The organism is Pseudomonas sp. S36 (genome assembly GCF_016647875.1).
Classification (GTDB): Bacteria; Pseudomonadota; Gammaproteobacteria; order Pseudomonadales; family Pseudomonadaceae; genus Aquipseudomonas; species Aquipseudomonas parafulva.
Genome location: NZ_JACVVG010000038.1, coordinates 1 through 45,613 on the forward strand (window position 1 = coordinate 1; position 45,613 = coordinate 45,613).

The window sequence follows — 45,613 nt, forward strand, 5'->3', positions numbered from 1 at the left end:
CATGTGAGAGTAGGTCATCGTCAAGATTCATTTCGCAAAACCCCTATCTGCACATGCAGGTAGGGGTTTTGTCTTTGTGGGCTAGAAACTCCCCAGCCCCGTGATATCGTTCCCCATCACGTCACCCGCGCCCGCCAGAGACCTGCCGATGTCCAACAGCTGCCTGCACCCCGGTTTCATGATCGTCCATGGCAACCGCCTCGACGACCTGCGAAGCTTGGTCGTGAGCTGGATGCGCCGCTATCCGCTGGCGCCGCTGGAGAATGAAATCGCCCTGGTGCAAAGCAATGGCATTGCCCAGTGGCTCAAGCTGGCCCTGGCAGAAGACCCGCTTGAAGACGACCAGGGCGGTTGTGGTATCGCCGCAGCCATCGACGTGCAGCTACCCGGCAGCTTCATGTGGCAGTTGTACCGCAGCGTGCTGGGCCGCGAGGAAATCCCCGAGGTTTCACTGCTCGACAAGTCACCCTTGACCTGGCGCCTGATGCGCCTGCTGCCAACGCTGGTGGAGCAACAGCACTTCGAGCCACTGCGGCGCTTTCTGACCGACGACAGCGACCTGCGCAAGCGTTATCAGCTGGCTGAGCGCCTGGCAGACCTGTTCGACCAGTACCAGGTTTACCGAGCCGACTGGCTCAAGGCCTGGGCTGCTGGCGACCACATCGTCATCACCGCCCGCGGCGAGCGCAAACCACTGCCGGCGGGCAACCGTTGGCAGGCCGAGCTGTGGCGCGCGTTGCTGGAAGACGTCGGCCAGCAAGGCATGGCCCAGAGCCGCGCCGGTGTGCACCAGCGCTTTATCGAATGCATTGATCAATTGCAGCAGGCACCTGCCGGGCTGCCACAACGGGTAATCGTGTTCGGTATTTCCTCGCTGCCCGCCCAGGCACTGGAGGCATTGGCCGGCCTGGCCAGGTTCAGCCAGGTACTGCTGTGCGTGCACAACCCCTGCCGGCACCATTGGGCTGACATCGTTGCCGACAAGGACCTGTTGCGACACCAGTACAAGCGCCAGCAGCGCAAGCAAGGCATGCCCCTGCAACTGGACGATCAGTCGCTGCACCAGCACGCCCACCCGCTGTTGGCGGCTTGGGGCAAGCAAGGCCGCGACTACATCAACCTGCTCGACAGCTACGACGACCCCGGCAGCTATCAGGGCGTATTCAGCGACGGCCGCATCGACCTGTTCAGTGATGGCAACCCCGCCACAGTGCTCAACCAACTCCAGGACGACATCCTGGAACTGCGCCCGCTCGCTGAATCCCGCGCATTGTGGGGGCCGGTGGATCCAGTCAGTGATCGCTCGGTGCGCTTCCACATTGCCCACAGCCCGCAGCGTGAAGTGGAAATTCTTCACGATCAGCTGCTTGCCCGGTTCAGTGCCGATGCCACTTTGCGCCCGCGCGACGTGATCGTCATGCTGCCGGATATCGACACCTACGCGCCGCACATCCGCGCGGTGTTCGGCCAGTTGCCCCGCAAAGACCCCCGTCATATCCCCTTCACCCTGACCGACCAAGGCCAGCGTGGACGCGAGCCGCTGTTGATCGCCCTGGAGCACCTGCTGAAACTGCCGGAGAGCCGTTTCGCCGTGAGTGAGGTGCTCGACCTGCTGGATGTGCCGGCAGTGCGTGCCCGCTTTGGCATCCGCGAAGCTGACTTGCCCACCCTGCACCGCTGGATCGAGGGTGCAGGTATTCGTTGGGGGTTGAATGCTGATCAGCGGGCCAGCCTTGGTTTGCCCGGCGGCCTAGAGCAAAACTCCTGGCGCTTTGGCCTGCGCCGCATGCTGCTGGGTTATGCCGTGGGTATCGGGGAAGCGTGCGACGGCATTGAGCCCTATGACGAAATCGGTGGCCTGGACGCGGCATTGATTGGCCCGCTGGTCGCCTTGCTCGATGCGCTTGAGGTTGCCTGCGAAGCGTTGGCCACGCCGGCTACCGTCGAGCAGTGGGGCGAGCGCCTGAATGCCCTGTTGCAGGTGTTTTTCGTTGCCGACGACGAACGTGACGAATTTCTGCTGATGCAGTTGCAGGACCTTCGCGAAACCTGGCTGCAGGTGTGTGAAACAGTGGGCCTGCAAGACCCGTTGCCGTTGACGGTAGTGCGTGAGGCTTGGTTGTCTGGGCTGGATGAAGGCAAGTTGTCCCAGCGCTTTCTGGCCGGTTCGGTAAATTTCTGCACCCTCATGCCCATGCGCGCCATTCCGTTTCGGGTGGTCTGCCTGCTGGGCATGAACGACGGTGACTACCCGCGAGCGCAGCAGCCGCTCGACTTCGACCTCATGGCCAGTGACTACCGCCCCGGTGATCGCTCCCGGCGCGAGGACGACCGCTACCTGCTGCTTGAGGCACTGCTTTCAGCCCGGGATCAGCTGTATGTCAGTTGGGTCGGGCGCAGCATTCGCGACAACAGCGAGCGCCCCGCTTCGGTACTCATCGGCCAGTTGCGTGATCACATTGCTGCCGGTTGGCGCCTGCCTGGCGCCGAGCAGCACGACCTGCAGGCCGCAGGTGAGCAGTTGCTGCATGCCCTGACCCAGGAACACCCGCTGCAGCCATTCAGCCCGCGCTACTTCGAGCGCGGCAGCCCGCTGTTCAGCTATGCCCACGAGTGGCAGGTACTGCACCAGCAGGCTCCTGTGGACAACCCGGCCGAAGCGCTGGAGCCATTCATCGATGATGAACCGCTCAGCCTGAACCAACTGAGTGACTTTCTGCGTCACCCGGTCAGGCACTTCTTCAGCCAGCGACTGAAGGTTTACTTTGAGGCGTTGGAGGCCCCAACACCGGACGAAGAGCCCTTTGTGCTCGATGCGTTGCAACGCTACGCCGCCAGCGAAAGCCTGCTGGGCGCAGCGCTGGCCGACCCGGCCAACGCGCAGCCCGCCCTGCACACTCAGGCCCGACGCCTGCAGGCCAGCGGGCTGCTGCCGCTGGCAGGCTTTGGCCAGCTGTTGCAGGATGAATTGATCGAGCCGTTGCCCAACCTGCTGCAGCGTCACCAGCAGCTCCTGGCCCGGTGGCCGACGCAGGTGGACGGCGCCTTGCCGGTGCATTTCGAGCAGGGGCCGCACCGCCTGGAAGGCTGGCTTGGCCGGGTGTTCCAGTCTGACGACCAGAGCCTGTTGAGCATCACTACCGTGCCCAATACCCTCAGCGCCGGGCGAAACAGCCTCAAGTGGCACCGGCTGATCGCGCCCTGGGTCACCCACCTGGCGGCGTGCGCCGCCGGGTATCCCTATCACAGCGCCCTGGTGGCCAGTGACCTGACCTTGCTACTGCCCCCGCTTGACCCGCAACAGGCCGCGCAACGGCTCGGCGAGCTGATGGTGGCTCGCCAGGCAGGCATGAGCGCGCCGTTGCCGGTTGCGCCGAAAACAGCCTTCGCCTGGCTGGGCCAGGACGACAGCGATAAAGCCCTGGCGGCGGCAGCCCGCGCCTATGAAGGCGATGAGCGCAACAGCGGTGGCGAGCGTGACGAGAGCGTCGCCCTGGCCCGTCAGTACCGCGACTTTGCCGCGCTGACTGCTGACGAAACCTTCGAAGGCTGGTGTGAAGCCTTGTATCGCCCCCTGTTCGATGCCCCCTGGCAGACCCTGGGCAACCCGGAGACAGCCGCATGACCCAGGACCGCCCACTGGCCTTGACCTTCCCCCTGCACGGCAGCCAACTGATCGAGGCCAGCGCCGGCACCGGCAAGACCTTCACCATCTCTGCGCTGTACCTGCGCCTGATCCTTGGCCACGGTGGCGAGCACGGCTTTGCCCGCGAACTGCTGCCACCTCAGATCCTGGTGGTGACCTTCACCGACGCCGCTACCAAAGAACTGCGCGAGCGTATTCGTACGCGCCTGGCGGAGGCGGCGCGGTTTTTCCGGGGTGAACTGGTAGCCGCCGACCCGCTGCTGGTGCAACTGCGTGATGACTACCCGCAGGACGCCTGGCCCCGCTGCGCCGGGCGCCTGGAAATCGCCGTGCAATGGATGGACGAGGCCGCTGTCTCGACCATTCACGGCTGGTGCCAGCGCATGCTGCGTGAACATGCCTTTGACAGCGGTAGCCTGTTCACTCAGACCCTGGAAACCGACCACAGCGAGCTGCTGGGCCAGGTCATGCGCGACTACTGGCGGCGTTTCTGCTACGGCATGCAAACCCAGGCACTGGCCTGGGTGCGCAGCCATTGGGGCAGCCCTGATGCCTTGCTGCCCCGCATCCGGCCCCTGTTCGGGCGGGTGCGCACCGAACCGTCAGGGCCTGACCCTGAGGCCCTGATCGACGCCGCGCTGCGTGAACGCGACGGGCAACTGGCCCAGCTGAAAGCGCCGTGGGCAGCCTGGGCCGAAGAGCTGCGGCAGGTTTGCCGTGATGCCCTGGCAGCCAAGCAGGTAGATGGGCGCAAGATGCAGGCCCGCTATTTCGAACCCTGGTTCGACAAACTCGCCCTTTGGGCCGCCGACCCGCAGTGCATAGAGCTGGACCTGGGTACCGGCTTCACCCGCCTGACGCCGGCGGGCATGGCCGAGGCCTGGAAGGTCGGCGAGCCGCCGACGCACCCGGCGCTGGACGCCATGCAGACCCTGCAGCAAAACCTACAGGCCCTGGCCACCCCTGACGCCGCGTTGCTTGAGCACGCGGCGGGTTGGGTGGCTGCCAGGTTCGAGGTGGAGAAACGCCGCCGCGCCGAGATGGGCTTCGACGACATGCTGCTGCGCTTGCAGCACGCCTTGAACGGTGATGCCGGGGAACGCCTGGCCAGCCTGGTGCGCGAGCAGTTCCCGGTGGCGCTCATCGACGAGTTCCAAGATACCGACCCCGTGCAATACGGCATTTTCGAACGCATCTACCAGATCGGTGAAAACCGCGCCGAAACCGGCCTGTTCATGATCGGCGACCCCAAGCAGGCCATCTATGCCTTCCGCGGCGCCGATATCTACACCTACCTGGCTGCACGGCGCGCCACCCATGGGCGCTTGCACAGCCTGGACACCAACTACCGCTCCAGCAAGGCCATGGTCGCGGCGGTGAACCAGGTGTTTCTGCAAGCCGAAACCCGCGCGGCAGGGCGGGGCGCGTTTCTGTTCCGTGAAGCCGAGGACAACCCGTTGCCCTTCATTGCCGTGCGCGCCAAGGGCCGCAGCGAGCAACTGATGCTCGACGGGCAGCCGTGCGCCGCCTTGCAGTGCTGGCAACTGGCAAGTGATGCACCCGTTTCCGGGAGCCTTTACCGCAAGGAAATGGCAGCCAGTTGTGCCAGCCATATCGTCTCGCTGCTCAACGGCGGCCAGCAGGGTATGGCAGGCTTCCTGAACGCACAGGGCGAGCTGCGTCCCTGCCTGCCGTCAGACATCGCCATCCTGGTGCGTGATGGGCATGAGGCGCAGCTGGTACGTGCAGAGCTCGCTGCACGGGGTGTTCGCAGCGTCTACCTGTCCGACAAGGACTCGGTGTTCAGCGCACAGGAGGCACATGACTTGCTGGCCTGGCTGAAAGCCTGTGCAGAGCCAGATTCGGAGCGCTTGCTCAAGGCGGCCCTGGCCAGCGTTACCCTCGGCCTGTCGCTCACCGCGCTGGACCGCCTCAACCAGGACGAGCGGGTTTGGGAAGACTGGGTCATGCGCTTTCGCGCTTACCGTGAAACCTGGCAGCGCCAGGGCGTGTTGCCGATGCTGCGGCACCTGCTGCACGACTTCGAGCTGCCGCGCACGCTCATCCGCCGCACTGACGGCGAGCGGGTGCTCACCAATTTGCTGCACCTGGCCGAGCTGCTGCAACAGGCAGCCGGTGAGCTGGACGGTGAGCAAGCGTTGGTCCGTCACCTGGCCGAGCAACTGGCCAATGCCGGCCAGGCGGGCGAGGAGCAGATTCTGCGCCTGGAGAGTGATGAGCAACTGGTCAAGGTGGTGACCATTCACAAGTCCAAGGGGCTGGAATATCCCCTGGTCTACCTGCCGTTCATCTGCACCAGCAAGCCGGTGGACGGTAGCCGCCTGCCGCTGGCCTGGCATGACGGCCAAGGCAATGCCCACCTCACCCTCACCCCCGACGCGCAGCAGATCGAACGCGCCGACGACGAGCGTCTGGCCGAGGACCTGCGGTTGCTGTACGTGGCCCTGACTCGCGCCCAGCATGCCTGCTGGTTGGGTGTTGCCGACCTCAAGCGCGGTAACCACAAGCGCTCACAGCTGCACCGGTCGGCCTTGGGTTACCTGTTGGGCGGGGGCGCGGAACTGGCTGATTCCCAGCAATTGACGGTATGGCTGCAAACACTGGCAGACACCAGCCCGCACATCACCTGCCCAGGCCTGCCAACGGCTGAAGCCCAGCATTACCGCATGCCCCACGCCCAGCGTGAGCTGGCGGCGGCGCGCACCCCGCGGCGCTCGGCAGCCGAGCACTGGTGGATCGCCTCCTACAGCGCCTTGCGCATCGGTGACCAGGCGTTGGGCGCCGACAGTTCCCAGGCCCAACAACTGCTGGATGATGAATGGGTTGATGCCACGGCCCTGCGCGAAGTGGCGGCAGGCAGTGGCGATATCCACCGTTTCCCCCGCGGTCCGAACCCGGGTACCTTCCTGCACGGGCTGCTGGAATGGGCGGGCCGTGAAGGCTTCGACAAGGTAGCCAGCAACGCCAGCCTGATCGAACGTACGGTCGGGCAACGCTGCAATCGCCGTGGCTGGGAAGGGTTCATACCCACATTGACCGAATGGCTGGCCCGCCTGCTGACCGAACCTTTGCCGCTGGCAGCAGGCGGCCTCAGCCTGACCCTGGGCCAACTGAGCCGCTACCAGGTAGAGATGGAGTTCTGGTTCGCCAGCCATCAGGTCGATGCGCAGCAGCTCGACCGCCTGGTAGCACACCATACTCACCCTGGGCAGCCGCGCCCGGCGGCTCAACCCACGCTGCTCAACGGGATGTTCAAGGGTTTCATCGACCTGGCGTTCGAGCTGGACGGGCGCTACTACGTCACCGACTACAAGTCCAACTGGCTGGGCCCGGATATCCAGGCTTATGACCACGCGGCCATGCAGCGCGCCATCCTCGAACACCGCTACGACCTCCAGTACGTCCTCTACCTGCTGGCTTTGCACCGCCAGCTGCGGGCTCGGCTGGCGGACTACGACTACGACCGCCACGTGGGCGGTGCGCTGTTCATTTTTCTGCGCGGGGCCAGCAGCAGCGGGCATGGCGTGTACCACACCCGGCCCCCGCGTGCGCTTATCGAAGGCCTTGATGCGCTGTTCCGGGGCGAGCATCCGCCCGTGCAGCAAGACCTGTTTGCCGGAGTCGAGCCATGAGCCGCACCTTGATGGACCTGTTACCCACGCCGCTGCAGGCCGAGCACTTGCTGGCACTGGCGCCCCAGCGCAACAGCAATGACCTGTTGCAACTGCTCGATCGTTGGGTGGAGCGCGGCTGGCTGCGCGCCCTGGACCGCGCGTTCGTGTCATTTCTCGAGGAACGCGCGCCGGGCAGCGACCCACTGCTGTTGCTGGCCGCTGCCCTGGCCAGCCACCAGCTGGGCCACGGGCATGTCTGCCTGGACCTGCAGCAGACCCTGGCCGAGCCAGACTTCGCGCTGTCGTTGCCACCCGAGGGCGATGCCCTGATCGGGCCGTTGCTGTTGCCTTCGCAGTTGTTGGCCAACCTCGACCTGCACGCTTGGCGCCAGCGCATCGCCGCAAGCCCGCTGGTTGCGGCCGGCAATGCGCCCGGCCAGCACACCCGGCCACTGGTGCTCAGCGGCGAGCGCCTGTACTTGCGCCGTTACTGGAGCTACGAACGGCGGATCGATCACAACCTGCGCCTGCGGCTGACCCAGGCAGAAGCCTTGCCCGCCGACTTGCCCGCTCGCCTCGCCCAGTTGTTCGAGGCGGGTGAGTCACCCGGGCAGGTTGACTGGCAGAAGCTGGCCTGTGCCCTGGCGACGCGGGCCGGTTTCAGCATCATCACCGGGGGGCCCGGCACCGGCAAGACCACCACGGTGGTGCGCCTGCTGGCCTTGCTGCAGGCGCCGGCGGTGGAACAGGGCAGGCCGCTGCGCATCCGCTTGGCCGCCCCCACCGGCAAGGCTGCTGCGCGGCTTACCGAGTCCATTGGCCAGCAGGTCGAGCGCCTGCAGGTGAGTGATGAGGTGCGCGGGCATATTCCCACCGAGGTCAGCACCGTCCACCGCCTGCTCGGCAGCCGCCCTGGGTCGCGGCACTTCCGCCACCATGCTGGCAACCCGTTGCCGCTGGACGTGCTGGTGGTCGATGAGGCCTCCATGATCGACCTCGAGATGATGGCCAACTTGCTCGATGCCCTGCCGCCCAAGGCACGGCTGGTGCTCCTGGGGGACAAGGACCAGCTGGCGTCGGTAGAAGCAGGCGCGGTGCTCGGCGACCTGTGCCGGGATGCGGAGCAGGGTTGCTATTCCCCGGCCACCCAGGCATGGCTCGAAGGCATTGGCGGCCAGTCGCTGGCAGGCAGCGGCCTCACAAGCGGTGATGCCCACCGTCACCCACTGGCACAGCAGGTGGTGATGCTGCGGTTTTCCCGGCGTTTCGGCGAGGGTAGTGGCATTGGCCAGCTGGCACGGCTGGTCAACCGCCAGGACAGCGACGGCGCACGCAACCTGCTGGCCAAGCCCCCGGCCGATGTTCACAGCCTGGCCTTGAAACAGGAGCACGACCGCGCCCTCGACCGGCTGCTGCTCGATGGCCTCAACCTGGGCGTCGACGGCCCCCAGGGCTATCGAGGCTATCTGCGCACCCTCGGCCGCTATCGGCCGGCCCTGGGCACCGCATTCGATGACCCGGCCTGGGAACACTGGGCTGCCCGGGTACTGCACAGCTTCGAAGACTTCCAGTTGCTGTGCGCCGTGCGCCGGGGGGCCTGGGGTGTCGAGGGCCTCAACGAGCGTGTGGCGCGGGTGCTGCACACTGCCGGTCTGATCGACACCCAGCAGCCTTGGTACGAAGGCCGCCCGGTGCTGGTGACCCGCAATGACTACGGCCTGGGCCTGATGAACGGTGACATCGGCATCGCCCTGCGCCTGCCGGACGAGCAGGGTATGCCCCTGCTGCGTGTGGCGTTCCCGCGTAACGATGGCAGCGGTGGCGTGCGCTTCGTGCTGCCCAGCCGGCTGAACGAAGTGGAAACCGTGTTCGCCATGACCGTGCACAAATCCCAGGGTTCGGAGTTTGGCCATACCGCCCTGGTGCTACCCGATGCACTGAACCCGGTACTGACCAAAGAACTGGTGTACACCGGCATCACCCGGGCCAAGCACTGCTTCACCTTGGTCGAGCCACGCCAGGGGATCTTTGAAGAGGCGGTGGCGCGGAAGGTGCGGCGGATTTCCGGGTTGATGCTTGAAGAGGTTTAGGGCCAGACAAAGGTGCAGGCAATCGCCAGCGATGGGCTGCCACGCAGCCCCACCAACCCCCAGCGGTGCCACCCGCTCACTCCAGAAACTGACAGGTGTGCGTCTCCCCTAGCAACATTGAACGGTTCAGCTCTGTGACCTCACGGATGTAATCCCACAGCAGGGTGATGCGCTTCAACTTGCGCAAGTCCTCCCGGCAGTACATCCAGAATTGCCGCGTCACCTCTACCTGCTCCGGCAGCACCGTGACCAACCTTGGGTCTTGTGCGGCCAGAAAACACGGCAGAATTGCCAGGCCACGGCCCTGCAAGGCCGCCGTGTACTGGGCGATCACGCTGGTGCTGCGCAGGTGCGCAGTGGCGCTGGGGATCAGGTTGGCCAGGTACAGCAGCTCCGAGCTGAACGCCAGGTCATCGACGTAGCTGATGAACGGGTGCCCCGCCAGGTCCGCTACCTGCCTTATCGGCGCGTGGCTGTCGAGGTAGGGCTGGGTGGCGTACAGCCGCAAACGGTAGTCGCAGAGCTTGCAGCATACATAGGGCCCGTGCTCTGGCCGCTCCAGGGCGATGACGATATCCGCCTCGCGTTTGGACAGGCTGATGAAGTGCGGAAGCGGCAGGATGTCCACGGAGATTGCCGGGTAGGCCTCAACGAAGTGGCTGAGCTGGGGGGTGATGAAGAAGCTGCCAAAGCCTTCCGTACAGCCCATCCGCACATGCCCGGACAGCGCCACACCCGACCCCGATACCTGCTCGCACGCCATGTGCAGCGTGCTTTCAATGGTTTCTGCATAGCTCAACAGGCGCTGGCCCTCCGCGGTCAGTACGAAGCCTGTGGTACGCGACTTCTCGAACAGCAAGGTGCCCAGCGCCCCCTCCAGTGAACTGATGCGCCGGGACACCGTGGTGTAGTCCACACCCAGGCGTTTGGCGGCGGTGCTGGCTTTGCGGGTTCGGGCGACTTCAAGAAAGAACTTCAGGTCGTCCCAGTTCAATGCGCTGAGGGATGTGAGGTCTTTTTGCATGATGATCCGGTTTTTTTGTGCGTTCTTGTTGGATGTTTGCACATCTATACTCGAAACATGCCTTTCAACGCCACCCCGCGTTTGCCCGGCGCTGGCGATCTCGTCCTGACAATAATTCCAAGGAGAACGCAGATGAATGCACCGCAATCCCCCGACCAGGCCAAAGTCGAGCAGGTAAAGCTGCTGATCGACGGGCAATGGGTGGCGTCCAGCACCGGGGAGTGGCGTGACGTCGTCAACCCGGCCACCCAGCAAGTGCTGGCACGTGTGCCGTTCGCCACGGTGCAGGAGGTTGACGCTGCGGTGGCGGCAGCCCAGCGCGCCTTCGTGAGCTGGCGTGACACCCCGATTGGTGCGCGCATGCGCATCATGCTCAAACTGCAGGCGCTGATCCGCGAGCACAGCAAGCGCATCGCCCAGGTGCTCAGCGCCGAACAGGGCAAAACCCTCGCCGATGCCGAGGGCGATATTTTCCGCGGGCTGGAGGTGGTGGAACACGCGGCGTCCATCGGTACGCTGCAGATGGGCGAGTTTGCCGAGAACGTGGCCGGCGGCGTGGACACGTACACGCTGCGCCAGCCGATCGGCGTGTGTGCGGGTATCACCCCGTTCAACTTCCCCGCCATGATCCCCCTGTGGATGTTCCCCATGGCCATCGTGTGCGGCAATACCTTCGTGCTCAAGCCTTCCGAGCAGGACCCGCTTTCCACCCTGTTGCTGGTGGAACTGGCGCTGGAAGCCGGTGTGCCGCCTGGCGTGCTCAACGTGGTGCATGGCGGCAAGCAGGTGGTGGACGCCATCTGCACGCACAAGGACATCAAGGCGATTTCGTTCGTGGGCTCAACCGAGGTGGGTACCCACGTGTACAACCTGGCCAGCCAGCACGGCAAGCGCGTGCAGTCGATGATGGGGGCGAAGAACCATGCGGTAGTGCTGCCTGACGCCAACCGCACGCAAACCGTCAATGCCTTGGTCGGCGCCGCATTTGGGGCAGCCGGGCAGCGTTGCATGGCCACGTCGGTGGCGGTGTTGGTGGGCAAGGCCCGGGAGTGGCTGCCGGACATCAAGGCGGCTGCCAGCAAGCTGAAGGTGAACGCCGGCAGCGAGCCTGGCACCGATGTCGGCCCTGTGGTTTCTAGGCGCGCCAAGGAGCGTGTGCTTGGCCTGATCGAAAGTGGCATCCGCGAGGGGGCGAAACTGGAGCTCGATGGCCGCGATGTGAAGGTGCCCGGTTACGAGCAGGGCAACTTCGTCGGCCCCACCCTGTTCTCCGGTGTCACCACCGACATGCAGGTGTACACCCAGGAGATCTTCGGCCCGGTGCTGGTGACCCTCGAGGTGGATACCCTCGACGAAGCCATCGCCCTGGTCAATGCCAACCCCTTCGGTAATGGCACCGGCCTGTTCACCCAAAGCGGCGCGGCTGCGCGCAAGTTCCAGAGCGAGATCGATGTCGGCCAGGTCGGCATCAACATCCCCATTCCGGTGCCTGTGCCTTTCTTCAGCTTTACCGGCTCGCGGGGCTCCAAGCTGGGCGACCTTGGCCCGTACGGCAAGCAGGTCGTGCAGTTCTACACTCAGACCAAGACCGTCACCGCGCGCTGGTTCGATGACGACAGTGTCAATGACGGTGTGAACACCACCATCAGCCTGCGCTAAGGAGTACCGCATGCGTATTGCATTCATCGGCTTGGGCAACATGGGGGCACCCATGGCCCGCAACCTGATCAAGGCCGGGCACGCGCTTGAATTGTTCGACCTGAACAAGGAGGTGTTGGCAGAACTTGCCGCACTGGGTGGGCACATCAGCGCCTCGCCCAAGGAGGCAGCGGCTGCCGCCGAGCTGGTCATCACCATGCTGCCGGCCGCTGCCCATGTGCGCAGCGTGTACCTGAACGAGGACGGCGTGCTGGCCGGTATCCGCCCAGGCACCCCTACGCTTGACTGCAGCACCATCGACCCACAAACGGCGCGCGAGGTGTGCAAGGCTGCTGCGGCCAAAGGTGTCGACATGGGGGATGCACCCGTCTCTGGTGGCACCGGGGGCGCGGCGGCGGGCACCTTGACCTTCATGGTCGGCGCCAGTGCTGAACTGTTCGCCACCCTCAAGCCGGTGCTGGAGCACATGGGCCGTAACATCGTGCATTGCGGCGATGTAGGTACCGGGCAGATCGCCAAGATCTGCAACAACCTGCTGCTGGGTATTTCGATGATCGGTGTTTCCGAGGCCATGGCCCTGGGCAACGCGCTGGGCATCGATACCCAGGTGCTGGCGGGGATCATCAACAGTTCTACAGGCCGGTGCTGGAGTTCGGACACCTATAACCCCTGGCCAGGCGTCATCGAGACTGCACCCGCGGCACGCGGCTACACCGGCGGCTTCGGTGCCGAGCTGATGCTCAAGGACCTGGGGCTGGCCACGGAAGCTGCGCGGCAGGCGCATCAGCCGGTGATTCTTGGCGCCGTCGCCCAGCAGTTGTACCAGGCCATGAGCTTGCGCGGGGACGGTGGCAAAGACTTCTCTGCCATCGTCGAGGGGTACCGCAAGAAGGTTTGAGGCAAGCAGTGGACTTTACCGCAGGCCTGGCGCCCCTCCCTCTGTAACTGCGCACCAGAGGGAAGGGCGTGCGGGCCGCGTTTTTTTAGCCCGGCCCTATCGCAGGGGGTAGCCCAAGCGGCTGCCCGTCACGCGAAGACGAAGTACTTGCGCACAGTTTCGACCACTTCCCACGTGCCTTTCATGCCTGGTTCGATCACGAACACATCACCGGCCTTGAGGTGTTTGGGCGCTTCACCTTCCGGGGTGATGATGCAGTAGCCATCGAGGAAGTGGCAGTACTCCCACTTGTCGTAGTTGACCTCGAACTTGCCCGGGGTGCAGATCCAGGTGCCCATGATCTTGCTGCCGTCGGCCGACAGGTAGGCATTGAGGTTCACGGTGTGCGGTTCGCCGCCGATACGTTTCCACTTGGTGGCGTCCACGACCGGCGTGGGGCAGGTTTCACGCAGCACGGTGATGAAATCGGACATGGCACAACTCCTGGTGACTGGTTGGATGACCCGTCACCATAGGGTGTATGGCCAGCGCGGAGTTGCCTGAGCTCGACGTCGAGGTGCCTGGACGCGCTATGCCCACCAATACCGCACAAAGTGAAAGAACACCGGCGCGGCAAAGCACACCGAGTCCATGCGGTCGAGCATGCCGCCGTGACCTTCGATCATGTGCCCCCAGTCCTTCACGCCACGGTCGCGCTTGATGGCCGACATGACCAGCCCGCCGAAGAAGCCCATGGCGTTCACGGCCAGGGCCATCAGCGCCGCCTGCCAGAAGTTGAACGGGGTAATCCAGCACAGCAAGGCGCCGATCAGTGTCGCCAGTGCCACACCACCGGCCAGGCCTTCCACCGTCTTGGACGGTGAAAGGTTGGGCGCGACCTTGTGTTTGCCGAACAGTTTGCCGCACACGTACTGCAGCACGTCGCTGATCTGCACCACCAGGATCAGCCAGGCGATCAGCAACAGGTTGCGGCCCTCGTAGCCGGGGATATCGAGGGTCATCAGCGCGGGTACCGAGGACACGCAGTACACCGCGATCATCAGCCCCCACTGTACCTTTGACGCCCGCTCCAGGAAGCGCGTGGTGTCGCCGCCGAAGCTGGCCAGGATCGGCAGCAGCAGGAACAGGTAGACGGGGATGAAGATGCTGAACATGCCGTACCAGTCCATGGCAATCAGCACGTACTGCACCGGCAGCGCCACATAAAATGCCGCTACCAGTGCGGGGTAGTCACTGCGCCGGGTGGGGGTGAGGGTCATGAATTCGCGCAATGCATAGAACGACACCCCGTAGAACAGCACGATCACCCCGTACTTGCCGAACAAAAAGGCGATGCCGATCACCAGCACCATTACCCACCAGGCGTTGATACGGGCGTTGAGGTTATCGATGACCGCATGGGGGCCGGGGCCTGCGCGCCATTTCAGCAGGCGGCCGATCACGCTGGCGAGCAGCAGCAGGGCGCCAATGCCGGCGAACAACGAGAGGGTATTGTCGTGCATGTCAGGCATCCTTGGGTGCAAGGTTGAGCAGGGCCTGGCTGGCCCGATCGAGAAACGCCTGCTTGGTCTCATCGGCCTGCAGGTGCATGGGCTCACCGAAACTCAGCGTGCACAGCAACGGCAGCGGCAAAGCCCGGCCTTTGGGCATCACCCGGTTGAGGTTGGCAATCCAGACGGGTACCAGTTCGACCTGCGGGTGGGCGGCTGCCAGGTGGTAAAGCCCGCTTCTGAACGGCATCAAGGGCTCGTCGCCCAGGTTGCGGGTACCCTCGGGGAAAAAGATCAGCGAGTCGCCCTGGGCCACCGCATCCAGTACCGGTTGCAGCGGGTTGCCGCCGCCTTCGTCACGCTGGCGGTTGATCAATACGCCATTGAATACCTGCCGGATCAGGAAGTCGCGGATGCCGGGCTTGGCCCAGTAATCCGCGCCTGCTACCGGGCGTGCACGGCTGCGCAACGCCTGTGGCAACGAAGCCCAGAGCAGCACGAAGTCGCCGTGGCTGCTGTGGTTGGCAAAATACAGGCGCTGAACGGGCTCCGGTGTGCAGCCCAGCCACAGGGCACGAGCGCCGGTTATCAGGCGTGCAGCAGAAGTGATGACGTAGGCGGTAAGGTTGGCGAGCATGGGGTGATCATCATCCGTTGAAAGGCAGTATCAGCAAGGTAGCCAGGGCTACCATGATTTGCAGCGTCAGGCACACGCCCTGGCGACGTAGCAGGGCCAGCGCGGCCTTGCTGCGTTCGGGCCAGTTGCGGTGGTCAGGCGCCAGTGGTTTGAGCGAAAGCTCGATGAGCGCCCGGTCCAACGCTAGGGTATCCGCTGCCAGGTCGTGGCTGTTGGCGAGGTGGGCGAACATTGCAGCATCCAGCCCGACGCGAATCGCCCAGTACTTGTGCAGCACACCCAGGGCGGTCAATACGGCGCAGGCCAGAGTGGCGAACGGGTGCACCGTGACACCGAGCATGGGCGCCATACCATAGGCAAGCGCCAGCAGGGTAAGGCCGTCCGAGAAACGCTCTAGTTGGCTACCACGCTGTAGCAGGGTGGCAACGACCCAGAGGCTCATGATGGCCTCCTCAGGTGCTGCAGCACCCGTTGGTGTGCTGCATGCAGCCTGATGCCCGGTCGCGCCTTGCGGACCAGCGCTTCGGCCTGGTGGGCGTCGGCGCAGCGCCCGCTCACTATCAGCCAGGCTGCCACGGCGCAGGCGCTGCGGGAGTAGCCCAAGGCGCAGCAAACCAGTAATGGGCCCTGGCTGTGCAGCTGCTCGATACGGGCGGCGGCCTGGCGCAGCAGTTGCGCAGGCGGCGGGATCAGATCAAGCACCGGGAAGGGCTCGTAGTGTTCGGGTGCACGGGTTGCCGTGGGGCTGGGTTTGGCCAGGAACGGCAATTCGGCGCACAGGTCGACCACGGCCGCAAAGGGCAGCGTGCGTGCCGGGATCCGTCCCAGGTAAACGCCGTCGCACACTTCGTCTGGCTGCGGGTGGCGCCACGTCCACACTCGGGCGTTGAGCCAGGCGCCGAGCAGGTAGGGGCCTAATAACCAGGTAGCCGCCACCGATAGATGCCCGTCAGCATTTTTCTGAAAGCCGCCAGCCCCGAGCACGGCATAGTTCAGCGCCACCAGCAGCAGTGACACGCAGGGCCAGAGCAGCCACAGCCAGCCGCCGCGCAGTGTGGCAGCCGCCAGGGTGCACACCAGTGCCCCTGCCAGGTAGTACGAGGCGATGCGCCAGCGCTTGGTATCCCGGGTTAACTGTGCACCTTGCCAAGGCAGCTGCCCTGCCTTGGGCCACAGCCAGAGGCACACCAGCCCTGCAAGTGCGCCGGTCGGCAGGTCAATGAAGTGATGCTGCCAGGTGGTCAGCACCGAAAGGCCAATCAGCCCCATCCAGCCGTGTACCAGCCAGCGCCAGGGCTGGCGCTGCACGTGGCGGGCGAACATCGTCCAGATGATCACCAACAGGGCAATATGCAGCGAGGGCGCCTGGTTGAAAGGTTTGTCAAAACCCATCAGCAGGTCGAACAGCCAGCCAAACAGCCCGTCCAGCGCTGGCCGCTCGAAGGTAAAGCGCAGCGGCCACAGGATGAAGCAGGCCACGCAGATCAATTGCGCCGACAGTAACGCCAGGGCATGTCGGTCCATCTCCTGCCGGGTGCGCGGCAGTAGGAAGGACAAGCCATATAGCAGGTCGATCGACCAGTACGGGATGATCGTCCACGGCCACAGTGGCATGCGGGTTTCCCAGCCGAACACCAGGCTGCCCACATCGCTGCGCCCTGCGGCGTAGTTGTTGGCCAGCCCATAGCTCAGGAAAAACAGCGGCCCCAGCAACACCAGCCAGCACACCCCTCGGCGTATCAGGCCGGCTTCGCGCGTGGGGTTCATTCAACGTACCCGCTGTGCCAGGCTGACGCTGAAAATACCCCACTCATCGATACGCTGGGTGAGCTTGCGGAAGCCTGCCGCCTCCACCAGCTGGTCCATTTCGGCCTGGCTGCGACGGCGCATCACCCAGGCCTGGCCTTCGCGATGGCTGGTAAGTGCGCGGGCGATCATCTCCAGCTGTGGGTGCCAGGGCTGGCCGGTGTAGACCAGGTAGCTGCCCTCTTCCATCGCATCGGCCAGGCCGGCGAGCGAGTTGCCCACCAGCTGGTTGCTGGCGAACAGCTCATACAGGCCGGAAACCACAGCCAGGGTTGGCGGTTGCTCAAGCGAGGCCAGGCTCTGGCGATCAAACGCATCGCCCTGAACGAAGCGGGCAATGTCGGCCAGACCTTTCTGCTGGATCAACGCCGAACCTTGCTCCACGTTAAGGGGGCTGTAATCACGCAGCAGGATCGAGTCTGGCAATTGCTCCAGCTGCTGCAGCGCTTCCAGAATGTAGCGGCCGTGGCCAGCAGCGATATCGACGATGTGCACCGGGCACTGAGCCTGATGCAAGCAGCCGATGGCCTGGCGTAGCAGCTCTTCGACGTGCAGCTTGCGCTGGCGAATACCGCGCCAGCCAATGGCATCGAGGTAGTTCTTGTCTATTTGGGCACCCAACCAGCCTTTGCCGGAAGGCTTGTTGCGGTACACGTAATCCAGGGTGCTGCCAGAGTCGAACCCGGTGTCGAAGCCCAGCTTCACGCCTTCCGACAGCCCGCTGCCAAACCGCAGCCCCGCCCGGGTAGCGCGCCAGTACAGGTCACGTGGGGAGTTGTGCGGCAGCGGTGCGGCCAGGCTTTCGGCTTCGGCGCAGGTGGCGCCGGTCTTGTCCGCATCCAGCAGCGATGGCAGCGGGCAGGGGCTGGCGAAACAGTGCTCCACGAAGCGCTCAATGCGGCGCAAGGCATGTGCCCGGTCGCGCTCGCCCAAGGTGTCGTGGAAGAACCCGGGTAGAACGTGCATTTCCTTGCGGGTGCTGCCCAGGTTGTGGAAGAAGCGCTCCTGCGGCTGGCGCTCAACCACCAGATCGGCACCGGACACCAGCAGTTGCGTTGGTACCTGTATCGCCTGCGCATCGGCAACTACACGGTCGGCAGCGTCGTACAACCCCAACAGCATGGTCACCGAGATCGGCCGGCTGATGAGGGGGTCGGCGGTATACGACATCACCCGCTCCGGGTCATGGGTAAGCAACCCTGGCTTGACGTAACTGTTGACGAAAAAGTTGCCGCGCACAGCCTTGAGCACTTTCAGGCCAGGGCGGGCGAAGGGCACGTACAGCTTGACCTTGAAAGCCGGTGAGGCCAGCACCAGGCAGCGAACCTTCGGCGCGTAATCATGCGCCCAGGTGGCGATCAGCACAGCACCCACGCTCTGCGCCAACACCACAAGTTCCTGCTCGGCGATACCGTGGCTGGCCTGAATGTGCTCGATGAACGTCTGTACGTCGCGCACGCTGGTGGCAAAGCCCGGGCTATCACCGCGCGCACCTGGGGAAAGCCCATGGCCCCGGGCATCCCAGGCGAAGAAGTCATAGCCCGGCATGTCCAGCTCATCAGCCAGGTGGGCCATGCGGCCGCCGTGTTCGTGGCCGCGGTGGAACATCACCACCGCCCGGCGCGGCTGGTACTCGTTGCGGGTTGCAGGCCAGTGGCGGTAGTGCAGCTCGACGCCATCATGGGTAGAGAAGTGCAGGGTTTGCGCTTGGCGCATGTTCGAAATCCTTTGCGACTGCAAGTTAGGCCTGGCGGGTTTCCGCGAGCCCGCGACGAACGCGGTTGTAAAGGGTATAGAGCGAGAGCGCGAGGATGACCAGCAGCAGGCCGTTGACCCAGGCAGCGGTAAGCAGCCCCACCGCCACCCCTGCGCCCAGCACGCCGAACGCAAAGGCGCGGTCGCTCTTGCCCATGGGGCCGTCATAGCGCCGCGAAGCCCCGGCCAGCGGGCCCATTACCCCGGCGTACTCGCTGACAGTGGCGAACAGCACCACCAGCACCACCAGCGCAGGTGACACGCCGGGCAGCAGGGCGAAGGGCAGGTACAGTGCAGCATCCGCGATCACGTCGCACAGCTCGTTCAGGTAGGCGCCCAGGGTGGACTGCTGGCCAAACTCCCGTGCCAGCATGCCGTCGATGGCATTCAGCGCCATGCGCACCAGCATCCATAGCGGCACCAGCACGAACAGCCAGGTGACGTGGGGCACCGCGGCTAGCAGCAGGCCCAGCAGTACCGACAGCAGGGCGGCGGATACCGTGACCTGGTTGGCGGTTACGCCGCGATCATGAAGGCGCTGCACCGAGGGGCGCAGCAATGCCTGGAAACGGGGTTTGAGCTGGTAGATTGATGCCACTGGCAAATCCTTTTTCGAGTGGGCCGCATGGGCGTCATTTTGGGTGAGGCTGACACTGGGGTAAAGCCACCTACCTGACGGTGGAGGGTGGATGGCCTTCAGTGTAGGAAGTATCTGATTTGAGGGGCCTGCCGTTTGAAGTTCCTTCCTGGGTGTTAGGTTTTTTGGCCTAAACCAAGGGCAGGGAGCTGCGCGATGCGCGTGAACATTGAAGGCAGGGGCCAGGCAGTAGATGGCGACGTCACCACTACCGGTGCCGTTTGTATTGCCACCGGCACGGGTTACCTGGACAACTCGCGCAACGTGCTACGCGTCGGCGACCCGACCACGGCGTGCCCGGTTTGCGGGCAAGCAGGCGTGGTGGCCGAAGGGGCTGAAAGCTTCATCTCCGATGGCCAGCCTGTCGCCACGGATGGTTCATTGGTGATCTGCGGTTGCTCACCTGGCAGCAACCGGGTCGTCGCACCGCTCTACGAGGGGCCGCCGAGCAGCCAGCCCGGTACTGCGGGTGGGCCAACTGCCTTGGCTGAGCCAGCGACTGTTTTCCGGGGGGACGGGTTTTCCCGAACCCTTGTCAGCGCGCTGCCCGGCACCCTTGATCCGGGGTTCTATCTGGTTCCCCGGCGCATGTCGTTTGCGCAGGTCTTGCTGCAGCTCGCTGAACACGATGCCACCTTGCCCATCTCTCGCTTGAAATGGCTCAACCCCACTTATGCACAGGGCTTCAAGGCTGGGGAAATGTTCGTCATCGGCGACCCGGACAACGGCCATGCCTGCACCCGCGAGGAAGGGCAGCTGATGGCCGCCGCGCAGCACGCCAGGCGCGGACTGCAAGCGCTCGACATGGCCGAAGCCGATTTCATGATGGAGCACCAGGCAGAGATTGCAGGGTTACTCGAAAACGCCAGCCAGGCCATGGGCGTGGGCACGGATATGCTCAACCAGGGGCTGAAACAAGTAAGCGGGACCCTGTCGGCGATCGAACAGTTGCATCAGCAGGAGTTTCTCCGCCATGGCCATTTGAACAGCCCAGGCTTTTTTGCTGAGCGGCGGCGCCTTTTGCAGCAGTTGGACGGGCAATTGAAGGCCGCGTTGCTAAATAAACAACTGAACTTGGGTAACTATGAGCGCCTGAAGAAGCGCCTGAATATCTCCACCAAAAGCCTGGTTCATCACTGGTCCAAAGCTGGCGGGCCGGGGCAGATACCCGGTTATGCGACGCACTTGGATAAGGTGGCGCGGCTTAGCAAGTACCTTAAGGCGGGCGGGTATGCAGGAATTGGGATAGGTGGAGGGGCTTCGTATTTGAAAATTCAAGAGGTTTGCAGGGCTGGAGAAACCGAAGCGTGCAAGAAAATTCGAGTGACTGAGACCGGACGCTTCACGGGTGGAGTGATTGGGGCAAGCGTTATGGGAAAACTGGGCAGTTTAACGGGTGGCATCCTTTGTGGCTTGTTAGTGGCAGCGAGCAAAGGTGTTGCCTTGCCAGTATGCGGCATAGCGGTAGCTGGCGCGAGTGGGCTCGCAGGGGGCATGGCGGGCGACCAGTTAGGCGAAGCGACTGCTGACATGTTGTACGAAGGGGTTCAAGATGGGCTTTGAAACCTGGCCAGTCGCTACAAAACTCATATTTCTACTAACCCCCTTTTTAATTGCCGTGACTGGGTTGGCAATAACGTGCCGCATTGCGTTATCGAAAGATTTTGATATCGCGATGTCAAGTATCAAGAGTAATCGTTATTTGGAAGCAGTGAAAGTGGCTTGGGGAATGAAGCAGATAAAGTGCCGGTTTCTCTTGCTGGGTGCAGTGGCTGGTTTGCTGGAATCAGCATCGCTTCAAGTTAAATGGGGGCTGCTTGACCAAAGCGAGATCAGCAGATTCCCGCCAGTGCTAAAGTCTAGAATATTATTAGCGTCAAGGCTGGAAATGGTCGCGGGCTGCTGGTTGATGGCGGCGTATTTTTTAATTAAATGAGGGGAGTCGTGTCCCAGCCGCGTCTCCAGAGGACGCTGAAAACTCCCGTGCGCCCCGCAATAATTAGCGTCTGGTCTAGGGGTTCTGTGGGGCGTCAAAATGCTAATACTGCGGCCCCTGCCAGCGCTGTACCGCTACCAATCACACAACGCTGACCTCTATGCAGCCAAGTTGAATACTGTAGGGATGAGGAAACTTGATGGGTATTTTTGGGGTTGTTGCAGCATCTTATTTAGGTAGCTGGATCGGCGAATTAATAGGTGAAGAGGGCGGTCAGATGCTATTCAGGTGGAGCAATGATTGACGTTGATACATGGCCATTGAAAGCGCAGCTTGCTTTCGTGGTCTCACCTTTTTTGGTCATGATCCTCGGGATGACAGTGAATGCCTCTGTGATCTGGTCCCGCGATTTTAAGGTGCTGAACGAGGCTTTTAGAAATAACATGTATGTCGCAGGCATCAGGGGGGTTATGGGGGATACCAGTATACGGGCGCGTTGGTTCATCGCATGCACCGTAGCAGGCGCTGTTGTTTTTACAAAATTCAACTGCCGTATTGGAGTGGTGAATGAGTCTGAGGTGATGGGCGTTCCATTACATTTGAGAAAGCGGCTGCGGGTGGCATTTTGGTTGAATACAGTCGGCTTTTCTTGGCTCGTATTTGTGTGTGCAGTGATCAAGTTGGGCAGGTTGAATTAATTCAGCCTGCGTTTCCACTTGGGAGCAGAGAAAAGCCTGCTATGTGCGGGCCGCAGGAGAATTAATAGTTGAATTGATTGATGAGGCGGCGTGGCCACCATCTTGAAGTTAGTCTTACTACTGCTGCCCATTTTTCATCGGTCTAACATCCCTTCATATCCAGTTAGGGCTGGTAAACCCAACAAAGATAAAAAATTTCCCGCCCCGGCTGAGGTCTCGAATACTGATTGCGTCCTGGCTGGAAATCGTTGCCTTTTTATGGTTGGTCATAGGCTATTTCATCATCCGCTAAAAAGGGCTTTTCCCTATCAACGCCACCAACCCCGCCGCATACCCTGGCAACGCTGCAAAATCCCGTGCGCACAACAGCAACCGGCGGTTGGCCCAGGGTTCCTGTAAGCCAGCCCAATGCAATGGCAGCAAGCCCTGCCAGCGCTGTACCGCCGCCAGTGGCACAACGCCGACTCCCGCCCCGCCAGCAACCATGCGGATTACCCCGTCAAACCCCTCGGCCCTTACCCGTACCTGCATGCGCAGGCCGGCACGCAGGGCCAATTCTTCGAGGTACAACGCCAGGGCGCTGGCAGGCCCCAGGCCGACATAGCCGTAGGCCAGGCTGTCGATAAAGCTGGGTGACGGCATCCGGGCCAGCGGGTGGCCCGGGGGCGTTACCAGCACCAGTGGATCGTCGCGAAAGGGCCGCGTCTGCAGGTGCTCCACCGGGGCGGCACTTGAGACCACGCCCAGGTCGGCAATGCCCTGGGTGATGGATTGCACAATGCGCAAACTCGGCATCTCCTGCACATCCACGCTCACCCCGGGGTGGGTTGCCAGGTAGCTGGCCAGCAGTTCCGGCAGGTATTCGGTAAGGGCTGCGGTGTTGCACAGCAAGCGCACCTGGCCCTGTTGCCCTTGGGCGTACTGCGCCAGGTCGAACTGGAGGCGCTCCACCTGCTGGCCGATCAGCCGGGCGTGCTGCAACAAAGCCTGGCCGGCCGCCGTTGGCACAACGCCCCGGCGGTTGCGCTGCAGCAGCGGCACACCCAGCGAAGCCTCCATGGCGCGGATGCGCGCGCTGGCTGCGGGTAGCGACAGATGGCTCCGGCCGGCGCCCGCGGTGATGTTTCCACATTCCAGGGTGTGTTGAAACAGCTTGAGATCAACCAGCTCGAAATGCATGTGGCTCTGTCCACGCAATAGTCTGGGTGAGTATATGGCAGATGTTCACACGGTCAGGCATCCGCCATCATCAACCCATGAATACATTCCTCGCGTTTTACCAGGGTATCGGCCCAGCCCTTTCGTTACTGGTGGTGCTGACCTTTCTCATGGCTGGCGCAGTGAAAGGCGTGATCGGCCTGGGCTTGCCGACGGTGGCAATGGGGTTGCTGGGCCTGGCTATGCCCCCTGCGCAGGCAGCGGCCCTACTTATCGTGCCTTCGACCCTGACCAATCTCTGGCAGCTGGCCAGTGGTGGGCATCTGCGCACGTTGCTCGTGCGTTTGTGGCCCCTGCTGGCAATGACCTTCATTGGCACCCTGCTGGGCAGCGCCTGGCTGGGCATCGACAGCGGCCCCTGGGCCGTGCATGCCCTGGGCGCGGCCTTGCTGGTGTACGCCCTTTACGGGTTGGCCGGGCCGGGCTTCAGCCTGGCACCTTCCCGGGAGCGCTGGCTGGGGCCTATATGCGGGCTGATCACCGGGGTGGTCACGGCCGCTACCGGGGTGTTCGTGATGCCGGCGGTGCCGTACCTGCAAAGCCTGGGCCTGTGCCGTGAGCAGATGATCCAGGCATTGGGCTTGTCCTTCACGGTTTCCACCCTGGCATTGGCCATGGGCCTAGCCGGCCAGGATGCACTTGGCGGTCAGGCCCTGGGTGCCTCACTGCTGATGCTGGCGCCGGCGTTGCTGGGCATGCTCGCCGGGCAATGGCTGCGTCAGCGTATCAGCCCAGTGCTGTTCAAGCGGTGCTTCTTCATTGGCCTGGCCATGCTGGGCGGCCATCTGTTGCTCAACGGCTAGCAGACGATGGGCTAAGCATGTCTACCCGCTGGAACTCGAAATCCTGCGCCAGGTAGTCCATGCGCCGCTCAGCGAATGCGGTCATGTGGGGCAGCGCGGCGTGCACATCCAGCGCTGCTTTGTCAGCCCATACTTCGAAGAATACGAACAGGGTCGGGTCCTGCTGGTCGCGCAGCATGTGGTACTCGATGCAGCCAGGCTCCCGGCGGCTGGGCTCCACAAAGGGCCTGAACAGGTTTTCGAAAGCATCGGCCATTTCCGGCCGCGTCTTGGCCTTGAGGATGAATGCGTATTGCTCGGTCATGAAGAGTCGCTCGTGTGAGGGAAGGGCAATGTTAGAGCAATAATAAAACCTGGATTCGTGCTTTAGGGTCACATGTATTGTGCGGCAATGAGGCTGTTTGCTGCATCCCACGGCCTATAACCTGCGGCCTCAACTTTTCACTGAGCCGGTCGCCGGCTATCAGAGGCCCAGCATGAAGCACATCCTTTTGCTCAACGGCGGCAAACAGTTCGCCCATTCTCACGGTCAGCTCAACCAGACCCTTCATGATGCAGCCCTGGCCCATCTGGACCATGCCGGGTTCGCGGTGCAGCAGACCTTCATCGACGGCGGTTACGACGTACCGGCCGAGGTAGAGAAGTTTCTCTGGGCCGATGTCATCATCTACCAGATGCCAGGTTGGTGGATGGGCGCGCCCTGGACGGTGAAAAAGTACATCGACGACGTGTTCACGGAAGGCCATGGCAGCCTGTACGCCAACGATGGCCGCAGCCGCTCGGACACCTCACGCAAGTATGGCAGTGGTGGCCTGTTGCAAGGCAAGCAGTACATGCTGTCGCTTACCTGGAACGCACCGCAGCAGGCGTTCGATGCCGAAGACGATTTCTTCGAAGGCAAGGGTGTCGATGGGGTGTACTTCCCCTTCCACAAGGCCAACCAGTTTCTTGGCATGACGGGCCTGCCCACCTACCTGGCCGTTGACGTGATCAAGCGCCCGGATGTACCGGTTGCGCTGGCAGGTTACCTGGCGCATCTGGACAAGGTGTTCGGCAAGGCGATCTAATCCCGGCAGCTACCTGCCGCAGGCCTGAATGTGAAAACCCGATCCGAAGAGCTCCAGGTGTTCGTCGCTGTCATCGACTGCGGCTCCCTTTCCGCCGCCGCCGAACAGATCGGCCAGACCCCCTCGGCGGTCAGCCGGACCCTGTCACGCCTTGAGGCCAAGCTGGGCACCACGCTGGTGAACCGAACCACACGGCGCATGGACCTCACCGAAGAGGGGCGCTTCTTTCTAGAGCGGGCGCGGCAGGTACTGCAGCAGATGGACGACATGGAAGAACACCTGGCGATCAACCGCCAGATGCCCACTGGGCGTCTGCGCATCAATGCGGCGGCGCCTTTCATGCTGCATGCCATCGTCCCGTGGGTTGGCGAGTTTCGTCAGCACTACCCTGGCATCGAGCTGGAGCTGAACACGGACGACCTGATCATCGACCTGCTGGAGCACAGCACGGATGTGGCGATACGTATCGGTGAGCTGGCCGACTCCAGCCTACATGCCCGTAGCCTGGGCAGCAGCCCGGTACAGGTGCTGGCCAGCCCTGCTTACCTCGCCCGGCAGGGGGTGCCGATGCGGGTCGAGGACCTGCCCAGCCACAGCCTGCTGGGCTTCAGCCAACCCGAATCACTCAACCGTTGGCCCCTGCGCCATGCCCAGGGGGAGCAGTGGGGTATTCGCCCGGCGCTGACGGCCTCCAGCGGCGAAACCCTGCGCCAGCTGGCCTTGGCAGGGGAGGGCATCGTCTGCCTCTCGCATTTCATGACCCACGACGACATCCGCGCCGGGCGCCTGCAGGTATTGCTGGCAGACGCCAACAACGGCTATCGCCAGCCCATCCATGCCGTCTACTACCGCAATACCCAGCTGGCCCTGCGCATCCAGTGTTTCCTTGATTTCATCCAGCGCAAACTGGAAAGGTACGCCAGCCCAGTTGCCTGATCACGACATGGCCTGCCCGCCGACGGCGAAACTGCCGGGTGCCGATTGCACAGCGGCGGCCCTTCGGCCTTACTGACAACTCGACAAAAACCAACACCAAGGAAGTGTCATGCGTATTGTCCCGTTCCAGTACCTGGCCCTGGCCGCCGCGATCCTCAGCTGCTCTTCGGTGCATGCCGTTGCGTTGGAAGGCGGCGCCGTCGCTGCTCCCGATGAGTACGGTGCAAAGGTGGCCGCCGACATCCTGAAGAAAGGCGGCAATGCGGTGGATGCTGCGGTGGCTACCGCCTTCACCCTGGCCGTCACCTACCCGGAAGCCGGCAACATCGGCGGGGGCGGCTTCATGACCCTGTTCGTCGACGGCAAGCCTTACTTCCTCGATTACCGTGAAGTCGCCCCGCGGGCGGCCACACGCAACATGTACCTGGATGACAAGGGCGAAGTCATCGAGAACCTGAGCCTGGTCGGCGCCCGCGCAGCGGGTGTGCCGGGGACGGTGATGGGCCTGTGGGAGGCACACCACAAGTTTGGCAAATTGCCCTGGAGCGAGCTGCTGACCCCGGCCATCGGCTATGCCAAAAATGGTTTCAAGGTGGCGGAAAAACAGTACCAGTACCGCAACGACGCCCAAGGCATGTTCAAGACCGCCACCAACTTCAACGACTATTTCGGCAACATGAAGGTTGGTGAGCTGTTCAAGCAACCCGAAATGGCACAAACCCTGGAACGCATAGCCGACAAGGGTGTAAGCGAGTTCTACCAAGGCAAGACCGCAGACCTGCTGGTGGCGCAGATGCAGGCCGACAAAGGGCTCATCACCAAGCAGGACCTGCAGGACTACAAGGCTGTCTGGCGTGAACCGATGGCCGTGAGCTGGCGCGGCAACGTGGTGTATACCGCGCCGCCGCCCAGCTCTGGCGGGGTCGCCCTGGCGCAGCTGTTGGGCATCAAGGAGGACCGTGCCGCCGATTTCAAAGGCGTGGCGCACAACTCCGCGCAGTACATCCACCTGCTGGCCGAAATCGAGAAGCGGGTGTTCGCCGACCGTGCCGATTACCTGGGCGACCCGGCCTTCACCCAGGTGCCTGTGGACAAGCTGGTCGCCAAGGCCTACCTGGCCAAACGCGCCGCCCAGGTCAACCCGAAGGCCATTTCTGATACGGCGCAGGTCAAGCCCGGCCTCGAGCCGCACCAGACCACGCATTTTTCCATCGTCGACAAGCAGGGCAACGCCGTCAGCAACACCTACACCCTCAACCTGGACTACGGCAGTGGCGTCGTGGTCAAAGGTGCAGGCTTCCTGCTCAATGATGAAATGGACGACTTCAGCGCCAAGCCCGGTGCGGCCAACGCGTTCGGCGTGGTAGGCGGCGATGCCAATGCCATTGCCCCCGGCAAGCGCATGCTGTCGTCGATGAGCCCCAGCCTGATGACCCGCGACGGGAAGGTGGAACTGGTGATCGGCACGCCGGGCGGTTCGCGGATCTTTACCTCGATCTTCCAGGTGATGAACAACCTGTACGACTACAACATGCCGCTGGAGAAGGCAGTGGCCGCGCAGCGCGTGCATCACCAGTTGCTGCCCAAGGACACGATCTACTACGACAGCTATGCCCCGTTGACCGGCCAGGTGGCCGATGACCTGAAGCAGATGGGGTACGTGCTTGAGGACCAAGGCTGGGAGATGGGCGACATCCAGGCGATCCGGGTAAACGGCGCCACGCTTGAAACCGCCTCCGACCCCCGCGGCCGCGGCGTGGGCCTACTGGTCAAGTAACCCCACGCCACGCCCGATCACACCCTGAACCGGCTCACCAACATCTGCAACTCCCCGCCAAGCCGCGCCAGCTCCACGCTGGACGCGGCTGTCTCATCGCTGGCTGCCGCCGTCTGCTCCGACACATCGCGCACATTCAGGATGCTGCGGCTGATCTCTTCCGCCACCGCACTTTGCTGCTCTGCGGCCGCTGCAATCTGCTGGTTCATCGACTGAATGCTCGACACCGTGCTGGTGATGCTCTCAAGCGACGACCCTGCCTTGCGCGCCAGTTCCACGCTGCTGTCGGTCAGCGAGCGGCTGCCCTGCATGGCATTGGCCACCTGCTGGGTGCCGTGCTGCAGGCTGGCGATGAGCTCTTCGATTTCTTCGGTGGATTTCTGCGTACGCTGGGCCAGGCCGCGCACCTCGTCGGCGACCACGGCAAAACCACGGCCTGCCTCGCCGGCACGTGCCGCCTCGATGGCTGCGTTCAGCGCCAGCAGGTTGGTCTGTTCGGCAACCGACTTGATCACGTCCATCACACTGCCGATTTTCTGGCTTTCCTGCTGCAGCAGGTTCATGGCCTCTGTGGACCGGTGCATGTCTTCGGCCAGGCGCTCGATCTGGCCAATCGCTTCACCGACCACGCGGTCACCGGCACGGGCTTCGCCATCGGCCCCCGTGGCGGCGTGCGACGCCTGTTCGGCATTGCGCGCCACTTCCTGAACGGTGGCAGCCATCTCGTGCATGGCGGTGGCCACCTGGTCGGTCTCGACCTTCTGGCTGTTGGCCCCTGCGCTGGTCTGCTCGGTCACTGCCGACAGCTCTTCGGCCGCGCTGGCAATTTGCGTGACGCCATCACGAATCCCGCCGATCAGCTCGCGCAGGGTGGTACCCATGCGTGCGATGCCTTGCTGCAGCACACCCAGTTCATCGCGGCGGGTAACCCGCAGCTGCTCGGTAAGGTCGCCGCTGGCAATCCGCTCCACGGCCACCAGGGTGTCCTGCAACGGGCGAGTGATCTGGCGGGTGATCAGCACGGCCGCCAGCACACCGACCAGCAGCGCCAGCAACGTAGCCACGGCCTGCAGGGTGCGGGCCTGGCTGCTTTCGATGTCGCGACGCTCCAGCTGGATCTTGTACAGCGCATCGCTGGTCTTGACGATGTCGGCACCTTCTACCGTCATTTCTGCCCGGGCGACGTTGATGGTGGCGACGGCGTCGCGGAACTGGCGCGCAGCGTCACGGAACGCCAACACGGCGCGCTCCAGCGGCTGCAAGGTGGCCTCCTGGCCAGGCAATTCCCGCTTGAGGGTGTCCACCTCGGCCAGTGCAGCGTCCAGCTGACGCAATGCAGCCTGTTCGTTTTGTGCGGTGTTATCGGCAATGTAGCCGCGCACGTCGATGCGCACCTGCAACAGCTGCTGGCGGGTCTTGCTGATCAGTTGCTGTTGGGCCAGGCGCACGCTGTCGCCCTCGGCGCGTGCCATCACGGCCTGGCTCAATGCGTCCATGGCCTTGTCGGCCTGGGCGGAGGCGTTGTCCATGGCGGCGCGGGCAGTGCGGCCAGCGTCGTAGCCCTGGCGCATCTTGGCCAGCGAGACTTTGTAGGCGCTGATGGTTTCGCCCAGCTCGCCCAGCAACTTCACGTTTTCAGGGCTCTTGAAGGTATGCGCCAGGTAGGCCTGCTGCTTGCTGAATGTATCGAGCTTAGCCTGGGTATTGGCCGCTGCTGCGTCGTCACCGTTGGCGATCATGTATTGCAGCCGCGCGATGCGCAGGTCGGTCAGGTCCTTGTTCAGCTGGCTGATATCGCTCATCCAGTTGCTGCGGTCGATCAGGCTGCCCAGGCTGGTCCAGCCAGTGAGGGCCAGCACGCCGGTCAGGATAAGCACCAGGCCGAAGCCCAGGCCAAGTTTCAGGTTGACGCTGATGTTGGCAAACCAGCTGTTCATGCACGCACTCCAGAAGTTGTTTTCGCTCTCTTGATCTTCGTTCGCGAGGCGTTGTTGTTCTGGATGCCCGCTGAATCGTGCTGGGTGTATCGGCAGCGGAAGGGGAAGCTGAAACGCTTTTTCAGCAAAACCGTAACAGGCGCGGGGTAAAGGGGCCGTTTGGCGGCCCCGGAAATCTCAAAGGTTGCGGGCGCTGAAGGTATCGCAGCTGTCTACTTCGCCCTGGGCGAAGCCGGCCTTGAACCAACGCACCCGCTGCGCCGACGTGCCGTGGGTGAACGAGTCTGGTACCACGCGGCCCTGGCCCTGTTGCTGCAACCGGTCATCGCCAATGGCATTGGCCGCGTTCAGGGCCTCCTCCACATCACCCGGTTCCAGCCAGTTCAGGCGCTTCTGCGCCTGGTAGGCCCACACACCGGCCAGGCAGTCGGCCTGCAATTCCTGGCGCACCAGCAGGCCGTTGTCGCCTTCCATGCGCTGGCCGCTGCGACGGGCGGCATCCACCTTGGCCGACACCCCCAGCAAGGTCTGCACGTGGTGGCCAATCTCGTGGGCGATCACGTAGGCCTGGGCAAAGTCGCCTGCGGCGGCAAAGCGTGTTTCCATCTCACGGAAGAACGACATGTCCAGGTAAACGCGCTGGTCTGCCGGGCAATAGAACGGCCCGACCGCCGCCGAGGCAAAGCCACAGGCCGAATTGACCTGGCCGCTGAACAGCACCAGTTTGGGGTTGCGGTACTGTTTGCCGGCCTGCGCGAACAGCGCCTGCCAGGTGTCCTCGGTATCGCCCAGGATGGACGCGACGAACTCGGCCTGCTGATCGTTGGCAGGTGGCGCCTTGCCAGAAGTGGCGGTGGGTGCTTGCTGCTGCATCTGGCCGGTCAGTTGGCCCAGGATCTGCAACGGGTCCTGGCCGGTCAGCCAGCCGATGCCCACGATCAGCAGGATGGCGCCGAGCCCCAGCCCTTTGCCGCCACCAAACCGCATCCCGCCGCCACCTGAGCCCCGGGCGTCGACCACATTGTCGCTACGTCGGCCTTTTCGCCATTCCATGAATGCTCTCCAGAGCCTGAAACAAGAAGATAAAGATTAGTCCACTGCACCGACAGGTGTCAGGCGCTTCTGTCATGCATAACCATTTGGTTAAGCCTCTTCGGCATGAATTCAATATTCATTGCATCCATGCTGCCTGAAACTGTAAGTCCGCCTGCCCCACCCAGGCGTTCCATAATTCCAAGAGAGGAAACCGGCATGCCCGCTCAGGACAACAGCCGCTTCGTGATCCGTGATCGCAACTGGCACCCCAAGGCCCTGACGCCTGACTACAAGACCTCGATCGCGCGCTCACCGCGCCAGGCCTTGGTCAGCATCCCACAGTCGATCAGTGAAACCACCGGCCCTGATTTCTCCCACCTGGGCTTTGGCGCCCATGACCACGACCTGCTGCTGAACTTCAACAACGGCGGCTTGCCGATTGGGGAGCGCATCATCGTTGCCGGTCGCATTGTCGACCAGTATGGCAAGCCTGTGCCAAACACCCTGGTCGAAATGTGGCAGGCCAACGCCGGCGGCCGCTACCGCCACAAGAATGACCGCTACCTGGCGCCGCTCGACCCCAACTTCGGGGGTGTAGGCCGCTGCCTCACCGACCGCGACGGTTACTACAGCTTCCGCACCATCAAGCCTGGCCCGTACCCCTGGCGCAATGGCCCGAACGACTGGCGCCCGGCGCACATTCACTTCGCCATCAGCGGGCCTTCGATCGCGACCAAGCTGATCACCCAGCTGTATTTCGAGGGCGACCCGCTGATCCCGATGTGCCCGATCGTGAAGTCCATCGCCAACCCGCAAGCCGTGCAACAGTTGATCGCCAAACTCGACATGAGCAACGCCAACCCGATGGATTGCCTGGCGTACCGCTTCGACATCGTGCTGCGTGGCCAGCGCAAGACCCACTTCGAAAACTGCTGAGGACCCCGCCATGCCAATCGAACTGCTGCCGGAAACCCCTTCGCAAACGGCCGGCCCCTACGTGCACATCGGCCTGGCCCTGGAAGCGGCCGGCAACCCCACCCGTGACCAGGAAATTTGGAACCGCCTCGCCAAGCCTGAGGCTGCCGGCGAACACATCGTGCTGATCGGCCACGTGTACGACGGCAACGGCCACCTGGTGCGCGATTCGTTCCTGGAGCTGTGGCAAGCCGATGCCAACGGCGACTACCAGGACGCCTATAACCTGGAGAACGCCTTCAACAGCTTCGGGCGCACCGCCACCACCTTCGACGCTGGCGAATGGACGGCGCACACTGTCAAACCGGGCGTGGTAAACAATGCCGCAGGTGTGCCGATGGCGCCGCACATCAACCTCAGCCTGTTTGCCCGCGGCATCAACATCCACCTGCACACCCGCCTGTATTTCGACGATGAGGCCGAGGCCAACGCCAAATGCCCGGTGCTCAACCTGATCGAGCAGCCCCAGCGGCGAGAAACCCTGATTGCCAAGCGCTGCGAAGTGGACGGGAAGACGGCCTATCGCTTCGATATCCGTATTCAGGGGGAAGGGGAGACGGTGTTCTTCGACTTCTAAGTGAAGGGGCGCTCGCTCCGTCCAGGCCAAGGCAATGCCTTGACGGAGTGGCCCCTCAAGCAGCCTGGTAATCAGCTGTTTACAGGCTTCAGGTCGAACGCATCGGCCTGGTACTGGAAGAGCAGGCAATCGGCGGCCGCGGTGCACCCGCTTTCGTGTACCAGGTCCGCCGGTAGCTTGTAGTACGACCCCGCCGGGAATTCGCTGCGTTGGCCATCGATCACTGCGTAAAACGTGCCGTGCAGCACAACTGTCGGCAGCGCCTGGCTGTGCTGGTGCAGGCCATTGTCGGTCCCTTTTCTGAACCTGACATAGGCCGAATAAGGCCCGGTGCCAAAGATATCGCCCTCTACGTTCGCGTAACTGACGGCGCCCTGGGTATTGGGCACCGCTTGCCATGCAAGGGCGCTGCTGTCGGGTACTGACACGGTTTTTTCTGCCGCATTGATGCCTGTTGCCAGGGTTGCGAGCGCCATGCCCGCGACTATTGTGCGCAATGCCTTCATGTGAATTCCTCTGCTGGATAACCCTGCAGCCAAGGCTAAAGTAACGCCATTCACACAGATACGGCCCTGCATGGCCAAGACCTGTGCTTATTTTGCACAGATCAAGATTGCCACCGGGGTTGGGCGTAATAAGCCTGCACATAATCCAGCAGCGCCCGCACCTTGGGTGCCAGGTAGCGGCTTTGCGGGTAGACCGCGTAAAGGTTGCGCGCGGGCAACTTCCAGCCTTCAAGTACTGGCACCAGACGCCCGTCGAGCAGCGCATCATGCACAATGAAGCGGTCGAAACTGGCAATGCCCAACCCGCCAATTGCAGCAGCGCGCAGGGCCATCGGTGAGTTGGCACTCAGGCGCCTGGGCATGACGATGTCGTGTTGCTCGCCATCCGCGCGGGTGAGCTGCAACCGCTGAGGGTGCGCAAGGTTGCTGTAGCCGAGCAGTGCATGGCTACTCAGCGTGCCCGGTGAGCTGGGCGCACCATGGCGTTTGAGGTAACTGGGGGCCGCGACCAGCATTACCTCGCTGGGCGCCAGCCGGCGAGCCACCAGGCTGGAGTCCGGCAACTGATCGGTGATCCGCAGGCACACATCGACTTCATCTTCGAGCATGTCGATAAAGCGATCGCTGCAATTGAGCTCCACCTGCAGGCATGGGTGGCGTTCCACAAAGTCAGCCAGCCAGCGCCCCAGTTCCAGCTCGCCGAAGGCGGTTGGCACACTCAGGCGCAGGGTGCCTGTGGGTTGCTGCTGATGCTCGGAGAGCTCAAGCGTCATCGCTTGGACCTGCTCAAGGATAGAGACGCAGTGGCGATAAAAAAGTGTGCCCGCTTCGGTCAGGTGCAGGCGGCGGGTGGTGCGGGCAAGCAGTTGTGTGCCCAGTTGGCGCTCCAGCTGCTTCACCTGGCGTGAGAGTACGGTGTGGGACTGGCCTGTACAGCTGGCAGCGGCGCTGAAGCTGCCGAGGTCGACGACCCGGCGAAAGGTGTGCATGGCGGCCAACTGGTCCATCTTCACGGGCTCCTGACAGGGCCGGTGGGCCGCAACGGCCCAACCGGCTGAGGGATCAGCGCCGAACCAGCAATACGCCGCTTTCCATGTGGTGGGTGTAGGGGAACTGGTCGAACAACGCACAGCGTTCGATCCGGTGCGTATCGTGCAACTGGGCGATGTTTTGCGCCAGGGTTTCCGGGTTGCAGGAGATGTACAGGATGCGCTCGAAGCGCCGGGTGAGCTCGCAAGTGTCCGGGTCCATGCCGGCACGCGGCGGATCGACGAACACGGTGCCGAACCTGTAGCTGCCCAGGTCGATGCCTTCCAGCCGGCGGAACGGCCGCACGCCGTTCAATGCCTGGGTCAGTTCCTCTGCCGACAGCCGCACCAGGCGCACGTTGTCCACAGCGTTTTCGTCCAGGTTGCTCAGCGCGGCATTCACCGACGTCTTGCTGATTTCGGTCGCCAGCACCTGGCGGGCGCGGGTGGCCAGCGGCAGGGTAAAGTTGCCGTTGCCGCAATACAGCTCCAGCAGGTCGTCCTCACGTTCGCCCATGGCGTCGAACGCCCAGCCGAGCATCTTCTGGTTCACCGCGCCATTGGGTTGGGTGAAGGCCCCCTCGGGCTGGCGATAGCTGAACAGCCGGCCCGCCACATCGAGCTCCTCCACCGCGTAGTCGCGGCCGATGACCAGGCGCTTGCCCTTGGAGCGGCCGATGATGCTGACGCCCAACTCATCGGCAAGCTGCCGGGCGGCCACTTCCCAGACAGCGTCCAGCGGGCGGTGGTAGCACAACGTGATCATCGCGTCGCCGGCCAGCGTGGTCAGGAACTCGACCTGGAACAGGCGGTTGCCCAGTGCCTCGTTGCCCTGCCACGCAGCCTTCAGCCGAGGCATCAGGGCATTGATGGGGCGGCTGGCGATTGGGAAATCGTCAATCAGAATCGCCTTGTGCTTGTCCCCGGGCGCAAACATGGCGTAGTGGCGCTGGCCGTCCTCGCGCCACAGGCGGAACTCGGCGCGCAGGCGGTAGTGCTCGCGCGGTGAATCGAAAACGGCAGGCTCCGGCGCGCTGAAAGGCGCCAGCAGCTCGCGCAGCCGGGCTACCTTGGCGTCCAGCTGGCTGGCGTAGGAGGAGGGGTCGAAAGCGGCACTCATGCGTTGAACCAGCCCAGCTTGATGACGAACAGAATGGAAAGGATGACCAGCGCCGCATTCAGGTCGCGGTGGCGGCCACTGATCAGCTTGATGGCTGTCCAGGCGATGAAGCCGAAGGCGATCCCATTGGCAATCGAGTAGGTCAGCGGCATGGCCAGGGCGGTGACCACCACCGGCGCGGCTTCGGTAACGTCATCCCAGTTGATTTCTGCCAGGCCCGAGGCCATCAGCACGGCAACGAACAGCAGGGCCGGCGCCGTGGCGAAGGCCGGTACGCTGCCGGCCAGCGGGGCGAAGAACAGCGCCAGCAGGAACAGCACGGCGACCACGATGGCCGTCAGGCCGGTGCGGCCACCTGCGCTCACGCCAGCGGCAGATTCGATGTAGCTGGTGGTGGTGGAAGTGCCCAGCAACGAACCGGCCATGGCGGCGGTGCTGTCGGCGATCAGGGCGCGGCCCATCTTCGGCATGTGCCCATCCTTGCCCATCAGCCCGGCGCGCTTGGCCACGCCGATCAGGGTGCCGGAATTATCGAACAGGTCGACGAACAGGAAGGCGAAGATCACGCTCACCAGCCCCACGTCCAGGGCGCCGGCGATGTCCAGCTGCAGGAAGGTAGGGGCCAGCGAAGGCGGCATGGAGACGATCCCGCCAAAGGGTGTGACGCCCATTGCAATGGCTGCCACGGTAACCGCCAGGATGCCGATCAGCACCGCGCCGCGCACCTTCAGCGCCTCCAGCCCCACGATCAGGAAGAAACCGAGGGTGGCCAGAATCGGCGCGGGCTGGCGCAAGTCACCCAGGCCCACCAGCGTGGCTGGGTTATCCACCACAATCCCCGCGTTATGCAGGGCGATCAGTGCCAGGAACAGCCCGATGCCCGCAGCGATGGCTGAGCGCAGGGGCAGCGGAATGCTGTTGACGATCCACTCGCGGATGCGAAAGATCGACAACAGGAAGAACATCACCGCCGACAGGAACACCGCGCCCAGGGCTACCTGCCAGGTGTGGCCCATGTGCAGCACCACGGTGTAGGTGAAGAAGGCGTTCAGGCCCATGCCCGGCGCCAGGGCGATCGGGTAGTTGGCGATCAGGCCCATGGTGGTGGAGCCGATGGCGGCCGCCAGGCAGGTGGCGACGAACAGCGCACCCTTGTCCATGCCGGTCTCGCCGAGGATGCTCGGGTTGACGAACAGGATGTAGGCCATGGCCAGGAAGGTGGTGACGCCCGCCAGTATCTCGGTGCGCACATTGGTGTTGTGTGCTTTTAGTTGAAACAGCCTTTCCAGCATGCCCGCTCCCCGAGGCGCCCCCGGCGCCATGAATGTATCGACCCCATCAGCAAAGCACAGACCGTACCGGTTGCCGTGGTTTTGCGTGGGGTGGAAAAAAGCCGCGCATCATACCAGCATGCCAGGCGGGGGCCTATGGCCGTTGGGGAAAGGGTTTAGCACGGCGTGTGCCCGCGATGGGGCCGGACCAGGCCAACCCTTCAGCCCTCGTGCAAGCGATCCCGCTTGGCCAGTGTCGGGAACAGTTTTATCCACACCCCCGTCACCACCAGGGTGCCCACACCCCCGAGCACCACGGCAGGCACTGTGCCAAACCAGTGCGCGGTGACCCCGGATTCGAACTCGCCGAGCTGATTCGAGGCACCGATGAACAGCCCATTGACTGCGCTGACACGTCCGCGCATCTCGTCCGGCGTCTCCAACTGCACGAACGCCCCGCGGATCACCATGCTGATCATGTCGGCAGCCCCAAGCACCACCAGCACCGCCAGCGAGAACCAGAACGAGGTGGACAGGCCGAACGCGATGGTGGCCACGCCGAACACGCCCACCGCCGTGAACATGGTCCGCCCCACCTTGCGCTCGAACGGGAAGCGGGCCAGCCACACCGACATCAGCAAGGCGCCCACCGCTGGCGCTGAGCGCAGCAGCCCCAGGCCCATTGGCCCGGTCAGCAGGATGTCCTTGGCGAACACCGGCAGCAGTGCCGTTGCCCCGCCCAACAGCACGGCGAACAGGTCCAGCGAAATGGCGCCGAGGATGTCTGGCCGGCTGCGGATGAAGCGGATGCCTGCCAGCAACGACTCAAGGCTGGCGCGCCCGCGCTGGGCCACCTGCCCACGGGCCTGCAGGCTCAGGGTCAGCACGCAGGCGATGGCATACAGGGCGACCGTTGGCCCGTAAACCCAAATGCTGCCAAAGGCATAGAGAAAACCGCCCACGGCAGGCGCCACGATGGTTGCCGACTGGGTTGCCGATGCCGAGGCTGCCACGGCCCGTGGGAACAACCCGGCCGGTACAACGTTGGGCAGCAAGGCCTGTGTGGCGGGCATCTCGAACGAGCGGGTGGCCCCCAGCAGGAAGGCCAGGGCGAAGATCAGTTCGCGGGTGACATGGTCGGTAGCGCTGCCCACCGCCAGGGCCAGGGCGATCAGCCCCTGCAGGCTCTGGCAAAGGGCCGCCACCTTGCGCCGGTCATAACGGTCGGCCACATGGCCGGTGTGCAACATGAACAGTACCCGGGGTGCGAACTCCACCAGGCCCACCAGCCCCAGGTCCAACACGTTGCCCGTTAACTGGTAGAGGTGCCAGCCAATGGCCACGGTGAGCATCTGGAAACCGCTGGCGGTAAACACCCTGGCCAGCCAGAAGGCCAGAAAAGGGCGGTGATGGCGCAACAACTGCGGCGCAGAATCAGACATCGGAACCCTTGGCCTCGGCGCGTGGGGAAGCCTGCAGCCTATCATCTGTTTGTAACAAATGGTTGCTGTTTGCACGCCCGGGCATTTTTACGCCGCATTGGGAACCGGGGTGGGGCAACCGGTCACGCGGCAAACCACCACACGGCCAGTTGGGCCTTTCGGGGCTATGCTTGCAGGCATATCGTTGATCTGGGTCAATCGTTGCAATCGTAACGATCCCGCAACGGTTCGGCCTTCTGGCCGTAATCCCTGCACATCGAACAGAACAATTCCAACGCGCCGTACTCGACTACGTGGGGGCAGTGGGGCGACGGTGCCACCGGCCCGATCGCCGGATTACCTGAAGAGGAAGCATTATGTTCGGTCTAGAGGCTCTGGATCTCGCCCGGATCCAGTTCGCGTTTACCGTATCCTTTCACATCCTGTTCCCGGCCATCACCATTGGCCTGGCAAGCTACCTGGCCGTGCTCGAAGGCCTTTGGCTGAAGACCGACAAACAGGTCTACCGGGACCTCTATCACTTCTGGTCGAAGATCTTTGCTGTCAACTTCGGCATGGGGGTAGTGTCTGGCCTGGTCATGGCCTACCAGTTCGGCACCAACTGGAGCCGGTTCTCCGAGTTCGCAGGTTCGGTCACCGGGCCGTTGCTCACCTACGAAGTCCTGACCGCGTTCTTCCTTGAAGCAGGCTTTCTGGGCGTAATGCTGTTTGGCTGGAACCGGGTAGGGCGTGGCCTGCACTTTTTCGCCACCTGCATGGTGGCGCTCGGTACGCTGGTGTCCACATTCTGGATCCTGGCCTCCAACAGCTGGATGCAGACCCCCCAGGGCCACGAAATCATCGATGGCCGCGTCATACCGGTGGACTGGCTGGCGATCATCTTCAACCCTTCGTTCCCGTTCCGCCTGATGCACATGGCCACGGCAGCCTTTGTCGCCACCGCCTTCTTCGTCGGTGCGTCGGCGGCCTGGCACCTGCTGCGCGGGCGCGACAACCCCTCGGTGCGCAAGATGCTGTCGATGGCCATGTGGATGGCCCTGATCGTGGCGCCCGTGCAGGCGCTGATCGGCGACTTCCACGGCCTGAACACGCTCAAGCACCAGCCGGTAAAAATTGCCGCCATCGAAGGCCACTGGGAGAACAAGCCGGGCGAGGCAACGCCGTTGATCCTGTTCGGCATCCCTGACATGCAGGCTGAAACCACCCGCTTCAAGCTCGAGATACCCGTACTCGGCAGCCTCATCCTCACCCACAGCCTGGACCAGCAGGTACCGGCGATGAAGGAATTCCCGCCCGAGGACCGGCCCAACTCCACCATCATCTTCTGGTCGTTCCGCATCATGGTGGCGCTCGGCATGCTCATGATTGCGGCCGGCCTGTGGAGCCTGTGGCTGCGCAAGGGTGGCAAGCTGTACACCTCGCGCCCGTTCCTGCATTTCGTCACCTGGATGGGGCCGTCTGGGTTGCTGGCGATTCTTGCCGGCTGGTTCACCACCGAAATCGGTCGCCAGCCCTGGGTGGTGTATGGGGTCATGCGCACCGCCGACGGTGTGTCCAACCACAGCTATACCCAGCTGGGCTTCACCCTGGTGGCCTTCGTGGTGGTGTACTTCGCCCTGTTCGGCACCGGCTTTGCCTACATGATGCGCCTGGTGCGCAAAGGGCCGCATACCGGTGAAGGGGACCAGCCGCGCCCGGGTGGGCCAGGCCAGCAACGTACGCCAGCACGGCCATTGTCCGCCGCCGACGACAGCAGCGATGCTGCCACTGCAGACCTGAGCAAGGGGAACTGAGCCATGGGTATCGATCTTCCACTGATCTGGGCTGTCATCATCATCTTCGGCGTGATGATGTACGTGGTGATGGACGGCTTTGACCTCGGCATCGGCATGCTCTTCCCTTTCGTCAAAGGTGAGCGTGACCGGGACGTGATGATGAACACCGTTGCCCCCGTGTGGGACGGTAATGAAACCTGGCTGGTACTGGGAGGTGCCGGGTTGTTCGGTGCCTTCCCGATGGCGTACGCCGTGGTCCTCGAAGCCCTGTACCTGCCGTTGATGCTGATGCTGATCGGCCTGATTTTCCGCGGCGTGGCGTTCGAGTTCCGCTTCAAGGCCAGCGCCCAGCGCCGGCATCTGTGGGACAAGGCTTTCATCGGCGGCTCGCTGGTGGCCACGTTCTTCCAGGGGGTAGCGCTGGGTGCCTTCATTGAAGGTTTCAAGGTGGTGGACCGCCACTTCGCCGGCGGTACGCTGGACTGGCTGACACCCTTCAGCCTGTTCTGTGGCCTGGGGCTGATCGTGGCGTACTCGCTGCTGGGCTGCACCTGGCTGATCATGAAGACCGAAGGGCCGCTGCAGGAGCAGATGCACAACCTTGGCCGCCCGTTGGCCCTGGTGCTGCTGGCGGTGATCGGCATCGTCAGCCTGTGGACACCTGTGGCCTATCCACAGATCGCCGAGCGCTGGTTCAGCATGCCCAACCTGATCTGGTTCATGCCGGTACCGGTACTCGTGCTGGTGACCTTCTACGGGCTGTTCAAGGCAGTGGCGCGCAGCGCGAATTACGCGCCGTTCCTGCTGACCCTGGTGTTGATCTTCCTTGGCTACAGCGGCCTGGGCATCAGCCTGTGGCCGAACATCATCCCGCCGTCCATCTCCATCTGGGAGGCCGCCGCGCCGCCGCAGAGCCAAGGCTTCATGCTGGTCGGCACCTTGTTCATCCTGCCTTTCATCCTGGGTTACACCTTCTGGAGCTACTACGTGTTCCGCGGCAAGGTGACTCACGATCAGGGCTATCACTAGGAGGCTGAAAAATGACCAGTAACCAGGGTGCGGAGCAGAAGAAACCCTTGTGGCAGCGCCTGGGCTGGCTGCTGCTCATCTGGGCGATGAGCGTGGCGGCACTGGGTGTGGCGGCCTGGGTGATGCGGCTGTTCATGAGCGCAGCCGGGTTGACCACCCACTGAGCGCTGCCGGGGCTGCCAGGCAGCCCCGGCACCTTTATTTGCGCGCCTTGAGCACGACGAACTTGGGCGTTGCCGCCACCTGTTCCACACCGCGGAACAGGCGGGCAAGCTTGCTGTGGTAGCCCAGGTGGCGGTTACCCACGATGTACAGCGCGCCACCCACTACCAGCGCTTCGCGGGCCTGCTGGAACATGCGCCAGGCGAGGAAATCACCCACCACTTGTTGCTGGTGAAACGGTGGGTTGCACAGCACAACGTCCAGGGATTGCTTCTCGACACCTGCCAGGCCATCGCCCGCCAGGAACGTGGCCGGGCGCTCGCCCAGGGCTGACTGCCAGTTTTCTTGCGCGGACTGTACGGCCATGTAGGACTCATCGACCAAGATGTAGTGCGCGTCCGGGTTGGCCATGGCGCTGGCAATGGCCAGCACCCCATTGCCACACCCCAGGTCTGCTACCCGGGCGCTGCCCAGGTTCCCAGGCAGGTGAGGCAAGAATGCCCGGGTGCCGATATCCAGCCCCTCTCGGCAAAACACGTTGGCATGGTTGACCAGCTCCAGCGCCGGTGCCTCCAGGCGGTAACGGCTGGGGTACGGTGAGCAGGCGAGCGGTTGCTGCGCGGGGGTTGCCGTCAGCAGCCGGGCTTTTTTCTGCGCCAGTGAGGCCTGTACCGGGCCGATGTATTTTTCCATCAGCTCGCCGGCTGCACGCGGCAGGTGCTTGACCATGGCGCCGGCCATTACCTGCGCACCAGGGGCGAGGTGGCCTTGCAGGCGAATCAGCTGCTCTTCAAGCAATGCCAGGGTCTTGGGGACACGGATCAACACGCGGTCGAATTCACCTTGCCAATGCTCGCTGGCCGGTATGAACGGCACGCTGTCGAATGACAAGCCACGGCGCACCAGGTTTTTGCCCAATGCGAGGTGTGCCAGGTGTGAATCGCCACTGCTGACCACCTGCACATGGCCGGCCAGGCTGGCCGCCAGGGCGCCGAAACTGTCATTGAGCACCAGCACTCGCCAGCCAGCCTGGGGCACCTGCTGGTGCAACTGCTCAAGCAGGTATTCGTCGGCGGCGTCGAACGCCTGCAGCGGGTCGTTGGCCTGCTCGGGCTGGCGGATCAGGTCGAGGGCAGCAAAAGGGGTGGTCAACAGGGGCATGGCGTCTGGCTCGGGTACGAATCTGCCCGTTGCGGTTCGCCGCGGGCTTTGCCGGGCGATTCTACAGCGCTTTGCCGAAGGTCGCAGGCTCGAACGTCAGATCCAGCCGCGCAGGGCAGCAATGGCCACGGCGCCAGCCTTGTTGGCCGCGTTGGTTTTGGTGATCACGCTGCGAATGTGAAAATTGACCGTGCTTTGCGACAGGGACAGGATGCAGGCCACGTCGGCGGCGGTTTTGCCCGCGGCGGACCACTTCAATACCTCAAGCTCCCGCTCGCTCATTTTCGGTTGAGGCGGGCAAAGTGCATCCAGATGATGCTCGGAGAGTACCGCATGCAGGGTGTGGCACATCCACTGGACGCTACCCGCCTTGTCGTACAGTTCGGCCGTTTCGATTCTGCCTGCGGGCCTGGCCACGCTCATTTGGCTTTCGTTGTGCTGCAAGTCGTGAAGTGACTGTGTCCAGCCGTGCCGAAGGCCATGCTGGCATGCCGCCTCGCGCACATGAGGGGCTTCTTTGTAGAGTTCGTCAGTCCACAGTACGGGTGTGGTAGAGGTGTGGCTGGCGATGCTGGCGCTGTCCTGCTTGTAGAAGTCTTCATCCTGATAGCACAGGATCCAGTCGCTCGGGTAATTGCTATAGAGGTAGAAATGCGGGGTTTGCGTGGCGATCTGTATGCGCAGGTTCAGGCCGAGGTAGTCGAAGTCAAGATCCTGGGTAAGGTGCACAGCGATATCGAACAGTTTCCGCGGGTGGCGCTCGCTCACAAAGGCGTGAAGATGCTCTGGCTTCCAGTGAAACATCTGAAGTCTCCAGTGGGCATCGGAGCCCAATCCGTATGGGTGCCGGTTTGAGTGTAGGAAACGTTTCAGCCCATCGTTGGTACATTTGGCTATAGCAGGCGGGCTTTTCTGTGACGGAATGTGCCGCGAACGGCACTAGGCCCCACAAAGCAGTGGTTTTTATCCAGACTACTTTGCGCGACACTGTATGGACCCCGTATTTGGAGCCCGACATGACCGCCAGCGCTGAGAAATTCACTCGTCAGACCCTGCTCGATGTTCAGCCGTTGACGCCGAACCTGTTCAGCCTGCGAGTCACGCGCGATGCGGGCTTTCGCTTCCGCTCGGGTCAGTTTGCCCGCCTGGGGGTGAGCAAGGCCGATGGCAGTGTGGTGTGGCGAGCCTATTCGATGGTCAGCGCGCCGCACGACGAGTACCTCGACTTCTTCTCCATCGTAGTACCCGGTGGCGAATTCACAAGCGAGCTGAGCCGCCTGGGTGCAGGCGACACGCTGTTGATAGACCGCCAGGCATTCGGGTTCCTGACGCTTGACCGCTTCACCGGCGGGCGCGACCTGTGGCTGTTGGCAACCGGCACAGGCATTGCGCCGTTCATGTCGATTCTGCAGGACTTCGAAGCCTGGGAGCGTTTCGACAACATCAAGCTGGTGTATTCCGTACGCGAGGCCAAAGAGCTGGCATACGTCGATGAAATCAACACCCTTGAACAGCGTGATTACCTGGCGGAGTACGCCGGCAAACTGCAGTTCATTCCTGTAGTCACCCGCGAGCAGCACCCCGGCGCGCTGAACGAGCGCATCACTACCCTGATCGAGAATGGTGAGCTGGAGCGGGCAGCTGGGTTGGCGCTGTCACCCGAGCACTCGCGCATCATGCTGTGCGGCAACCCTGAGATGATCGACGAGACGCGCAAGGTGCTCAAGGCGCGTGACCTGCAATTGAGCCTGAGCAAGCGCCCTGGCCAGGTTGCGGTGGAAACCTACTGGTAATTACTGCCTGCGAACGGCGGGCGCCGCTCGCAGGGTACTGCCTCAGGGGCGGTTTTTGAGCAGGTCGCGGATTTCGGTAAGCAGCGTTTGCTCAGGCGACGGAGCAGGCGGCACGCTTGGCGCCACCGCTTCTTCGCGTTTGAGGCGGTTGATGGCCTTCACGCCCATGAAGATGGCGAAGGCGATAATCACGAAGTCGATGACGGTCTGGATGAACTTGCCATAGGCCAGCACCACCGCCGGGATATCGCCCTGGGCAGCTTTCAGGGTGATGGCCAGGTCGCTGAAATCGACACCGCCGATCAACAGCCCCAGTGGCGGCATGACCACATCCCCAACGAAGGACGAGACGATCTTGCCGAAGGCCGCGCCGATGATGATACCGACCGCCATGTCGACGACGTTGCCTTTGACCGCGAAGGCCTTGAACTCACTGATCATGCCCATGTATCTATTCCTTTGTAACAAATGGTGAGGTAAACGCAGTGTAAGCCACTTAAACGCTTCATGCGCTGCATTCAGGGGTAGTGACTACTGTCGCAACGAATAGTTTTGTCGCATCCCAGGCCCGCCAGGGCACGTTCGCTACGTTATCATTCAGGCTTTTTTACCCGGAGACACTCCCCATGGCCAAGGCCAAGCGCATGTATGGTTGCACCGAGTGCGGCGCGACCTTCCCCAAATGGGCTGGGCAATGTGGCGAATGCGGGGCCTGGAACACCCTGGTCGAAACCATGATCGAAAGCGGTGGTGCGGCAGCGCCAAGCAGCGGGCGTGCAGGCTGGACCGGGCAGCAGGCGCAGATCAAGACCCTGGCCGAAGTCAGCGTCGAAGAGATCCCGCGCTTCACCACCAGCAGTACCGAACTGGACCGCGTGTTGGGTGGCGGGCTGGTGGACGGCTCGGTGGTGCTGATTGGCGGTGACCCGGGTATCGGCAAGTCGACCATCCTGTTGCAGACCTTGTGCAACATCGCGGTGGGCATGCCTGCGCTGTATGTCACCGGCGAAGAGTCCCAGCAGCAGGTGGCCATGCGCTCGCGGCGCCTGGGGCTGCCCCAGGACAAGCTCAAGGTCATGACCGAAACCTGCATCGAAACCATCATTGCCACGGCGCGCCAGGAAAAGCCGCGGGTGATGGTAATCGACTCGATCCAGACCATTTTTACCGAGCAGTTGCAGTCGGCGCCGGGCGGTGTGGCCCAGGTGCGTGAAAGCACTGCATTGCTGGTGCGTTACGCTAAACAGAGCGGCACGGCCATTTTCCTGGTGGGCCATGTGACCAAGGAAGGCTCGCTGGCAGGCCCGCGGGTGCTGGAGCACATGGTCGACACGGTGCTGTATTTCGAGGGCGAGTCCGACGGCCGCCTGCGCCTGTTGCGGGCGGTTAAGAACCGCTTTGGCGCGGTCAACGAACTGGGCGTTTTCGGCATGACCGACCGCGGCCTGAAGGAAGTGTCCAACCCATCGGCGATTTTCCTCAACCGCACCCAGGAAGAAGTACCCGGCAGTGTGGTGATGGCGACCTGGGAGGGCACGCGGCCGATGCTGGTGGAAGTGCAGGCGCTGGTGGATGACAGCCACCTGGCCAACCCGCGCCGGGTCACGTTGGGGTTGGACCAGAACCGCCTGGCCATGCTGCTGGCGGTGCTGCACCGGCATGGGGGTATTCCGACCCATGACCAGGACGTGTTCCTCAACGTGGTCGGCGGGGTCAAGGTGCTGGAAACCGCATCAGACCTGGCCTTGCTGGCAGCGGTAATGTCCAGCCTGCGCAACCGGCCGTTGGCCCATGGCCTGCTGGTATTCGGTGAAATCGGCCTGTCGGGCGAGGTGCGGCCGGTGCCCAGCGGGCAGGAGCGCCTGAAAGAGGCGGCCAAGCATGGCTTCAAGCGTGCCATCGTGCCCAAGGGCAATGCCCCCAAGGAGGCACCAGCCGGGCTGCAGGTCATTGCGGTCACCCGGCTGGAGCAGGCGCTGGATGCGCTCTTTGAATAATGGCGGGCGCACAGGCGTTCGCGCACAAATGCCCCAGGCATGATTGGCCCGAAACAAACGTAGGAGCGAGCGCAGCTCGCGATGCGCCGCGCG

At 63.1% G+C, this 45,613-nt stretch carries 39 protein-coding genes; 19 read left to right on the forward strand and 20 right to left on the reverse strand.

Annotated elements, in window-relative coordinates; all coding sequences use genetic code 11:
• Positions 1 to 148: 148 nt before the first annotated feature.
• The 3 genes from recC to recD are packed head-to-tail and all read left to right on the forward strand — an operon-like array spanning position 149 to position 9,371.
• A complete protein-coding gene (gene recC, locus IAE36_RS18465; protein WP_201213929.1) occupies positions 149 to 3,625 on the forward strand; it encodes an exodeoxyribonuclease V subunit gamma in 3,477 nt (1,158 codons plus the stop codon).
• The gene (gene recB, locus IAE36_RS18470; protein WP_201213931.1) at positions 3,622 to 7,299 is read left to right on the forward strand and encodes an exodeoxyribonuclease V subunit beta; all 3,678 of its coding nucleotides are present in this window, start codon (positions 3,622 to 3,624) and stop codon (positions 7,297 to 7,299) included. The genes recC and recB overlap by 4 nt, the downstream gene beginning before the upstream one ends.
• Complete coding sequence (gene recD, locus IAE36_RS18475) at positions 7,296 to 9,371, forward strand: exodeoxyribonuclease V subunit alpha (RefSeq protein WP_201213933.1); 2,076 nt, start codon at positions 7,296 to 7,298, stop codon at positions 9,369 to 9,371. The genes recB and recD overlap by 4 nt, the downstream gene beginning before the upstream one ends.
• A 76-nt stretch (positions 9,372 to 9,447) precedes the next feature.
• Here the strand turns inward: recD and IAE36_RS18480 are convergent, their stop codons facing one another.
• Complete coding sequence (locus IAE36_RS18480; protein ID WP_201213935.1) at positions 9,448 to 10,395, reverse strand: LysR family transcriptional regulator; 948 nt, start codon at positions 10,393 to 10,395, stop codon at positions 9,448 to 9,450.
• Positions 10,396 to 10,527: 132 nt separating this feature from the next.
• On the opposite strand from IAE36_RS18480, the gene IAE36_RS18485 reads away from it, so the two are divergent.
• Complete coding sequence (locus tag IAE36_RS18485) at positions 10,528 to 12,054, forward strand: CoA-acylating methylmalonate-semialdehyde dehydrogenase (protein ID WP_028633350.1); 1,527 nt, start codon at positions 10,528 to 10,530, stop codon at positions 12,052 to 12,054.
• A gap of 10 nt (positions 12,055 to 12,064) precedes the next feature.
• A complete protein-coding gene (gene mmsB, locus IAE36_RS18490; RefSeq protein WP_201213937.1) occupies positions 12,065 to 12,952 on the forward strand; it encodes a 3-hydroxyisobutyrate dehydrogenase in 888 nt (295 codons plus the stop codon).
• A gap of 128 nt (positions 12,953 to 13,080) precedes the next feature.
• Here the strand turns inward: mmsB and IAE36_RS18495 are convergent, their stop codons facing one another.
• From IAE36_RS18495 to IAE36_RS18525, 7 genes are all read right to left on the reverse strand, one after another.
• Positions 13,081 to 13,425 (reverse strand): cupin domain-containing protein, encoded by a 345-nt coding sequence (locus IAE36_RS18495; protein ID WP_028633348.1) that lies wholly within the window; start codon positions 13,423 to 13,425, stop codon positions 13,081 to 13,083.
• 96 nt (positions 13,426 to 13,521) lie between these two features.
• A complete protein-coding gene (locus IAE36_RS18500) occupies positions 13,522 to 14,454 on the reverse strand; it encodes a phosphatidate cytidylyltransferase (RefSeq protein WP_028633346.1) in 933 nt (310 codons plus the stop codon).
• Position 14,455: 1 nt separating this feature from the next.
• Positions 14,456 to 15,079 (reverse strand): lysophospholipid acyltransferase family protein, encoded by a 624-nt coding sequence (locus tag IAE36_RS18505; RefSeq protein ID WP_060483011.1) that lies wholly within the window; start codon positions 15,077 to 15,079, stop codon positions 14,456 to 14,458.
• 10 nt (positions 15,080 to 15,089) lie between these two features.
• Positions 15,090 to 15,521, reverse strand: a complete 432-nt coding sequence (locus IAE36_RS18510; protein WP_201213939.1) for a hypothetical protein — start codon at positions 15,519 to 15,521, stop codon at positions 15,090 to 15,092.
• Positions 15,518 to 16,846, reverse strand: coding sequence for a phosphatase PAP2/dual specificity phosphatase family protein (locus IAE36_RS18515; RefSeq protein ID WP_201213941.1), 1,329 nt, complete (start codon positions 16,844 to 16,846; stop codon positions 15,518 to 15,520). Before IAE36_RS18515 ends, IAE36_RS18510 begins: the two co-directional genes overlap by 4 nt.
• Positions 16,847 to 18,601 carry a bifunctional alpha/beta hydrolase/class I SAM-dependent methyltransferase gene (locus tag IAE36_RS18520; RefSeq protein WP_201213943.1) on the reverse strand — a complete coding sequence of 585 codons (1,755 nt, stop codon included), beginning with the start codon at positions 18,599 to 18,601 and terminating at the stop codon, positions 16,847 to 16,849.
• A gap of 25 nt (positions 18,602 to 18,626) precedes the next feature.
• Positions 18,627 to 19,238, reverse strand: coding sequence for a CDP-alcohol phosphatidyltransferase family protein (locus IAE36_RS18525; protein WP_201213945.1), 612 nt, complete (start codon positions 19,236 to 19,238; stop codon positions 18,627 to 18,629).
• Positions 19,239 to 19,433: 195 nt separating this feature from the next.
• Between IAE36_RS18525 and IAE36_RS18530 the strand changes: the two genes are divergently transcribed.
• The 3 genes from IAE36_RS18530 to IAE36_RS18540 all read left to right on the forward strand — a co-directional run bounded on the left by IAE36_RS18530 (position 19,434) and on the right by IAE36_RS18540 (position 21,911).
• The gene (locus IAE36_RS18530) at positions 19,434 to 20,840 is read left to right on the forward strand and encodes a PAAR domain-containing protein (protein ID WP_201213947.1); all 1,407 of its coding nucleotides are present in this window, start codon (positions 19,434 to 19,436) and stop codon (positions 20,838 to 20,840) included.
• On the forward strand, positions 20,830 to 21,213 hold the full coding sequence (locus tag IAE36_RS18535; protein ID WP_201213949.1) for a hypothetical protein: 384 nt from the start codon (positions 20,830 to 20,832) through the stop codon (positions 21,211 to 21,213). Before IAE36_RS18530 ends, IAE36_RS18535 begins: the two co-directional genes overlap by 11 nt.
• A 296-nt stretch (positions 21,214 to 21,509) precedes the next feature.
• Positions 21,510 to 21,911 (forward strand): hypothetical protein, encoded by a 402-nt coding sequence (locus IAE36_RS18540; protein ID WP_201213951.1) that lies wholly within the window; start codon positions 21,510 to 21,512, stop codon positions 21,909 to 21,911.
• Positions 21,912 to 22,199: 288 nt separating this feature from the next.
• Here the strand turns inward: IAE36_RS18540 and IAE36_RS18545 are convergent, their stop codons facing one another.
• The gene (locus IAE36_RS18545) at positions 22,200 to 23,090 is read right to left on the reverse strand and encodes a LysR family transcriptional regulator (RefSeq protein WP_201213953.1); all 891 of its coding nucleotides are present in this window, start codon (positions 23,088 to 23,090) and stop codon (positions 22,200 to 22,202) included.
• A 77-nt stretch (positions 23,091 to 23,167) separates the two neighbouring features.
• Between IAE36_RS18545 and IAE36_RS18550 the strand changes: the two genes are divergently transcribed.
• Positions 23,168 to 23,932, forward strand: coding sequence for a sulfite exporter TauE/SafE family protein (locus tag IAE36_RS18550; RefSeq protein ID WP_201213955.1), 765 nt, complete (start codon positions 23,168 to 23,170; stop codon positions 23,930 to 23,932).
• Here the strand turns inward: IAE36_RS18550 and IAE36_RS18555 are convergent.
• Positions 23,922 to 24,236, reverse strand: coding sequence for a putative quinol monooxygenase (locus IAE36_RS18555; protein WP_028633337.1), 315 nt, complete (start codon positions 24,234 to 24,236; stop codon positions 23,922 to 23,924). The genes IAE36_RS18550 and IAE36_RS18555 overlap by 11 nt on opposite strands.
• A 172-nt stretch (positions 24,237 to 24,408) precedes the next feature.
• Here IAE36_RS18555 and IAE36_RS18560 point away from each other — a divergent pair, with 172 nt between their 5' ends.
• From IAE36_RS18560 to ggt, 3 genes are all read left to right on the forward strand, one after another.
• A complete protein-coding gene (locus tag IAE36_RS18560; protein ID WP_201213957.1) occupies positions 24,409 to 24,999 on the forward strand; it encodes an NAD(P)H-dependent oxidoreductase in 591 nt (196 codons plus the stop codon).
• Between the two features lie 30 nt (positions 25,000 to 25,029).
• On the forward strand, positions 25,030 to 25,935 hold the full coding sequence (locus IAE36_RS18565; RefSeq protein WP_201213959.1) for a LysR substrate-binding domain-containing protein: 906 nt from the start codon (positions 25,030 to 25,032) through the stop codon (positions 25,933 to 25,935).
• A 109-nt stretch (positions 25,936 to 26,044) separates the two neighbouring features.
• On the forward strand, positions 26,045 to 27,712 hold the full coding sequence (gene ggt, locus IAE36_RS18570; protein ID WP_201213961.1) for a gamma-glutamyltransferase: 1,668 nt from the start codon (positions 26,045 to 26,047) through the stop codon (positions 27,710 to 27,712).
• Between the two features lie 17 nt (positions 27,713 to 27,729).
• Here ggt and IAE36_RS18575 read toward each other — a convergent pair whose 3' ends face one another.
• Positions 27,730 to 29,649: a HAMP domain-containing methyl-accepting chemotaxis protein gene (locus tag IAE36_RS18575; RefSeq protein WP_201213963.1), complete on the reverse strand. Its 1,920-nt coding sequence runs from the start codon at positions 29,647 to 29,649 to the stop codon at positions 27,730 to 27,732.
• 177 nt (positions 29,650 to 29,826) lie between these two features.
• Positions 29,827 to 30,702, reverse strand: a complete 876-nt coding sequence (ypfJ, locus tag IAE36_RS18580) for a KPN_02809 family neutral zinc metallopeptidase (RefSeq protein WP_201213965.1) — start codon at positions 30,700 to 30,702, stop codon at positions 29,827 to 29,829.
• Between the two features lie 198 nt (positions 30,703 to 30,900).
• On the opposite strand from ypfJ, the gene pcaH reads away from it, so the two are divergent.
• Entirely contained in the window at positions 30,901 to 31,620 is a 720-nt protein-coding gene (pcaH, locus tag IAE36_RS18585) for a protocatechuate 3,4-dioxygenase subunit beta (RefSeq protein ID WP_024087742.1), read from the forward strand.
• 10 nt (positions 31,621 to 31,630) lie between these two features.
• On the forward strand, positions 31,631 to 32,236 hold the full coding sequence (pcaG, locus tag IAE36_RS18590; RefSeq protein WP_201164559.1) for a protocatechuate 3,4-dioxygenase subunit alpha: 606 nt from the start codon (positions 31,631 to 31,633) through the stop codon (positions 32,234 to 32,236).
• 71 nt (positions 32,237 to 32,307) lie between these two features.
• On the opposite strand, the gene IAE36_RS18595 is transcribed toward pcaG, so the two are convergent.
• From IAE36_RS18595 to IAE36_RS18615, 5 genes are all read right to left on the reverse strand, one after another.
• Positions 32,308 to 32,742 carry a cupin domain-containing protein gene (locus tag IAE36_RS18595; protein ID WP_201213972.1) on the reverse strand — a complete coding sequence of 145 codons (435 nt, stop codon included), beginning with the start codon at positions 32,740 to 32,742 and terminating at the stop codon, positions 32,308 to 32,310.
• 101 nt (positions 32,743 to 32,843) lie between these two features.
• Positions 32,844 to 33,749, reverse strand: a complete 906-nt coding sequence (locus IAE36_RS18600; protein ID WP_201213967.1) for a LysR family transcriptional regulator — start codon at positions 33,747 to 33,749, stop codon at positions 32,844 to 32,846.
• 55 nt (positions 33,750 to 33,804) lie between these two features.
• Complete coding sequence (trmA, locus tag IAE36_RS18605; RefSeq protein WP_028633328.1) at positions 33,805 to 34,890, reverse strand: tRNA (uridine(54)-C5)-methyltransferase TrmA; 1,086 nt, start codon at positions 34,888 to 34,890, stop codon at positions 33,805 to 33,807.
• Complete coding sequence (locus IAE36_RS18610; RefSeq protein ID WP_028633327.1) at positions 34,887 to 36,182, reverse strand: NCS2 family permease; 1,296 nt, start codon at positions 36,180 to 36,182, stop codon at positions 34,887 to 34,889. Before IAE36_RS18610 ends, trmA begins: the two co-directional genes overlap by 4 nt.
• Before the next feature lie 200 nt (positions 36,183 to 36,382).
• Complete coding sequence (locus IAE36_RS18615) at positions 36,383 to 37,603, reverse strand: MFS transporter (RefSeq protein WP_060483031.1); 1,221 nt, start codon at positions 37,601 to 37,603, stop codon at positions 36,383 to 36,385.
• 356 nt (positions 37,604 to 37,959) lie between these two features.
• Here IAE36_RS18615 and IAE36_RS18620 point away from each other — a divergent pair, with 356 nt between their 5' ends.
• The 3 genes from IAE36_RS18620 to IAE36_RS18630 are packed head-to-tail and all read left to right on the forward strand — an operon-like array spanning position 37,960 to position 40,571.
• Positions 37,960 to 39,396 carry a cytochrome ubiquinol oxidase subunit I gene (locus IAE36_RS18620; protein ID WP_028633325.1) on the forward strand — a complete coding sequence of 479 codons (1,437 nt, stop codon included), beginning with the start codon at positions 37,960 to 37,962 and terminating at the stop codon, positions 39,394 to 39,396.
• A 3-nt stretch (positions 39,397 to 39,399) separates the two neighbouring features.
• On the forward strand, positions 39,400 to 40,407 hold the full coding sequence (gene cydB, locus IAE36_RS18625; protein WP_028633324.1) for a cytochrome d ubiquinol oxidase subunit II: 1,008 nt from the start codon (positions 39,400 to 39,402) through the stop codon (positions 40,405 to 40,407).
• 11 nt (positions 40,408 to 40,418) lie between these two features.
• Positions 40,419 to 40,571, forward strand: coding sequence for a DUF2474 domain-containing protein (locus IAE36_RS18630; protein WP_033727993.1), 153 nt, complete (start codon positions 40,419 to 40,421; stop codon positions 40,569 to 40,571).
• Between the two features lie 34 nt (positions 40,572 to 40,605).
• Here IAE36_RS18630 and IAE36_RS18635 read toward each other — a convergent pair whose 3' ends face one another.
• Together IAE36_RS18635 and IAE36_RS18640 are read right to left on the reverse strand one after the other, a co-directional pair.
• Positions 40,606 to 41,730 carry a methyltransferase gene (locus tag IAE36_RS18635; RefSeq protein ID WP_201213970.1) on the reverse strand — a complete coding sequence of 375 codons (1,125 nt, stop codon included), beginning with the start codon at positions 41,728 to 41,730 and terminating at the stop codon, positions 40,606 to 40,608.
• A gap of 96 nt (positions 41,731 to 41,826) precedes the next feature.
• Entirely contained in the window at positions 41,827 to 42,534 is a 708-nt protein-coding gene (locus IAE36_RS18640; protein ID WP_028633322.1) for an autoinducer binding domain-containing protein, read from the reverse strand.
• Between the two features lie 212 nt (positions 42,535 to 42,746).
• Between IAE36_RS18640 and IAE36_RS18645 the strand changes: the two genes are divergently transcribed.
• On the forward strand, positions 42,747 to 43,523 hold the full coding sequence (locus IAE36_RS18645; RefSeq protein ID WP_201213971.1) for a ferredoxin--NADP reductase: 777 nt from the start codon (positions 42,747 to 42,749) through the stop codon (positions 43,521 to 43,523).
• Between the two features lie 42 nt (positions 43,524 to 43,565).
• On the opposite strand, the gene mscL is transcribed toward IAE36_RS18645, so the two are convergent.
• A complete protein-coding gene (gene mscL, locus IAE36_RS18650) occupies positions 43,566 to 43,970 on the reverse strand; it encodes a large-conductance mechanosensitive channel protein MscL (protein WP_060483036.1) in 405 nt (134 codons plus the stop codon).
• A 179-nt stretch (positions 43,971 to 44,149) separates the two neighbouring features.
• Here mscL and radA point away from each other — a divergent pair, with 179 nt between their 5' ends.
• Positions 44,150 to 45,520, forward strand: a complete 1,371-nt coding sequence (gene radA / locus IAE36_RS18655) for a DNA repair protein RadA (protein WP_028633319.1) — start codon at positions 44,150 to 44,152, stop codon at positions 45,518 to 45,520.
• The last annotated feature ends 93 nt before the right edge of the window (positions 45,521 to 45,613 follow it).

Coding starts and splice junctions, on each gene's coding strand:
- recC (WP_201213929.1), top strand. CDS start 149: ATGTCCAACAGCTGCCTGCACCCCGGTTTCATGATCGTCCATGGCAAC.
- recB (WP_201213931.1), top strand. CDS start 3,622: ATGACCCAGGACCGCCCACTGGCCTTGACCTTCCCCCTGCACGGCAGC.
- recD (WP_201213933.1), top strand. CDS start 7,296: ATGAGCCGCACCTTGATGGACCTGTTACCCACGCCGCTGCAGGCCGAG.
- IAE36_RS18480 (WP_201213935.1), bottom strand. CDS start 10,395: ATGCAAAAAGACCTCACATCCCTCAGCGCATTGAACTGGGACGACCTG.
- IAE36_RS18485 (WP_028633350.1), top strand. CDS start 10,528: ATGAATGCACCGCAATCCCCCGACCAGGCCAAAGTCGAGCAGGTAAAG.
- mmsB (WP_201213937.1), top strand. CDS start 12,065: ATGCGTATTGCATTCATCGGCTTGGGCAACATGGGGGCACCCATGGCC.
- IAE36_RS18495 (WP_028633348.1), bottom strand. CDS start 13,425: ATGTCCGATTTCATCACCGTGCTGCGTGAAACCTGCCCCACGCCGGTC.
- IAE36_RS18500 (WP_028633346.1), bottom strand. CDS start 14,454: ATGCACGACAATACCCTCTCGTTGTTCGCCGGCATTGGCGCCCTGCTG.
- IAE36_RS18505 (WP_060483011.1), bottom strand. CDS start 15,079: ATGCTCGCCAACCTTACCGCCTACGTCATCACTTCTGCTGCACGCCTG.
- IAE36_RS18510 (WP_201213939.1), bottom strand. CDS start 15,521: ATGAGCCTCTGGGTCGTTGCCACCCTGCTACAGCGTGGTAGCCAACTA.
- IAE36_RS18515 (WP_201213941.1), bottom strand. CDS start 16,846: ATGAACCCCACGCGCGAAGCCGGCCTGATACGCCGAGGGGTGTGCTGG.
- IAE36_RS18520 (WP_201213943.1), bottom strand. CDS start 18,601: ATGCGCCAAGCGCAAACCCTGCACTTCTCTACCCATGATGGCGTCGAG.
- IAE36_RS18530 (WP_201213947.1), top strand. CDS start 19,434: ATGCGCGTGAACATTGAAGGCAGGGGCCAGGCAGTAGATGGCGACGTC.
- IAE36_RS18535 (WP_201213949.1), top strand. CDS start 20,830: ATGGGCTTTGAAACCTGGCCAGTCGCTACAAAACTCATATTTCTACTA.
- IAE36_RS18540 (WP_201213951.1), top strand. CDS start 21,510: ATGATTGACGTTGATACATGGCCATTGAAAGCGCAGCTTGCTTTCGTG.
- IAE36_RS18545 (WP_201213953.1), bottom strand. CDS start 23,090: ATGCATTTCGAGCTGGTTGATCTCAAGCTGTTTCAACACACCCTGGAA.
- IAE36_RS18550 (WP_201213955.1), top strand. CDS start 23,168: ATGAATACATTCCTCGCGTTTTACCAGGGTATCGGCCCAGCCCTTTCG.
- IAE36_RS18555 (WP_028633337.1), bottom strand. CDS start 24,236: ATGACCGAGCAATACGCATTCATCCTCAAGGCCAAGACGCGGCCGGAA.
- IAE36_RS18560 (WP_201213957.1), top strand. CDS start 24,409: ATGAAGCACATCCTTTTGCTCAACGGCGGCAAACAGTTCGCCCATTCT.
- ggt (WP_201213961.1), top strand. CDS start 26,045: ATGCGTATTGTCCCGTTCCAGTACCTGGCCCTGGCCGCCGCGATCCTC.
- IAE36_RS18575 (WP_201213963.1), bottom strand. CDS start 29,649: ATGAACAGCTGGTTTGCCAACATCAGCGTCAACCTGAAACTTGGCCTG.
- ypfJ (WP_201213965.1), bottom strand. CDS start 30,702: ATGGAATGGCGAAAAGGCCGACGTAGCGACAATGTGGTCGACGCCCGG.
- pcaH (WP_024087742.1), top strand. CDS start 30,901: ATGCCCGCTCAGGACAACAGCCGCTTCGTGATCCGTGATCGCAACTGG.
- pcaG (WP_201164559.1), top strand. CDS start 31,631: ATGCCAATCGAACTGCTGCCGGAAACCCCTTCGCAAACGGCCGGCCCC.
- IAE36_RS18595 (WP_201213972.1), bottom strand. CDS start 32,742: ATGAAGGCATTGCGCACAATAGTCGCGGGCATGGCGCTCGCAACCCTG.
- IAE36_RS18600 (WP_201213967.1), bottom strand. CDS start 33,749: ATGGACCAGTTGGCCGCCATGCACACCTTTCGCCGGGTCGTCGACCTC.
- trmA (WP_028633328.1), bottom strand. CDS start 34,890: ATGAGTGCCGCTTTCGACCCCTCCTCCTACGCCAGCCAGCTGGACGCC.
- IAE36_RS18610 (WP_028633327.1), bottom strand. CDS start 36,182: ATGCTGGAAAGGCTGTTTCAACTAAAAGCACACAACACCAATGTGCGC.
- IAE36_RS18615 (WP_060483031.1), bottom strand. CDS start 37,603: ATGTCTGATTCTGCGCCGCAGTTGTTGCGCCATCACCGCCCTTTTCTG.
- IAE36_RS18620 (WP_028633325.1), top strand. CDS start 37,960: ATGTTCGGTCTAGAGGCTCTGGATCTCGCCCGGATCCAGTTCGCGTTT.
- cydB (WP_028633324.1), top strand. CDS start 39,400: ATGGGTATCGATCTTCCACTGATCTGGGCTGTCATCATCATCTTCGGC.
- IAE36_RS18630 (WP_033727993.1), top strand. CDS start 40,419: ATGACCAGTAACCAGGGTGCGGAGCAGAAGAAACCCTTGTGGCAGCGC.
- IAE36_RS18635 (WP_201213970.1), bottom strand. CDS start 41,730: ATGCCCCTGTTGACCACCCCTTTTGCTGCCCTCGACCTGATCCGCCAG.
- IAE36_RS18640 (WP_028633322.1), bottom strand. CDS start 42,534: ATGTTTCACTGGAAGCCAGAGCATCTTCACGCCTTTGTGAGCGAGCGC.
- IAE36_RS18645 (WP_201213971.1), top strand. CDS start 42,747: ATGACCGCCAGCGCTGAGAAATTCACTCGTCAGACCCTGCTCGATGTT.
- mscL (WP_060483036.1), bottom strand. CDS start 43,970: ATGGGCATGATCAGTGAGTTCAAGGCCTTCGCGGTCAAAGGCAACGTC.
- radA (WP_028633319.1), top strand. CDS start 44,150: ATGGCCAAGGCCAAGCGCATGTATGGTTGCACCGAGTGCGGCGCGACC.